Source organism: Bradyrhizobium sp. Kon10, assembly GCF_055807395.1.
Map to the genome: position 1 here is coordinate 1 of NZ_JBVVOZ010000035.1, position 57671 is coordinate 57671.

The 57671-nt window shown below is 61.0% G+C and carries 43 protein-coding genes and 4 pseudogenes; 23 read left to right on the forward strand and 24 right to left on the reverse strand.

What is annotated here, in order from left to right:
* Positions 1-217 precede the first annotated feature (217 nt).
* Together AC0L2O_RS30800 and AC0L2O_RS30805 are read left to right on the forward strand one after the other, a co-directional pair.
* The gene (locus AC0L2O_RS30800; RefSeq protein ID WP_369726795.1) at positions 218-694 is read left to right on the forward strand and encodes a cyclic nucleotide-binding domain-containing protein; all 477 of its coding nucleotides are present in this window, start codon (positions 218-220) and stop codon (positions 692-694) included.
* Positions 695-1348: 654 nt separating this feature from the next.
* A pseudogene (locus AC0L2O_RS30805) lies at positions 1349-1483 on the forward strand (aldehyde dehydrogenase family protein); the annotation flags it as partial.
* Positions 1484-2011: 528 nt separating this feature from the next.
* Here the strand turns inward: AC0L2O_RS30805 and AC0L2O_RS30810 are convergent.
* The 4 genes from AC0L2O_RS30810 to AC0L2O_RS30825 form a co-directional block, all read right to left on the reverse strand.
* Positions 2012-3247, reverse strand: a complete 1236-nt coding sequence (locus AC0L2O_RS30810; protein ID WP_473372401.1) for a Bug family tripartite tricarboxylate transporter substrate binding protein — start codon at positions 3245-3247, stop codon at positions 2012-2014.
* A gap of 138 nt (positions 3248-3385) precedes the next feature.
* Entirely contained in the window at positions 3386-3703 is a 318-nt protein-coding gene (locus tag AC0L2O_RS30815; protein WP_473372402.1) for a hypothetical protein, read from the reverse strand.
* Positions 3704-3763: 60 nt separating this feature from the next.
* A complete protein-coding gene (locus AC0L2O_RS30820) occupies positions 3764-4267 on the reverse strand; it encodes a flavin reductase family protein (RefSeq protein ID WP_473372403.1) in 504 nt (167 codons plus the stop codon).
* 42 nt (positions 4268-4309) lie between these two features.
* Positions 4310-5401, reverse strand: a complete 1092-nt coding sequence (locus tag AC0L2O_RS30825) for an LLM class flavin-dependent oxidoreductase (RefSeq protein ID WP_219685215.1) — start codon at positions 5399-5401, stop codon at positions 4310-4312.
* Between the two features lie 127 nt (positions 5402-5528).
* Here AC0L2O_RS30825 and AC0L2O_RS30830 point away from each other — a divergent pair, with 127 nt between their 5' ends.
* Entirely contained in the window at positions 5529-6443 is a 915-nt protein-coding gene (locus AC0L2O_RS30830; RefSeq protein WP_219685214.1) for a LysR family transcriptional regulator, read from the forward strand.
* Here AC0L2O_RS30830 and AC0L2O_RS30835 read toward each other — a convergent pair.
* Positions 6440-7327, reverse strand: a complete 888-nt coding sequence (locus AC0L2O_RS30835; protein ID WP_473372404.1) for an SMP-30/gluconolactonase/LRE family protein — start codon at positions 7325-7327, stop codon at positions 6440-6442. The two genes, AC0L2O_RS30830 and AC0L2O_RS30835, sit on opposite strands and share 4 nt — an antisense overlap.
* A gap of 128 nt (positions 7328-7455) precedes the next feature.
* Between AC0L2O_RS30835 and AC0L2O_RS30840 the strand changes: the two genes are divergently transcribed.
* Positions 7456-8136 carry a TetR/AcrR family transcriptional regulator gene (locus tag AC0L2O_RS30840; protein ID WP_473372405.1) on the forward strand — a complete coding sequence of 227 codons (681 nt, stop codon included), beginning with the start codon at positions 7456-7458 and terminating at the stop codon, positions 8134-8136.
* Between the two features lie 36 nt (positions 8137-8172).
* Here the strand turns inward: AC0L2O_RS30840 and AC0L2O_RS30845 are convergent, their stop codons facing one another.
* Positions 8173-9153, reverse strand: a complete 981-nt coding sequence (locus tag AC0L2O_RS30845) for a Bug family tripartite tricarboxylate transporter substrate binding protein (RefSeq protein ID WP_473372406.1) — start codon at positions 9151-9153, stop codon at positions 8173-8175.
* A gap of 202 nt (positions 9154-9355) precedes the next feature.
* Here AC0L2O_RS30845 and AC0L2O_RS30850 point away from each other — a divergent pair, with 202 nt between their 5' ends.
* The 10 genes from AC0L2O_RS30850 (at position 9356) to AC0L2O_RS30895 (ending at position 20980) form a co-directional block, all read left to right on the forward strand.
* Positions 9356-10126 carry an enoyl-CoA hydratase/isomerase family protein gene (locus AC0L2O_RS30850; RefSeq protein ID WP_473372407.1) on the forward strand — a complete coding sequence of 257 codons (771 nt, stop codon included), beginning with the start codon at positions 9356-9358 and terminating at the stop codon, positions 10124-10126.
* A 2-nt stretch (positions 10127-10128) separates the two neighbouring features.
* The gene (locus AC0L2O_RS30855; RefSeq protein WP_473372408.1) at positions 10129-12261 is read left to right on the forward strand and encodes an acetate--CoA ligase family protein; all 2133 of its coding nucleotides are present in this window, start codon (positions 10129-10131) and stop codon (positions 12259-12261) included.
* Positions 12262-12315: 54 nt separating this feature from the next.
* Complete coding sequence (locus AC0L2O_RS30860; RefSeq protein WP_473372409.1) at positions 12316-13545, forward strand: ABC transporter substrate-binding protein; 1230 nt, start codon at positions 12316-12318, stop codon at positions 13543-13545.
* 79 nt (positions 13546-13624) lie between these two features.
* On the forward strand, positions 13625-14836 hold the full coding sequence (locus tag AC0L2O_RS30865) for an acyl-CoA dehydrogenase family protein (RefSeq protein ID WP_473372410.1): 1212 nt from the start codon (positions 13625-13627) through the stop codon (positions 14834-14836).
* A complete protein-coding gene (locus AC0L2O_RS30870) occupies positions 14836-15870 on the forward strand; it encodes an acyl-CoA dehydrogenase family protein (RefSeq protein ID WP_473372443.1) in 1035 nt (344 codons plus the stop codon). The genes AC0L2O_RS30865 and AC0L2O_RS30870 overlap by 1 nt, the downstream gene beginning before the upstream one ends.
* Positions 15871-15885: 15 nt before the next feature.
* Positions 15886-16659: an SDR family NAD(P)-dependent oxidoreductase gene (locus AC0L2O_RS30875; protein WP_473372411.1), complete on the forward strand. Its 774-nt coding sequence runs from the start codon at positions 15886-15888 to the stop codon at positions 16657-16659.
* 21 nt (positions 16660-16680) lie between these two features.
* Positions 16681-18201, forward strand: a complete 1521-nt coding sequence (locus AC0L2O_RS30880) for an SDR family oxidoreductase (RefSeq protein WP_473372412.1) — start codon at positions 16681-16683, stop codon at positions 18199-18201.
* Complete coding sequence (locus AC0L2O_RS30885; protein WP_473372413.1) at positions 18198-18977, forward strand: carboxymuconolactone decarboxylase family protein; 780 nt, start codon at positions 18198-18200, stop codon at positions 18975-18977. The genes AC0L2O_RS30880 and AC0L2O_RS30885 overlap by 4 nt, the downstream gene beginning before the upstream one ends.
* 23 nt (positions 18978-19000) lie before the next feature.
* A complete protein-coding gene (locus AC0L2O_RS30890) occupies positions 19001-19468 on the forward strand; it encodes a tripartite tricarboxylate transporter TctB family protein (RefSeq protein WP_473372414.1) in 468 nt (155 codons plus the stop codon).
* Between the two features lie 12 nt (positions 19469-19480).
* Positions 19481-20980, forward strand: coding sequence for a tripartite tricarboxylate transporter permease (locus AC0L2O_RS30895; protein WP_473372415.1), 1500 nt, complete (start codon positions 19481-19483; stop codon positions 20978-20980).
* Positions 20981-21013: 33 nt separating this feature from the next.
* Here the strand turns inward: AC0L2O_RS30895 and AC0L2O_RS30900 are convergent, their stop codons facing one another.
* Positions 21014-21766 (reverse strand): IclR family transcriptional regulator, encoded by a 753-nt coding sequence (locus tag AC0L2O_RS30900; protein WP_473372416.1) that lies wholly within the window; start codon positions 21764-21766, stop codon positions 21014-21016.
* Between AC0L2O_RS30900 and AC0L2O_RS30905 the strand changes: the two genes are divergently transcribed.
* The 4 genes and pseudogenes from AC0L2O_RS30905 to AC0L2O_RS30920 form a co-directional block, all read left to right on the forward strand.
* The gene (locus AC0L2O_RS30905; protein ID WP_473372417.1) at positions 21756-21998 is read left to right on the forward strand and encodes a hypothetical protein; all 243 of its coding nucleotides are present in this window, start codon (positions 21756-21758) and stop codon (positions 21996-21998) included. The genes AC0L2O_RS30900 and AC0L2O_RS30905 overlap by 11 nt on opposite strands.
* A 7-nt stretch (positions 21999-22005) precedes the next feature.
* Positions 22006-22530 carry a nuclear transport factor 2 family protein gene (locus AC0L2O_RS30910; RefSeq protein ID WP_473372418.1) on the forward strand — a complete coding sequence of 175 codons (525 nt, stop codon included), beginning with the start codon at positions 22006-22008 and terminating at the stop codon, positions 22528-22530.
* A 48-nt stretch (positions 22531-22578) separates the two neighbouring features.
* Positions 22579-24213 (forward strand): flavin-containing monooxygenase, encoded by a 1635-nt coding sequence (locus tag AC0L2O_RS30915; protein WP_473372419.1) that lies wholly within the window; start codon positions 22579-22581, stop codon positions 24211-24213.
* Between the two features lie 729 nt (positions 24214-24942).
* Positions 24943-25116, forward strand: a pseudogene (locus tag AC0L2O_RS30920) (SDR family oxidoreductase); the annotation flags it as partial.
* Here AC0L2O_RS30920 and AC0L2O_RS30925 read toward each other — a convergent pair.
* The 10 genes and pseudogenes from AC0L2O_RS30925 to AC0L2O_RS30970 form a co-directional block, all read right to left on the reverse strand.
* Positions 25106-25630: pseudogene (locus AC0L2O_RS30925) on the reverse strand (SDR family NAD(P)-dependent oxidoreductase); the annotation flags it as partial. The pseudogenes AC0L2O_RS30920 and AC0L2O_RS30925 sit on opposite strands and share 11 nt — an antisense overlap.
* A gap of 57 nt (positions 25631-25687) precedes the next feature.
* Positions 25688-26470, reverse strand: a complete 783-nt coding sequence (locus AC0L2O_RS30930) for a 3-hydroxybutyrate dehydrogenase (RefSeq protein ID WP_473372420.1) — start codon at positions 26468-26470, stop codon at positions 25688-25690.
* A 36-nt stretch (positions 26471-26506) separates the two neighbouring features.
* On the reverse strand, positions 26507-28117 hold the full coding sequence (locus AC0L2O_RS30935; protein ID WP_473372421.1) for an MDR family MFS transporter: 1611 nt from the start codon (positions 28115-28117) through the stop codon (positions 26507-26509).
* Between the two features lie 36 nt (positions 28118-28153).
* Positions 28154-29302, reverse strand: coding sequence for an HlyD family secretion protein (locus AC0L2O_RS30940; RefSeq protein ID WP_473372422.1), 1149 nt, complete (start codon positions 29300-29302; stop codon positions 28154-28156).
* Between the two features lie 24 nt (positions 29303-29326).
* Complete coding sequence (locus AC0L2O_RS30945) at positions 29327-30508, reverse strand: DUF3734 domain-containing protein (protein ID WP_473372423.1); 1182 nt, start codon at positions 30506-30508, stop codon at positions 29327-29329.
* Positions 30509-30541: 33 nt separating this feature from the next.
* Positions 30542-31336 (reverse strand): acetoacetate decarboxylase, encoded by a 795-nt coding sequence (locus AC0L2O_RS30950; protein ID WP_473372424.1) that lies wholly within the window; start codon positions 31334-31336, stop codon positions 30542-30544.
* A gap of 118 nt (positions 31337-31454) precedes the next feature.
* Positions 31455-32384: an MBL fold metallo-hydrolase gene (locus AC0L2O_RS30955; protein ID WP_473372425.1), complete on the reverse strand. Its 930-nt coding sequence runs from the start codon at positions 32382-32384 to the stop codon at positions 31455-31457.
* Positions 32385-32458: 74 nt separating this feature from the next.
* Positions 32459-33676, reverse strand: coding sequence for an NAD(P)/FAD-dependent oxidoreductase (locus AC0L2O_RS30960; RefSeq protein WP_473372426.1), 1218 nt, complete (start codon positions 33674-33676; stop codon positions 32459-32461).
* Positions 33677-34210: 534 nt separating this feature from the next.
* The gene (locus tag AC0L2O_RS30965; protein WP_473372427.1) at positions 34211-35161 is read right to left on the reverse strand and encodes an AraC family transcriptional regulator; all 951 of its coding nucleotides are present in this window, start codon (positions 35159-35161) and stop codon (positions 34211-34213) included.
* 51 nt (positions 35162-35212) lie between these two features.
* Positions 35213-36166 (reverse strand): helix-turn-helix transcriptional regulator, encoded by a 954-nt coding sequence (locus tag AC0L2O_RS30970; protein ID WP_473372428.1) that lies wholly within the window; start codon positions 36164-36166, stop codon positions 35213-35215.
* Between the two features lie 418 nt (positions 36167-36584).
* Between AC0L2O_RS30970 and AC0L2O_RS30975 the strand changes: the two genes are divergently transcribed.
* Entirely contained in the window at positions 36585-37502 is a 918-nt protein-coding gene (locus AC0L2O_RS30975; protein ID WP_473372444.1) for a helix-turn-helix domain-containing protein, read from the forward strand.
* A 20-nt stretch (positions 37503-37522) separates the two neighbouring features.
* Here AC0L2O_RS30975 and AC0L2O_RS30980 read toward each other — a convergent pair whose 3' ends face one another.
* The gene (locus AC0L2O_RS30980; protein ID WP_473372429.1) at positions 37523-38386 is read right to left on the reverse strand and encodes a catalase; all 864 of its coding nucleotides are present in this window, start codon (positions 38384-38386) and stop codon (positions 37523-37525) included.
* A 491-nt stretch (positions 38387-38877) separates the two neighbouring features.
* Here AC0L2O_RS30980 and AC0L2O_RS30985 point away from each other — a divergent pair, with 491 nt between their 5' ends.
* Together AC0L2O_RS30985 and AC0L2O_RS30990 are read left to right on the forward strand one after the other, a co-directional pair.
* Positions 38878-39003, forward strand: coding sequence for a hypothetical protein (locus tag AC0L2O_RS30985; RefSeq protein ID WP_473372430.1), 126 nt, complete (start codon positions 38878-38880; stop codon positions 39001-39003).
* 2596 nt (positions 39004-41599) lie between these two features.
* Positions 41600-41902, forward strand: a pseudogene (locus tag AC0L2O_RS30990) (methyl-accepting chemotaxis protein); the annotation flags it as partial.
* 455 nt (positions 41903-42357) lie between these two features.
* Here the strand turns inward: AC0L2O_RS30990 and AC0L2O_RS30995 are convergent.
* From AC0L2O_RS30995 to AC0L2O_RS31015, 5 genes are all read right to left on the reverse strand, one after another.
* On the reverse strand, positions 42358-42771 hold the full coding sequence (locus AC0L2O_RS30995) for an MAPEG family protein (RefSeq protein WP_473372431.1): 414 nt from the start codon (positions 42769-42771) through the stop codon (positions 42358-42360).
* Between the two features lie 87 nt (positions 42772-42858).
* Positions 42859-43344: an SRPBCC family protein gene (locus AC0L2O_RS31000; RefSeq protein WP_473372432.1), complete on the reverse strand. Its 486-nt coding sequence runs from the start codon at positions 43342-43344 to the stop codon at positions 42859-42861.
* On the reverse strand, positions 43341-43652 hold the full coding sequence (locus AC0L2O_RS31005) for an ArsR/SmtB family transcription factor (protein WP_473372433.1): 312 nt from the start codon (positions 43650-43652) through the stop codon (positions 43341-43343). Before AC0L2O_RS31005 ends, AC0L2O_RS31000 begins: the two co-directional genes overlap by 4 nt.
* 475 nt (positions 43653-44127) lie before the next feature.
* Entirely contained in the window at positions 44128-45897 is a 1770-nt protein-coding gene (locus AC0L2O_RS31010) for an adenylate/guanylate cyclase domain-containing protein (RefSeq protein WP_473372434.1), read from the reverse strand.
* Positions 45898-46575: 678 nt separating this feature from the next.
* Positions 46576-47364, reverse strand: a complete 789-nt coding sequence (locus AC0L2O_RS31015) for a substrate-binding periplasmic protein (RefSeq protein ID WP_473372435.1) — start codon at positions 47362-47364, stop codon at positions 46576-46578.
* Between the two features lie 234 nt (positions 47365-47598).
* On the opposite strand from AC0L2O_RS31015, the gene AC0L2O_RS31020 reads away from it, so the two are divergent.
* Complete coding sequence (locus AC0L2O_RS31020; protein ID WP_473372436.1) at positions 47599-49398, forward strand: sensor histidine kinase; 1800 nt, start codon at positions 47599-47601, stop codon at positions 49396-49398.
* A 580-nt stretch (positions 49399-49978) separates the two neighbouring features.
* Positions 49979-55507 carry a trifunctional serine/threonine-protein kinase/ATP-binding protein/sensor histidine kinase gene (locus AC0L2O_RS31025; RefSeq protein ID WP_473372445.1) on the forward strand — a complete coding sequence of 1843 codons (5529 nt, stop codon included), beginning with the start codon at positions 49979-49981 and terminating at the stop codon, positions 55505-55507.
* 520 nt (positions 55508-56027) lie between these two features.
* On the opposite strand, the gene fumC is transcribed toward AC0L2O_RS31025, so the two are convergent.
* A complete protein-coding gene (gene fumC, locus AC0L2O_RS31030; protein WP_473372437.1) occupies positions 56028-57566 on the reverse strand; it encodes a class II fumarate hydratase in 1539 nt (512 codons plus the stop codon).
* Positions 57567-57671 lie beyond the last annotated feature (105 nt).

Consider the following 57671-nt stretch of genomic DNA (forward strand, 5'->3'; position numbering starts at 1 on the left):
GGCCTTATCTTTGGCGGCTTGCAGGGCCCCGGCAACCAGCGCGGTCCGTTTGGCCCGGGATCGGGCCCGGGGCAGCCACCCTTCTGAGCTCGTTTTCCCGGAGCTGCTCGCGAATTGGAGGTCGCCTCGGTCGGCGGCCTCATTCGTTTGCGACTACGTGCAGCCGTGCCGGAAGGGCGCCTTGCCTGCCGTTGAAGCCGCGGCGTATAATATTCCGATGGCTGTCAGCTCTCCCGATCTGAAAGCGTTCTTGCTCGCGACACCGTTCTTCGGTGGCCTTTCAGATGCCAGTCTCGACGTTTTGCTCCCCATGTTGGTTGAGCGCAGAGTCCAAGCAGGTCACATCGTTATAGCTCAAGGCGATCCCGGTCGGTCGATGTTCGTCGTCCATTCAGGAGAGCTTGAGGTACGCAGGCAAGGCAATTCGGGCGGGCTCATTCACACGGCTGATCTCGGGCCAGGGGATTTCTTTGGCGAGATGACCCTGATCGAAATGCAAAATCGATCGGCAACGGTGGTGGCAGCGACTGCAGCCGTGCTTTACGAACTTACAGCTCAAAATCTGTATACTTACTATAAGGCTGACACGCGCGCCTATGTCATAGTGCTTCAAAATGTTAACCGCGAGCTCTGTCGCCGCCTCCGTCGCGCGGATGAGCGTGTGGCGGAGCTGGTGGATCAGCTACGTCAATGAGCACTGGCCGATGAAGATTCGGGTTTTCATACCCACGTCAGGTCAGGACGGCATATCTCCTCTCGTCGCATCGTGGTCGCCACCGCGTACAAGGATGCGACCATCGACTTGAATCGCCGACGATTGGGTTCGAGGTATTCGATCAATTCGTCGAGCTCATCTTCGGTTGGGCGGCGGTCTCGCTCGAGACCCGAATGCTTCGTTGCAAAGCGCGCTACCCGGACCTCTTCAGTCGGGAGGGTTTTGGTGACCCTCTGCGGTCAATACTGCGCTCCCGTCCTTGCGACGGCGGAAGGTCTCTGACACATAGCGGTTCTTACGGCGGACCTGGACGCTCCAGTTCCCGGACGGCAAGTGAGTGGGGCTGGCCATGGTAAATAGGGGTACAAACGTGTGCTAGTTTGGCGTGCGCACGTCATGCTTCAAGCTGTTGAGAGCATAAGGTAAATCATTGAAATCGCAATGCTATCGCTTTTCTGTGGCTCCAATGATGGATTGGAGGGAGAGTTCAAGTGTTTCAATCGGTTAGAACGCGCCGTGTGCACGACGTGTGCGCCGGGAGACCAAAGAAAATCTAACGACTGCCAATGTGAGCAGGCGTTCTGAAGTGCGGAGCGTCGCCGTGGATTGGCGCTAGCGCCTAGTGAATAGTGGGCCGCGCACCTGATCAATGAGCACGATTTCGGCAACGGGACATCGATCTTCACACGTGACTGCGATGCCGCCCGTGAATTTGCTCATCAGATCAAGGTCGGCATGGTTGGCGTCAACGTGCCGATCCCTGTCCCCAGAGACTGCTTGGCCGGCTCTTGGGGACCTCGTCTACGGCTCGAAGTTCGCCGCGTCTTACCTTCCGGCTTCGGATAACGCAGCGAACCTCAGGTTCGTCTCGGCATACCGGCAAATGTTCAACGAGACGCGGAGATCAACGCGTCACTCGGATACGATAACGACAAGACCATCATGCTTATGCTTGAAAAGCTCGGCGGCAGCATGCCAACTGACGTATCCCAATTCTCGGCGGGGCCTCAGTACACTAACCTTCGATGCACCGCGCGGGCGGATTCGCTTTAGTCATAGCAGGATGCTGAGTCGTCAGGTGATCCACGGCGAACGCCAAAGGAGGCCAATAGCAGCCATCACGTCGGCACGAGCGGCATTCTCACCAGACCCAACCAATTGCTGTTGTGGCGGAGCGCCCGCACTTGTCGCTGAAATACTTGACCCCGCGGCAAGACATTTTCAGAATTTGCTGAACACGACATTCGTGCGAACAGCGGCGCTGCTGTGGCCGGTGTTTGACGCCGTACGCCAGAGCTAACGAACGGCGATGCCTGCGCTGTCGATCACCCGCTTGTAACTTGCTGTCTCCTTGACGATGAACGGGACCATCTCGGCCGGCCCCTTGTCGGCAATCGACACTTGGCCGTTGGTGACGAGGTCGGCGACGAGGCCTGGGTCGGCAAGGACAGAGCTGAGTGCCTGAGAGAGCTTGCTTACGATTTTCGGGTCTGTCCCGGCCGGGACCGCGACCCAGGTTGAGCCGACACTGACGGCGTCCGGGTAGCCGGCCTCGAGGACCGTCGGCGCATCGGGCAGCGCGGCTAACCGCGCGGCACCGGTGGTGCCGAGCACCTTGACCTTGCCGGTGTCGATCAGCGGCCTGAGCACGCTGAGATAGTCGAAGGACACATCCAGGATGCCGGACATCATGTCGGTCATCTGGCTCGAGCCCGACTTGTAGGGCACGTGTGTCAGCGTGATCCCGGCGGCCGCCTGGAACATCTCGCCGGCGAGGTGCTGGGCGGTACCAGGCCCCGGGGAGCCAAAGTTGATCTTGCCCGGGCTAGCCTTCGCGTAGGCCACGAACTCAGCCAGCGTGTTGTATGGCGCTGCTGCAGTCGCGACGAGGATCTGATTTGACGAGCTCACGCCACGGACGTGAACAAAGCTCTTAAGCGGGTCGTAATTCGGCTTCGTCATTCCTAGGTTTGGCTGGATCGTCATAGGCCCGCCCGAGGCGTAGAGCACGGTGTAGCCGTCAGGCTGGGCCCGGGCAACGAACTCCGTGCCGATGGTCCCGCCAGCGCCGGGCCGATTTTCTACCACCACCGGCTGCCCAAGCCGCGTCCGCAGCAGCTCTGCGATCTTGCGCGAGACGAGGTCAGTGACACCGCCAGCCCCGAACGGTACTACCCAGGTAATCGCTCGGTTCGGCCAAGTCTCCGCCGCCGTCTGGGCCGTCGCGGCGCTCGTCTGAAACACCAGCGGCGTCGCGACGACGAGACATAGGAGCGCGCTCGCCACCATCCCTCCGCGGCGCCCGCTCAGGCCGCGGCGCGTGCCAAATGCGGCAGCAGGGCCAGGCGGACCGCCGAGCAGGGCTGGAACCAGCGCCGTGGGCGCGAGGACATTGTCGCCATCAATGATAACCATCCTGGCTTGCTCAAGCGATTGGATGCCTGCGTTATCCTTCAGCGATCCCTCGAACGTCGGTAAATCAGACGGCTCCGTCAGTTGTAGATCGCCTGCAGCCGGACACTCTGTGATCATTCGTACATTCCATTCTTGGCCATCAAGAAATTGAGGCATCGTCCGCAATTGAGCTCTGAATGTTGAGGGGAGCGCCGCTGTGCGGCGCCGCGTTCACGTCGACGCCGACCGACGTGAATGCCAGCAGATCTGCGCGTGCTAACTGAGGCCACTCGTCTCGGCCGCGCGTTCGATATGAGCCCGGATAGCGTTCCGTTCCGGATCAATCCAGCCATGTTCGCCGGCCTTGGCGATCATGTCCGCGTAGCCTTGAGCCCAACTGGCGCCGTCGGGGCAACCGGCAAGGGTTGGAACGAGATCGACCGAAACGAGCGCATCCCGATTGTCGAGCAGCGTAATCCCTTGCCACCCCTGCGCTTCAGATCCTGCATCGGCATGCAGCACCAGCTTGAAGTTTCGGAAGTCGAGCGGCTCGCTCAGCTGGACCATGCCGCCCTCGAAGCATTCGATGATCACGGAGCCGCTATCCTTCTATTCGTGTTGCAATTATGCCGCTTCGCTAACACCGAACGTCAACTATGCCTGCGGCAACGCGCGCAGCGTCCCCTGATAGTTGAGTAGGGGATCGCCGTTCCCACCGCGGGTTGCGACGATTCTGCCGATGAAGAGACCGTGCGTGCCGACCAATTGGTGATGATGCAGCACGCACTCCAGGACGCCGATCGCCGGTTCGAGCAGGGGGACATCGAGGACGCCTTGCTGCCAAGATGCTGTCGCGAAGCGTTCGGCCCCCTTGGCGCCGCCCGCGAAACGCAGCGCCAGATCTTCCTGCCCTCGGCCGAGCAGGCTGACCCCGAAGCGGCCGTTGGTGAGAATGGCGGCATGCGTTTCGGAGCTCGCATTGACGCCGACGAGCAGGCAGGGCGGCTCCATGCACAGCGAGGTGACGGAGCTCACGGTCAATCCACGCCGTGCGGTCTCACGTCCCGTCGCCACGATCGCGACACCGCCGGCGAGGTTCCGCATGGCGAGCCGGAATTCAGCGGCCTCAACCGAGCGGAAATCGGTCATTTGAGCCATTTGACATCCCATGACGTTCCTCCCTATGCGAGGGTACCAGGGCTACGCGGAAACCGCTTCGCCCGCGATCTTGCCGCGTCCGGCGGTAGCGGATTTCAGCTCCTTCCGGATCGCGGGAATGATCTTGCTGCCCCACAGCTCGATCTGGCGCAGCATCGTGCGCTGGTCGAAATCGCCGAGCTGGGTCTGAAGCGCGATGTGAGTCGGCTTGAGAATGCTGATCTCTTCCAGCATGCGGTCGATCACCTGGTTGACGCTGCCGACGGGCAAGTTGCTCCGCATCGTCTCGAGGCTCATGTCGTTCGGCCCGGCCTCTTCCTTGATGAGGTAACCGTCATCGCTCTGGGCACGGCGGAACTTCAGGCTTTCGGAGAGCCGGCGCTGGAAGCGCGCATTGTCCAGATACGACTGGATCTCGCTGTCATTGTCGCTGGCATAGGCGCAGCGCAGGAAGCCGAAGCGCGTGTCGTCGATCGAGCGGCCTTCCTTGGCCGCAATGCCCTCGAGCCGCTCGCGCAGCGCCTTGATGGCGTCGGTACCGTTGAGCAGGGCGGTGACGAACAGATTGTGGTCGTCGCGGATGGCGCGGCCGAGCGTCTCCGCATGTCCCGACGTTACCCAGATCGGCGGCATCGGCTTCTGCACGGTACGCACCGCGATGGAGGTCGGCGGAATCTGCAGATGCTGGCCGGAATAGGAGAAGACGTGTTCCTTCATGCCGGCTTCAAGCACGTCGTAGAGCTCGGCGAACAACGAGTGTGAGTTCTTCAGGTCGACGCCGAAACGATCGAACTCGAATTGCTGGTAGCCCGAGCCGATGCCGAGATCGAGGCGGCCGTTCGAGACCGTGTCGGCAAAACCGATCTCGCCCAGCAGGCGCGCGGGATGATACAGCGGCAGCACGCAGACCGCGGTGCCGAGCCTGATGCGCTTGGTCAGTCCGGCGCAATGCGCGACCATCATCAGCGGCGAGGGGCACAGGCTGTAATTGTTGAAATGATGCTCGGCATACCAGGCCGTATCGAAGCCGGCGGCTTCCGCGGCGACCGTCTGCTCGACCGCGTTGTTGATGACCTGCTGCGAGGTTTGGTGATAGCCGCGCTGCTGCGCCAGGATGAAAACGCCGAATTCCATGGGTGCATTCCTCTACCATATTGCGCCGCGGCCGTTTTTCGACCGGTTGACGCGAGGTTATGGCCTTGAGGTTTTTCGAACAATTGGCGTAATCTGAGTATATCTTTTGCAGAATCTGAAAAGATCGATGAATCGTCTCCAGGCCATGGAATTGTTTGTCAGCAGCGTCCGCGAGGGCAGTTTCTCCGCGGCCGGACGCCGGGCGGGGCTCTCGCCGGCATCGGTGTCGCGGTATGTCGGCGAGCTCGAGGCCCAGCTCGGGGTGCAATTGATCAACCGCAGCACCCGCCATCTCGGCTTGACCGAGGCCGGAAAAATCTTCTTCCAGCGGACCGAGCAGGTGCTGCATGGCATCGAGGATGCCGAGGCTGCGGCGCTTTCCCTGCAGAGCACGCCGCGCGGAACGCTCCGGGTTCATTCGCGGACGCTGTTCGGCATCAAGGTGCTGTCGCCGCTAATTCCGCAGTTCCAGAAGCTTTATCCGGAGTTGAAGGTCGAGCTTCGCCTGTCGGAACGGCGTGTCCTCCTTCGCGAGGAGGAGTTCGACATCGATTTCCAGATCGCCGCGCCGAAGGATCCGGGCCTGATGCAGCGCCGCCTGGTGCGGAGCGAACGTATCCTGGTGGCCTCGCCGGACTATGTCGCGCGGATGCCGAAGCTGCGTGGGCCGGATGATCTGGCAGGGCACAATTGCCTCACCTACTGGATGGGCCCTGACGACGTGGTCTGGAAGTTCATGCGCAAGAGCAGGCTTCGTGAGATCGTCGTGCCGTCCTCGTTCAGCAGCAACAACGGCATCATCCTGTGCGATCTTGCGGTGCGCGCGCATGGCATCGCGCTGCTCGACGACTACACGGTCGCGGACGAGGTGAAGGGCGGGCGACTGGTTCGCCTGCTGCCGGGCTTCCGTGTCACCAATTCCACCTTCGACGAAGGCATTTACGCCACCTTCCAGCAGAGCAGCTATCTGCCGGAAAAGATCAGGGTCTTCGTCGACTACATGGCCGAGAGCGTGCCGCGGCAGATCAAGCGACCCGCCTAGCCCAAGTCGAACCTGTGGGCCGGCAGCCCCGTCACGCCGAGACCCTCGACGGCGAACAATCCGCCGGCGCCGGGGCTATCGTCCCTGAGGTGGGTGCTGCGCGAGATCGACGTTACATAGAGGACATCGAGGCCGGCGCCGCCGAACGTTACGCTGGTCGGATGGCGGACCGGCATGTCGACACGGCGCACCACCGTTCCATCTGGCGCCAGCCGCGCGATCGCCCCGATGCGGACCAGCACGGTCCACAAATAGCCTTCCGCATCGACCGTCGCCCCATCGCCGCCCGAGCCGAGCGGATCCATCTCGGCGAAAACGCGCTTGTTCGCGAGGGGCCCGTCGCGGTGATAGTCGTAAGCCCAGATCACGCGCCGCACCGTGTCGGCAAGGTAGAACGTCTTGTCGTCGGGACTGAAGCACGGGCCGTTGGCCACGGCGAGATCGGACTCGAGGTGCTCGATCGCGCCCGAGGCGTCGATGCGATAGAGGCCGCCGAGCGGCTTTTCGTCTTCAGCCCGCCCGCCATGCATGGTGCCGGCCACGAAACGACCATAAGGGTCCGCCTTGCCGTCGTTCAGGCGAAGCATCGCGTGATCGAGGCCGATCGAGGGACCCGGGGTCAGGCCTCGCGTCCGGAAATCGTAGCGCGCAAAACCATGGCGCAGCGCCAGGACCGCGTCGCCATTGTCCGCCAGGGCCATCGATCCGATCGGAGCGGGCACCTGAAATTCCTCGATCGCGCCGGTCGCAGAGGACAATCTGCGGATCAATCCCGCCAGCGAATCAATCCAGTACAACGACCGCGTGCGGTCATCCCACACCGGGCTCTCGCCGAGCTGGTCTGTGGTCTCGCCGATACGTGTGATGCGTGTGACCGGGCTCATCTGGGCGCCTCTTTGGTCGGCAGGACAGAGCGGGCTTGACCGATCGGTCGGTGAAAAACTACGGTTGTTTCCATGTGCTGGTCGATGGTCGGCCTGTTTGGATGCGTCAGGGGCAGATTGCAGGTTCGATGGTTGAATTATCGACGACAAAGGACGGAGCCGCCAATCAGGCGGAGCAGTCCGATCGTGTCCTGCAGATTCTCGCGGAAGCCGCGCGGCTGTTCGCCACCAAGGGATATGACGGGACGTCGATGCGCGACATTTCGGTCGCTTGCGGCATCTCGAAATCGCTGCTGTATCATCACTTCTCCAACAAGGACGAGATTTACGCGCGCGTAGCGGTCGGCTCCACGCTCGAATTGTATCTGTTCGTGCGCGACCGTATTCCGGACGGCTCGCCGTCGCAGAAGATCCGCGCCTTCATGATAGCCACCGCCGAATATTTCCGGCGCTACCGTTGGGCGTGGATCGCATCGACGACGGCCTTCTGGAACGATCCGGATCGTCACAGGCAGAAGGAAAGGCTGACGCGCCGCGACCGGTTCGAGAACTTCCTGCGCGGCTTGATCCAGGACGCGATCGACGCCGGCGAAATCCGCAAGCTCGATGTTCCCATGACCGGACGCTTGATCCTGTCGTCCCTGAACTGGATGCATCGGTGGTACAATCCCAATAAGACGGCAACGCCCGAGCAGATCGCCGATATCTTCTTCGACATGGTGTTCAACGGTCTCCGTAACCCGGATTTCGGCGAGCCGCCGACCGGTGAGCAGCCCAAGCCGGCCCGACGAAAGCGCGCTGGCAACTGAGGCCGAGGCGGTCCTGCGAGTGAGGGCAAGCCCGCTTCATTCGAGCGCTATATGTTGCGCCGTGATCACAGGTCCCCAGAGGGCGGCGTCCTTGATTAGTTGGGAATCGAGCAATTGCGGCGCGCCGGTATTGGCCTGCAATCCATCGGTTTCCAGCTGCTTTGCAATTTCCGGCTTCTGCATCGCGGCGTTGGCTGCCGTATTCAGCCGTTCAATCGCCTCGCGCGGCGTGCCTGCGGGCGCGTGCAGCGCGGTCCAGAACGATGCCGAGAGTTCGGGGTAACCTGACTCGGCGAAGGTCGGAACATCAGGCAGGTTCGGCATGCGCTTGTCCGAGGAGACGGCGAGCAGGCGCAGCTGGCCCGATTTGACGTGCTCGACGACGGCGGCGGGCGTTGCGAAATTGAGGTCACATTCGCCCGACAGCAATTCCATGATCGAGGCCGGGTTGTTGCGATAGGCGACGTCGGTGACCGCAAAACCCATCGATTTTCCCATCATGAGCCCGAACAGATGCGTCACGCTGCCCGGGCCGAGCGTGGCGTAGAACAGCGGTTTGTCGCGGCTCTTGGCGTAGGCGACGAAGCCCTTCATGTCGGTGGCCGGCATCTTCGCGTTCACGGTCAGTGACAGCGGGCCGTTGCAGAGCATCGCGACGGAGGCGAAGTCCGCGAGCTTGTAGGGCAGGGCCTTGCGCAGCAGGACGTTCAACGAGATCGGTCCGGTACCGCCGGCGAGCAGGACGGTGCCGTCCTTGGGCGCGCGCGCCACATACTGCGATCCGACGATGCCATTGGCGCCCGGCTTGTTGTCGACCAGCACCGGCTGGTCGAGTGCCTCGGACATTCCCTTGGCGATCGAACGCATCAGGCTGTCGATCGAGCCGCCGCTCGCATAGGGCACGATGATGAAGATGGTCTGTGACGAGCGCGCGCTCACGATCGCAGGTGCAGCAAACGGCGCGACAATGGCGCCGGCCATGAGGGTTGCGGCCCGACGCCGGCTAAATTTGGTCATGGCGATTTCTCCCGGGGAATTTGTTGTCGGTTGGCTGAAATCTACGACCTGACCGATCGGTCAGTCAACAGCTCTGTCGTCGCAGCTATTGCAAGCCGGCAACCTTGGTGTTATGAGCCAATCGACTGACCGATCGGTCAGGCGACAAATTGTCGCCGTCCAGGGTCGAGGCGCCAAGATAAACAAGAGCCAGGAGGAAGCCATGTCCGATGACATCGTGACGCTCGAAGTATCCGACAACATTGCAATCGTGACGCTGAATCGCCCTCCGGTGAATGCGCTCAATCGCGCGATGCGCGACCGCATCGTCAGTGTGTTCGACGAGATCTCCGAGCGCAGCGACGTCCGCGTCGCGATCCTCACCGGTAACGGCAAGATCTTCTGCAGCGGCGCCGACCTCAAAGATCGTCCGGACCCGGCGAAGGTCGGCGCGTTCCATGACCACAACCGCATTACCCGCGAAACCGGCAACTGCATCCGCGAATGTTCCAAGCCCGTCATCGCCGCGATCAACGGCGTTGCATTGGGTGCAGGCCTCGGCCTGATGGCGTCCTGCGACATTTTCTACGCCTCTGAAGAAGCCGTGTTCGGCATGCCCGAGATCAATGTCGGCCTCGCTGGCGGCGCGGCGATGCTCAACACGCTGTTCGGTCGCTCGCTGATGCGGCGGATGTTCTTCACCGGCTACCGCGTGCCGGCCGCGGAGCTTTATCGTCTCGGCATCATCGAGGCCTGCACCAGCAGGGAGGATCTCATGCCCGAGGCGATGAAGATCGCACGCGAGATCGCCGCCAAGAGCCCGATTGCGATCGAGTATGCCAAGAATGCGGCCAACATGGTCGAGCTGATGCCGCCGCGCGATGCCTATCGTTTCGAGCAGAACATCACCATGGCGCTGTCGAAGACCGAGGACGCCAAGGAAGCGCGCATGGCCTTCCTGGAGAAGCGCGCGCCGGTGTTCAAGGGACGCTGATCATGCGGCCGGGAGAGGGTCTCGACGCGTTGATGTCGCCGCGCTCGATCGCGATCATCGGCGCATCTCAGGAGCCGACCAAGATCGGTGGTCGGCCGGTCGATCTGCTACGCCGCTACGGCTATGCGGGCCGGATCTATCCGGTCAATCCGAAGGCCGCGGTGGTGCAGGGGCTTCAGGCCTATGCATCGGTGGCTGAACTGCCTGAGGCCCCTGATCTCGCGATCATTGCGGTCGACGCCGAGCGGGCGGCCGAAGCGGTGGAGCAATGCGCTGCGCGCGGCGTTCGCAGCGTCGTTGTGTTCTCGTCCGGCTTTGCCGAGCTCGGCGAGCAAGGGCGCGCGATGCAGGACCGGTTGCAAACGGCCGCGCGCCGGACCGGCATGCGACTATTGGGACCGAATTGTCTCGGCGCGGTCAGCGTCGCCGAACGCGCCATCGCCACGTTCTCGATCGTGCTTGAGCACAGCATGCCGACGGCCGGCTCGCTCGGTATCGTATCGCAAAGCGGCAATCTCGGCAGTTACACCATGCGCATGGCGAGCGATCGCGGCGCCGGCATCAGCCGCTTCATGACCACTGGCAACGAGTGCGACATCGACATTGCCGACGGCATCGCCTGGATGGCTCGTGATCCTGCCACGAAAGTCATCCTGTGCTGCTTCGAGGCTTGCCGCGATGCCGGCCGGCTCATCGCCGCGCTGACCGAGGCCCGCAATGCCGGAAAGCCGGTTATTGCTCTGAAGGTCGGCACATCGGAGGCCGGGCAGGCCGCGGCGGCGTCGCACACCGGGGCCATGGCGGGATCGGACGCCGTGTTTGATGCGTTGCTGGCGCGATATGGCGCGGTTCGGGTCCGCAGCATCGAGGAATTGATCGATCTCGGTCATGCGGCCTCCATCCTTTTGCCGGATCGGTTGCCGAAGGGGCCGCGTCTTGCGGTCGTGACGGCATCGGGCGGCTTTGGCGTGTTGCTCGCCGATGCGGCGCAGGCCGTCGGGCTCTCGTTGCCGGAGCTGAGCGAAGCGACGCAGCGCGCGATCCTCGAGCTCGTGCCGTTTGCGTCGGCGCGCAATCCGGTCGACGCCACCGCGCAGATGTCCAGCCGACCCGATATGCTGCAGAAGATCCTGTCGGCGGTCGTGGCTGACGACCGTTCCGACGTCATCGTGCTACCGCTGCCGTTCTCGCTGCACATGCCACGCCTGCGCTCGGTCTATATGGAGACCTTGCGCACCATCCGCGCGCAGTATCCCGATCGGCCCGTCATTCTGTGTGTCGAGGGCCCGCCGGATGCGCTCGGTGAACTACATGCCTTGGGCTATCCGACGATTGCGAGTTTTGACGGCTGCTGCGCCATCATTGCGGCGCTGGCGCGCTTGCAGGCGTTGGCGACTGCGCCAAGGGAATCAAGCCAGCCTGTCATCGTAAAAGCTTCGCCGCTGGCCGCCGACGCGTTCCGGCATGAACTCGGCGCCAAGCGCGCGATGGCGGAGGCCGGTATCCCCGTGCTTGGCGAGCGGCTGGTGTCGGACGCCGATGCTGCGGCGCGAGCCGCACGCGAAATCGGTTTTCCCGTGGTGTTGAAGATCGCCTCGCCCGATCTACCGCACAAGACGGAGGTCGGCGGCGTTGCCGTCGGCCTTCGCTCCGAGGAGGAGGTGCGGCAGGCCCATACCCAGATGCTGGCGCGTGTGACCACGAAGGCGCCGCGCGCGGTGATCGATGGCGTGATCGTCGCCCCGATGGCGCGGGGCCTGTCCGAGCTGATCCTCGGCAGCCGGATCGATCCGGTGTTCGGACCGGTCGTCATGGTCGGCCTTGGCGGGATCTTTGCAGAGATCGTCCAAGACACGGCTGTGCAGATGGCGCCTGTGAACGAGACGCAGGCGATGGCGATGCTGAAATCGCTCAAAGCGTTCGCTGTCCTCGACGGGGCTCGCGGACGGCAGCGCACCGATCTCAAGGCCGCGGCGAACGCGATCGCTGCTCTGTCGCGCTTCGCCGTTGCACACGCGGACACGGTGTCGGAAATCGACATCAATCCACTGCTGCTGAAGGCGGAAGGCGAGGGCTCTGTCGCACTCGACGCACTGCTCGTGCCACACGGCGGCCCACCAACGCACCACCACTGAGACATCGATCAACAAGAACCGCGAAGCCGGCTCAACGATTGCAGGGAGGAATCCATGACGAAACTCAATACCCGTCTTCTCAACATCGCCGTGATGTTGGGCGCTCTGTTGGTCCTGGCGATGCCGCTGCGTGCGCAAGGCGCCTCGGGCGACGTGATCAAGATCGGCATCATGAACGACCAGAACGGCCCGTATGCCGACAATTGCGGCCCGGGTTCAGTGGCCGCAGCGAGACTCGCGGTCAGCGATTTCGGCGGCACCGTCAATGGCAAGAAGATCGAGCTCGTCGTCGCCGACGACCAGAACAAGCCCGATATCGGCGTCGCGGTCGCGCTGCGCTGGCTCGATAATGAGGGCGTCGACGCCATCGTCGGCTGCTCGGCCTCGTCGATCGCACTCGGCGTGCAGGACATCATGAAGGCGCGGAAGAAGCCTTATATGCTGGCGGGGACGGCCGGTTCGTTCTTCACCAACGATAAGTGCTCGCCGATGACCACGCAGTGGATGGTGGACACCTATGCACAGCCAAAGGCCACGGTGAAGGCCTTGCTCGCCCAGGGCGTCGACACCTGGTTCTTCCTCACCGTCGACTATGCGTTCGGCAAGGGTTGGCAGGCTGACGCCACGAACTTCATCAAGGCCGGTGGCGGCAAGGTGGTGGGCTCGGTACTGCATCCCCTCAACTCGTCGGACTTCTCCTCGTTCCTGCTGACGGCGCAAGCGAGCGGCGCCAAGGCGATCGCGCTCGCCAATTCGGGAGCGGACTTCGGCAACGCTATCAAGCAGGCGCAGGAATTCGGACTGTCGCCGAAGCAACTGCTCGTGCCGCTGGGACTGATGATCAACCAAGCGCACGGCATCGGACTGCGCGACCTGCAGAATGTGCGCCTGACCACGCCGTTCTATTGGGACCTCAATCCCGAAACGCGCGCCTTTTCCAAGCGCTTTGGCGAGGCGTTCAACGGCCAGATTCTGAACGAGGCCAAGTCCGCCACCTACAGTGCCATCACGCATTATCTCAAGGCCGTCGCGGCAACAGGTACCGATGACGGGGACGTCGTGATGAAGCAGATGAAGAACACGCCGATCAACGATTTCGAGATGAAGGATGTCGGCATCCGAGCCGACGGGCAGGTCATGCGTCCGCTCTACGTCGCCCGCATCAAGACGCCGGCCGAGTCCAAATACACCTACGACTATTACGAGATCACGGGGACCATCCCCGCCGAAGAGGCATGGCGGCCAGCCTCGGAGAGCGTGTGCGATCTGCTCAAGTCGCAATGACCAAGTGTTCATGGGGCGATCCGGCCGATATTCGGCCGGTGTCGGTCCCTGCAGGGTAAGCCAAAGCGGGATGTTGACGATGACAGTGATTGAAATAGCGGCGCCTGAAGCTGCCACGACCGGTGAGCTATCCGGCGAAGCGTATCGGGTCGCCATGCGTCGCTGGCTGCGGGCGAATCTGCCGGCGAGCTTTCGCAGCGATGACACAGCATTCGCATCGCCGACCTTGTCGCAATCGATTGCCTGGGAAGCGGCGATGTATCGCGCCGGGCTTGCCGGCATCAACTGGCCGAAGGCCTATGGCGGCCACGGCCGGACCTTGCGCGAGCACCTGATCGCAAACCAGGAGATCGGCGCGCTCGCGATGCCGGAGAGCGTCAATTCGATCGGCAAGGAGCTCGCCGGCCCGATCATTCTCGCCGTCGGAACCGAGGAGCAGAAGCACCGCTTTCTCCCCGCCATCCTCGAGATGCGGGACGTCTGGTGTCAGGGCTTTTCCGAGCCGGAAGCGGGTTCGGACCTCGCGGGCTTGCGGACACGCGCCACGCGCGATGGCGACACATGGCGGATCAACGGTCAGAAGATCTGGACGAGCGGGGCCTATCGCGCCCAGCGCTGCCTGGTGCTGGCGCGAACCGGACCGCTGGAGGATCGGCATCGCGGCCTTGCCATGTTCGCGGTGCGGCTCGACGCCAAGGGCGTGAGGGTGCGGCCGATTAAGTCGATCGATGGGCGCGAGAGCTTTTGCGAGGTCTTCTTTGACGATGTCGAGGTGCTGCAATCCGACGCGCTCGGTGCACCCGATGAAGGCTGGAATGCCGCGATCCGCGTGCTCGAGATCGAGCGGGCGACCAACCGCATGTACCGGTCCTGGCGCTTCGAGAACGAGCTTCGCCACCTGATTTCGGCTTGCAAGAGCGATCCCGCGCTGGCGCAACTGGTCGCTGAGCGCCACTACGAGGTCAAGCTCGGCGAGGTCGTCGTCGATATCGAAGTGCTGAAGGCGCATGTCGAGACCGCGGTGGACGCGCTCGCGAACGGCGACAAGATCGGTGCGCGCGGCAGCCTGGCAAAGCTGCATTGGAGCGAGGCGCACCAGCGCTTTGCCGCGCTCGCGCTCGAACTGCTGGCGCAGGCATCGCTGCCGCAGATCTCGGCCGTTCAACTGGCGCGCCGTCGCTTCGAGGCGATCTATCTGCAGGCGCGCGCCGAAACCATCTATGCCGGCACAACCGAAATTCAGCTCGGCATCATCGCCGACAGAATCCTGCAGCTTTCGAAAGGCAAGTGATGACATTGACCGGCGAAGGGTTGCAGCCGAGCGAGTTCGCGGTCACCGCGTCACGCGCGGTTGCGGATTGCGCGGCGTTGGGTTTGCGAGAGCAGGCCAGGCATTTGGCCAATGACGGCCTGCTCGGGGTGATCGCATCGCAGGAGGTCGGCGGCCTGGAGTTGCCGTTGGCCTTTGCGGTGCCGGTGGTCGCGGCGGCCGGTTCGGGCCTGCTCGGGTTTCCCCTGATGGAAGCGCTACTGCTCGGTCGCGCGCTGCAAGAATCGCTGCCACGAGCGGCTGAAGCCGTCGTGACCGGCGAGACGCTGGCGACGATTGCCTGGCAAGGGAGCGTCAGTGCCGAGCGTGAGGGTGACTCAATTGTGCTCAACGGCTGGGTTGCGCGCGCGGCCTCCGCCGCCGAGGCCGACTGCCTGCTGGTGCGGATCGGCACGAGTGCCGCGGCACTGGTTCCGTCGGATGGCGAAGGTGTCGTCATCGAGGACGCGAGCGGCCTGGATTTGACGGTGCCGGAACACAGCGTCCGCTTGCAGGGCGTCACCGTCCCGGTGGCCAGCGTTCTGCCCGAGGGCACTTGGAATCTCCTGTGCTCGGACGCCAACGTGCTGCGCGCGGCCGCAATTTTGGGGTCTGCCGAAGCATGCCTGACGCTCGCACATGAACATGCTTCGACGCGCCGCCAATTTGGCCGTGCGCTGTCCTATAATCAGGCGATACGGCATGCCTTGGCCCGCCAGAAACTCGGGCTCGAGGGCATCCGGCACGCCATCACGCGCAGTGTGAGCGACGTGGCTGGCCCGCTCCAGCGCGACGCGGCGTTTCTCGCCGCGGGTGTCTATGGCAGCGCCATCAGCGAAGGCGCGCTGCAGATCCATGGCGGCATGGGATTCACGTGGGACGTGCCGGTGCACCGGCACTTGCGCCGCGTCCGCGCCTTGCAGGCGCAGGGAGAAGCGAGCGCGACCTTGGCCGCGCTCGGTCGCCGTTACATCGATGCAATTGCGCCAGTCGCCGACGCCGCAGTGTCAGGATAAAGAAGGGAAGTCCCCATGACGGAAACGAAAGACAAAACCCTCGCAGGTCAGGTTGCACTCGTCACCGGTGCCGGGAACGGGATCGGACGGGCCACTGCGATCCTTCTGGCGTCGCGTGGCGCCATCGTCGGCATCAATGATCTCAAGCCGGAGTTCGTCAATGCGACGGTGGATGCGATCAAGGCGGCCGGTGGGAACGCGGTTGCGGTCACGCAGGACGTCTCGAGCCGCGATGGAATGCGCGCGGCGGTTCTCGGCCATGCGGAGCGGCAGGGTCGGCTCGACATCCTCGTCAACAATGCCGCGTGGGTCCGTTACCAGTCGGTGCTCGACATTGCGCCCGAGACCGTGGATCGCATGCTCAACATTGGCTTCAAGGCGATCATCTGGGGCATTCAGGCGGCGGCCGAGGCCATGGACGCCGAGCGCGGCGGCGCGATCATCAATGTCGCATCCGTTGCCGGCTTGATCTCGGCAAAGAACAGCATCGTGTATAGCGGCATCAAGGCCGGCGTCATGGGCATTACACGCGCGGCGGCGGCGGAGCTTGGCGAACGCAACATCAGGGTCAATGCAGTGGCGCCCTCGGCGATTCCGACCGAAGGCACGATGCGAAACCGCAATGCCGAGCTCGACGCGCGCCGGATCGCGCGCACGCCTATGGGACGGCTCGGCACGGTGGACGATATCGCCAGGGCGATCGCTTTCCTTGCTGGCGACGATAGCGGCTTCATATCGGCACAGGTGCTGACGGTCGACGGCGGGATCGCGGTCACTAACATCGCCTAGCGCCAACATCGGGAACCGATTGTGAAGCGAGCGGAACGAGATGCTGAACTGAGCGGGCGTGTCGTCCTGATCACGGGGGCGGCTGCCGGAATCGGTTGGGCGGCGGCGCGACGCTTTGCGGCTCAGGGCGCCAGGGTGCTGATCGCCGACATCGACGCCGACAAGGCCGCAATCCGGGCCCGCGAGCTTGGGCCGGCGCACGGATTCTTTGGCGTGGACATGGCGAAGCCGGAGCAGGTCGCCGAGATGGTGCGGTATTGCGTCGGTCGGTTCGGCGGACTCGATGTGCTCGTCAACAATGCAGGCCGCACCGACACGGATGGGGTTGGTGTAGTGGACCAACCGGTGTCCGTTTTCGAAAATCTCGTCGCGGTCAATTTGCGCGGCAGCCTCGTCGCAGCGGAGCAGGCGGCTGCGGTGATGCGGCGCTCCGGGGGAGGCGCCATCGTCAACATCGCGTCCGGGGCGGCATTGCGGCCGGTGCCGTTTCGAAACGGCTACAGTGCCTCCAAGGCGGGCGTGCTCGCGATGACGCGGCATCATGCCTGCGCATGGGCGCGCGATGGAATCAGGGTCAACGCGGTCGCGCCGGGCTATACCCGCACCGGGCTCGTCGAAGCGCTGATCGCGCGCGGCCGCATCGACCCGGTCGCCGTGGCCCGACGAATTCCACTCGGTCGGATGGCGGCGCCCGAAGAAATCGCCGGCGCTATCGCATTTTTGGCCTCGCCGCGCGTATCGTCCATCACGGGGTCCACCTTTCTCGTCGACGGTGGATCGCACGTCGGCGGTCATGGGACCATGCAAGACGCCAACGGCAGCGTGGCGCCATCCGGGCGGCCGACCTATGTTGTCGTCGGCGCCTGCAGTTCGCTCGGCCAGGCGATGGTCCGAAGGTTTTCTAATGAAGATGCGACGGTCGTGGCGCTCGATGCTGACGGCAAGCAATTAGCGGCGCTTGCCGCTGCGGGGGCCGAATGCCACGCGCTCCCGGTCGACATTTCGGACGAGGCCGCCATGGCGGAGGCGATCGCCAGCATTGTGCGCCGGTTCGGGCGCGTCGATGGAGTAGTGAATGCGGTTGGCGCGGATGCCGTAGCCGCTGCCGGTGGCGCACTCGCCGTCCATCTGACGGGAGCATTCCGCGTCGCGAAGGCGGTCGGACCCATCCTGCAGCGACAGGGCTTTGGCACGCTGCTCAACCTGACATCGATCGGCGGGGAGGTCGCATTCGGCGAAGATGCTGAGGTCGCAGCCAGCGCCGCGGCGGTCGCGATTCTCACGCGCACACTGGCGTGTGAATGGGGCGGGCGTGGCATTCGCGTCAATGCCATCGCCGCGGGACCGATCGAGGGAACGGCGTCGAGCGCCATTGGCCGGATGCCGCTGGGGCGCGCAGTATCTGTGCAGGATATCGCCGAGACGGCGGCGTTTCTGCTCAGCCCGGATGCCGCCTATGTCACCGGCAGCGTCGTCGCAGTCGACGGCGGGCTCAGCGTCTATGCGGGCCCCGATCGCGCCGTTGCAGGAGACCTCTCATGACTCTCACGGCCGAAGAGCAGGACCTGAAGGACGCTTTCATTCGTGCCCGCGGTTACTGGCGGCCGTGGACGGAGGGCTTGCTGCGGCTCGATCCGGACTTTCTTGCAACCTATGCCCGCTATGGCGGCTATCCCGCCGAAACCGGTCCGCTGTCGCGGAAGATGTGTGAACTGATCTATGTCGCGTTGGACGGATCGGCGACGCATCTGTTTCGTTCGGGACTATCTTTGCACATGCAACTGGCGCTCGACCAAGGCGCGTCCACGCAGGAGATCGTCGACGTGTTGCGGCTCGCCACGGCGCAGGGGCTGGAGGGCTGTTACGTCGGCGTCGGCATTCTCGCTGAAGAGCTGGCGATGGCGGGGCTCGATTCGGACCAAGCGGGGCTCTCGAACGAGCAGCAAGCGCTTCGTGACGCCTATGTCGCCCAATTCGGCGACTGGCCGGACTTCTGTGACCTGTGGCTGCGCGCCGATCCCGGCTATTTTGCTGCGATGCTCGATTTGTTGGCGGTGGGGCGTCAGGCCGGCGGTCTCGACGAACGATCGGGCTGCCTGATCACGCTCGCCTTGAACGGATGCTTCACGGCGCTCAATCCGCACGGGCTTCGCCTGCAGATCAAGCGAGCGCTGCGGCTTGGGATCGATCGGCGCGAAATTCTCCAGGTTCTTCAGATGACGGCCCATCTGGGCGTACATGCCTGCGCCATGGGCGTGCCGCTCCTGATGGATGCGATTGGTCAGGCGAAGAGCAAGTCGCCGGCTGTCGGCGCGTAGAAAACAACAGCGGGAGGACGAAGATGACCGGGCCGATCATCCGCGACCAGCGCGCCTTCGCTTCGGGTGCATTGTTTCTCGCCTTTGCAGTTTTCTTCTTTGTGACTGCGCTGAACTATCCGGCGGGCACCGCGGCGCGGATGGGGCCGGGCTATTTCCCCCGGCTACTTGCGATCGTGCTCGCGGCCATCGGGCTGGTCGTGATGCTGGGGGCCGTGAGGCGGACCGCCGAACGACAGGCCTTGCTGAAATGGGACATGAAGGGCCTCGCCTGGGTCACGGGTTCGGTTGCCCTGTTTGCACTTCTGTTGTTTCCACTCGGCCTCGTGGGGGCGCTGTTCGTCCTGATCATGGTCTCGAGTAGAGCCAGTCCCGAGTTCACCTGGAAGGGCGCGTTGGCGAACGCGGCCATCCTGATCGGGCTGTGCCTCGCGGTGTTCGTCTATGGCCTCGGGCTGCAGCTGCCGGTGTGGCCGGCGCTGTTCAAATGAAGGCGGAGCGTAATGGATCTCTTTCATAATCTGGCGCTCGGCTTCTCCACCGCGGCCCAGCCGGCCAATCTGCTCTACGCCTTCTTCGGATGTCTGCTGGGCACGCTGATCGGGGTGCTGCCGGGCCTTGGTCCGCTCGCCACCATCGCGATGCTGCTGCCCATCACTTATGCGCTGCCGCCGGACGCGGCGCTGATCATGCTGGCGGGCATCTATTACGGTGCGCAATATGGCGGCTCGACCACAGCCATCGTGGTCAATCTGCCCGGCGAGTCTTCGTCTGTCGTCACCACGATCGACGGTTATCAGATGGCGAAGCAGGGCCGCGCCGGCGTGGCGCTCTCGACGGCTGCCATCGGTTCGTTCTTCGCGGGCTGCGTGGCGACGCTCGCGCTTGCCGCGCTGGCTGGGCCGCTTACGGCGGCGGCCCTGTTGTTTGGCCCCAAGGAATTCTTCGCTCTGATGATCCTCGGCCTGATCCTGGCGTCGGTGCTCTCGAGCGGTCCCTTTATCGAAGGCTTCGGGATGGTCGCGCTCGGCATGCTTTTGAGCCTTGTTGGCACCGACCTCAGCTCGGGAACGCAGCGCTTCGCCTTCGGCATTCCGCAGCTGTTCGATGGGCTGGATTTCGTGCCGCTGGCGATGGGCATCTTCGGCTTTGCCGAGATCGTGAAGAACCTCGAGCAGGACGACAAGCTGTCGCTGGTGACGCAGAAGATCGCCAATCTGTTTCCGACCCGGGAGGATTTCCGGCGCATGATTCCGGCCATCCTGCGCGGAACCGCGCTCGGCACGCTGCTCGGCGTGTTGCCGGGGGGCGGCGCGGTGCTGTCGTCGTTCGCCTCCTACACGCTGGAGAAGAAGCTGTCGAAGTATCCCGAGCAGTTCGGCAAGGGCGCGATCGAAGGCGTCGCCGGTCCGGAATCGGCCAACAATGCGGGAGCCCAGACCTCCTTCATTCCGCTGTTGACACTCGGCGTGCCTTCGAACGTCGTGATGGCGCTGATGGTCGGCGCCATGAACATTCACAACATCCAGCCCGGTCCGCAAGTCATGACCAAGAACCCGACCTTGTTCTGGGGCCTGATCGCTTCGATGTGGGTCGGCAATCTGATGCTGCTGATCCTCAATCTTCCCTTGGTCGGATTGTGGGTGAAGCTGCTCACCATTCCCTATCGTTACCTGTTTCCGGCAATCATGGTGTTCTGCTCGATCGGCGTCTACTCGATCAACAGCGGGACCTTCGAGGTCTATGAAGCCGCCGTGTTCTGCGCGTTCGGCTATCTGCTGATCAAGCTGCAGCTGCCGGCGGCACCACTGTTGCTGGGATTGGTGCTCGGGCCCGCCATCGAGGAGAATTTCCGCCGTGCGATGGTGCTCTCGCGCGGCGATGCGACCGTGTTCTTGACATCGCCATTGTCGGCCGCGCTGCTGGCCGCGGCCGCGATCGCGGTCATCCTGATCATGCTGCCCACGATCCGCACGCGGCGGGAGGAGGCGTTGCAGGAGTGAAAGCCGTCGCGCGTCGGCTGGGCCGACACAAAATCAAGCGCTGGTATCGGCCGACTGACCGGACACGTCGTTTGCTTTGACCGATCTGGCGGCCTGTTGCAGAACGCTCAGGTAGTGATTGGAGTTCTGCTTGATGCGCTCGGCAACGCCGCCGAGCCCCAAGGCAACGGGTTGATTCTGAATCGTGAACGGCAGCAGCACGCAGATCGTGGCTCCGCCCACCATGGGCACGTTCTCCGCGGAGCAGTAACCCTTGCCGCGGATCTGGCGAATGCGCTTCATCATGTCCGGGAGTTTGACCCTGTCGGACGCGTTGGGTGTGGCGATGTTGGCACGGCGAACGATGCTGTCGACCTTCTCATCGGACATCGTCGACATCAGGAGCCAGCCGAGGGCGGACTGCGTCAGTGGCCTCAACGTTCCCTCATCGACATGAAAGCGGAGTGGATGGATCGACTGCACGATCTTGACGTACTGCAGATACACATCGTTCGTGGTGCCGATCGCAACGGTTTCACCCGTCGCGGCGTGGACGTCGTGCATCGCCTCGAGCACGCGGCTATCGCCAAACAGGGATTTCGGGATCCAGTCGCCCAGCGAAGTCACCTTCGGTGTCGGGAAATAGACCCGCGCCCGACGGTCGAAGTTCAGGTAGCCGAGGCCGACCAGCGTCTTGAGCAGAACCGTGGTGCTGGACGGCGGATAGCCGAGCGCCAGGCCGATCTCGGACATCGCGCACGGCCGCCGCACGCGCATGAAGAACTCGAGGATTTCGATGGCGCGCAAGGCCGATTTGACCGTAGACCCGGCCGCGGAAATCGAGGCGGATGTCGTCAGGCGCGCTGGCAATTTGCCTCCCTTCGTGCCGCTCCCTGGTCGCAGCAAATTCATGAATGTGAAATTCGGCTTCACATATGAAGTTTTGTTGGTTGCTCTCACTGCACATGAGATGGTCGCTGTCGTCAAGGGAGTGACCGATGCACTGGGCGCATCGGACCGGAGTTTGGACGGGCTCTGATATGACCATGTCTCAAAAGAAGATCACCGAACTGCTGGATAGAGAGGCGATCCGCGATTGCATCTACCGCTATTGCCGCGGGGTCGATCGGGCGGATGAGGCCTCGCTTCGTGGCGCCTATTGGCCGGATGCGACGGACCAGCACGGTCCGTATTCGGGGCCGGTCGAAGGCTTCTTCCAATGGGCGAACGGAATCTTCGACAGCGATGCTCGCAACGTCCATATGGTCGGCAACATCCTGATCGAATTCACCGCGCCCGACGAGGCCGTGGTCGAAACCTACTTTCTTGCGTTGCAGCGCGGGCCGGGAAGCGACGACAAAGTTCGTCAATTTCTGATCGCCGGTCGCTATTGCGATGTCTTCCAGCAGCGCGACGGCGAATGGCGGGTGTTCCGGCGCGTGCTCGCCTACGATTGGGTGGACGAGCAGGTCGCTGCAACCGAACCCGAAGCGGTGCGCTTTGGTCCGCGGCTGCCATTGGGCGGACGCTTTGCCGACGACCCCATCTACGATCTTCTCCGCGCCCGCTAGCGGACGCCGTCTTCAACGAACCAAACACGAAACTGAGGGAACGCCGACATGAACAGCGCTGATGCCAGCGGACAACGGCTCGACGTCGTCATCGTCGGTGCTGGATTCGGCGGTCTCTACGCCGTCTACAAATTCCGCGAAGTGGGTCTCAAGATTGCTGCCTTCGAGGCCGGCGGTGACGTTGGCGGCGTGTGGTACTGGAACCGCTATCCCGGGGCGCGGGTCGACCTTCCGAGCATCGACTACAGCTATTCCTTCTCACCCGAGGTCGAGCAGGAATGGACCTGGTCCGAAGAGTTCGCCGCGCAGCCGGAGCTGTTGGCCTATTTCAATTTCGTGGCCGATCGCCTCGACATGCGCAAGCACTACCAGTTCAACACCCGTATCAAGAGTGCGGTCTGGGATGAGACGCGCAGGCTCTGGAAGGTCACGACGGATCGCGGCGAGACGGTCGAGGCGACCTACTGTGTGATGGCAACCGGCCCGCTCTCGATTCCGAGGGATCCAGAGATTCCCGGTATCGAGACTTACGAAGGGCAGCTGCTGCGCGCCGGCAAATGGCCGCACCATCCAGTCAGCTTCGCCGGCAAGCGCGTGGGCGTGATCGGCACGGGATCGACCGGCATCCAGATCGTGCAGGAGGTCGGTCGGCAGGCGCGTGAGCTGTTCGTTTTCCAGCGCACGCCGAGCTTTACCATGCCCATGCGCAACCAGAAGCTCGATCCCGACTACGTCGCGGAGGTCAAGCGCCACTACGCCGGCATTCGTGAAGCGGCGCGGAACAGCCCGAACGGCGGCGTGCGTCCATGGACGACGCGTGCCTTTTTCAGCATCACCCCGTCGCGCCGTCGCGAACTGCTCGAGGATGCCTGGAAATCCGGCGGACTGACGATGCTCGGCACCTTCACCGACCTCTTGAGCAACGAAGAGGCCAACGAGCACGTTGCCGAGTTCGTGCGCGGCAAGATCAACGACGTGGTCAAGGATTCCGCCACCGCTGAGAAGCTGAAGCCGCGCGACTACCCCATCTTCGCCCGTCGTCCGTGCCTGGACACCGGCTACTATGAAACGTTCAACCAGCCGAACGTTCAACTGATGGACTGCATCACAGATCCGATCGTGGAGATCACGAAGCATGGCGTGCGCTCGCAGTCCGGCGAGACCGCACTCGACATGCTCATCTTTGCGACCGGCTATGACGGGCTGACAGGTGCGCTGACGGCCTTCCACGTCGTCGGCCGCAACGGCCGGACTGTCAAGGAGAAGTGGAGGGCGGGAGCGCGGTCCTATCTCGGCCTCATGATGGAGGGATTTCCGAATCTCTTCATGACCACCGGGCCGAACGGTCCCGCGGCGCTCGCCAACGTCGTCAGGATCAGCGAGAACGACGTCGATTGGATTGCGCATGCGATCACGCATATGGCCAAGCATGGCCTCGACACCATCGAGCCGACCAAGCAGGCTGAAGACGACTGGATGGAGCTCGTTTTCAGGCTCGCGCAGCGCTCGTTGCTGTCCAAGGCGAAGACCTGGTACGTCGGCACCAACGTCAAGGACAAGGCCCAGGGACTGACGTTGTTCACCGGCGGTTTCCCCAAATATCGGGAGTATTGTGCCGCCGCAATCCAGGCAGGCTACCGCGACTTCGTCTTCGAACGCAGGCGAACGTCGGTCGCAGCTTGACGGTCGCAACCGAGTGAGACGCCACGTCTAGGATGGCGGATGGCATCCTCGGAGGGTGCCGTCGGACAGAAAAGTGATCGCTCCATTTCCAAAGGCCACGATCAGCGAATCTCGTTATCGGTGGCTGCGAGCCCCCGAACTTGGTAGTGTCACGCCTTGCTGCCATTTGACGTCCTTCGATGACGCTTCCTTAAGTTAGTTCAAACTAGCCTATGATGGATTAGACCGATTGATCAGCCAGCAGAAGCGTCGAATGTTCAACGCGGCGAAGTCCAGATTGATCGTTGTGCGACCTGTCGGCCTACACTTCTGTTGGATGCGATCCGTTGGTTGTACATGCGCATCTTTCGGCGCGGAAGCACCTCTAACTCCAAAATGCTGAACCAGGCCTAGAATGACGCGAACGATAGCGGGGATGCGCCACACCAAGCGCACTCGCGGTTGGGGTTTTCGCTGTAAGCCATTGATCTGCAATGATCGGATCTTGGCCCGGTTGGAAAAATTCGCTTGAGAAATCAATACCGGTAGTATGTCTCATAATCAGCGGGTCCCAGGTTCGAGCCCTGGTGCGCCCACCATTCCGAAATCAAGCACTTACGGAATATTCTGAGATCTCCATTCCAACGAGCCGGCTCAGCGGCCATTGCGACAATGTCTGTTCTCATTGCTTCTCGACCTGTGGGAGGAGGCGACTCGTGAACGACGCACGCCATGTCTCGGGAGCCGCGCGGCGCGGTCAAGACGCCGATGCATGCATCCCAAATGCACGACTTACTGGCCAAGCTGCATCCGGTCGGACGAATGGGAGAATTGAGCGATGTCGTCGATGCGGTGCTGTACCTCGAAGGTGCCGCCTTCACCACCGGCGAGTTCCTGCACGTCGACGGAGGACAACAGCGTTGACGCGGATTCCCATGCTCGCATATTCGATTGCGAGCGATTTTGGTTGCCGCGTTCAAGCCGCCCTTCGTGAAAGCAGTCAGCGCCGATGGCACGCAACTGACCGCGTGCTCATCGAGCCTAGTTGTGATCTGCACGATGGGGCCAGACCCTCGCTTCAGCATCGCATTGGCTGCGCGCCGAGTGACATGGAAGAAGCCATCGAGCTTGATCCCCAGCAAGTTGGAATAATCTTCGTCCGAATATTCGGTGAACGGCTTAGCGATGAAGATACCAGCGTTGTTGACGAGGGTGTCCACGCGGCCGAAGCGCTCAAGCGACTGCGACACAATTCGTTCTGCGGTATCTGAACCCCTGATGTCGCCGGCAACCGCCAAACTCGCCGGATCAGACGACGGTCGGATTGAGCGAGAAATTGCGACAACGCAAAATTGCGATCGCGATATGCTCTGACCAGGGCTTCGCCGGTACCCTGCGACGCGCCGGTGATGATCGCGACTTTCTGCTCTGCACCCATTAGGGCCTCCATATTCTCTTGTTAAGGGAGCGGGCAGCGCCCGCGACGCTTGCTTCGTTACTGCGCGGTCCAGCCGCCATCGACCGAAATTGCCGTGCCCGTGATCTGGTCTGCCGCAGGCGAACAGAGGAAGGCCACCATGCCGCCAAGCTGGGAGGGGGAGACAAAATCCAGAGATGGCTGCTTCTCGGCCAAAATCTCCTCGGCCGCTTCCTTTTGGGTTATTTGTTTTTGCGCAGCGATATCGCTGATCTGCTTTTCGACCAGGGGCGTACGCACCCAGCCGGGACACACCGCGTTGCAAGTGACGCCGCTGCTGGCCGTCTCCAGGCCGACCACCTTGGTCAGGCCGACCAGCCCGTGCTTGGCTGCGACGTAGGCGGCCTTGTGTGTTGACGCGACGAGGCCGTGTGTCGATGCAATGTTGACGATCCGTCCCCAACCCTGCTTTTTCATCTGGGGCACCGCCGCGGCAATTCCATGGAACGCAGCGGACAGGTTGAGGTCGAGAATTGCATTCCACTTGGCAGCAGGGAAGTCTTCCACAGGCGCGGTGAACTGGATGCCGGCATTATTCACCAGGATATCGACACGTCCGAATGTCTCGATTGTCGCCGCGATCAATTGGCGTACGGCATCGCCCTTCGACATATCGGCGCCATCGTAGATGACGCGCACGTCGTGCTCGCGTTCGATCCCGCTGCGGATGGCTTCGATCTCGCTCGGGTCGCCGAAGCCGTTCAATACGACGTTGGCGCGGAGTCCGGCCAATTCTCTGGCGATGCCCAGCCCAATACCGCTGGTCGATCCGGTGACGATAGCTACCTTATTCTTCAACATGGGAGTTCCTTTCGACGTCAGGTGGGTTGAGGAAGACTAATGAATGCCGCCGGCGTCAAGGCGGTCGGGCTTGGTGAGCATCAGCGCCGCTACCAGGGCGACGATCTGCGAGATGCCGAGCAGATAGAAGGTGTCGCTGAAGCCGAGGATGAAGGCCTGCTTCTGGATGATCTTGCCAATCGCAATGTAGGCGCGATGAGCTGCATCGATGCGGTCAATCACCCCATGGCTCATGAAATATTGCGTGAGCTGATCGAGGCGAGTGCGAGTGGCCTGCTCGAACATCGATACCGATTGCGTCAGGAGGTTGGAGTGATATTGCTCGCGCTTGGTCAGTAGCGTCTGAAGTGCGGCGATGCCAATTGCACCTCCGAGATTGCGCATCATGTTGAACAAGGCGGACGCGGACCCGGCATTCTCGGCTTCGATTCCGGCGGTGGCGACCGCCGAGAGCGGCGCGAAGACGAGGGCTTGACCAAAAGCGCGGTTGACGTTCGGCCAGAAAAGCTGATCGGCCGCGTAGTCATTGGTCATGTAGATGTTCAGGAAGTTGGAGCCGCCAAAGAGCACAAAGCCGACGCCGATCACCAGGCGCGGATCGAACCGCTGCATCAGGCGAGGCACCAACGGGATCAGCACGAGCTGCGGCAGGCCGGTCCATGCCAGCACCATACCGATCTGCTCGGAATTGTAACCCTGGATGCGGGACAGGTAGACCGGCAGGACATAGACTGAGCCATACAGGGAGACGCCGAGCAGAAAGTTCGCGAGCACGCCGAAGCCAAAGTTGCGACGAAACAGAATCCGCAAGTTGAGCAGCGGTTTCTTCGCGGTGAGTTCGATGGCAAGGAACAGCGTCAACGCAACCGCGGCGACGATGGCTAGCCGGACGATGAAGGGCGAGCCGAACCAGTCATCTTTGTTGCCCTCTTCCAGCACGGTCTGCAGCGCGGCGAGCCCGATAGCCATCGTGGCAATACCGGCCCAGTCGCCTTCGCCCAGCAGCGACAATTTCATTGGGGTCGCTTCCAGCGAGACGTAGAGCATGGCGATCATGATCGCGCCCGGCGCGATGTTGACATAAAACACGTATTCCCAGCCGAGATTTTCGGTGAGATAGCCGCCGATAGTTGGACCGATCGCCGGCGCGAATGTCGCGGAAATCGCAAACATCGCTAGCCCGATCGGCTGCTTCGCTTTGGGCAACAGCGTAATGATGAGCGTGAAGGCCATGGGAATCAGCACGCCGCCGGTAAAGCCCTGCACGGCGCGGAGCGCGATCATCTGCGGCAAGTTCTGGGCGAGTGCGCAAGCCGCAGAGAACACCAGGAACAGGACGGCATTGGTGAGCAGATAGATGCGAACCGAGAACACCTGAGCGAGCCACCCACTCAAGGGGATCACCACGATCTCGGCGATCAGGTAGGACGTCGAGATCCAGCCACCATCATCGATGCCCGCACCGATCCCGCCCTGAATATTGGCAAGGGAGGCATTGACGATCTGGATGTTGAGCACCGCCATGAAGGCGCCCAGCGTGGCTCCGCTCACTGCGAGCCAGGTCTTTGCGGTGACGGCGGAAGCCGGGGGTAGCAACTGGCCTTCGCTGGCGCGAGTCGCATTGATGGTCGTTTGCAGTGTGGACACCGTTGTCTCCTCGCGGCCGATGGAAAATTGGCTTGGTCAGCTGCGGGGCTTGCCGCCACGCGACGCCAACCGCCTTTCGGCGTCGCGCTCCGCGATAACGGCCGACTTGGTATTGACTGTCGTCTCGGCCGACATTCCGGGGCGCAACAGACCATTCAAGCTCTGGTCGTCGAGTACGATCTTTACCGGCACGCGCTGGACGATCTTGGTGAAGTTGCCGGTGGCGTTATCGGGGGGCAGCAGCGCGAACTCGAGGCCGCTCGCCGGGGACAGGCTGTCGACGTGGCCCTTCAGCTTGGTCGAATGAAAGCCGTCGACCCGCAGCTCGACTGGCTGGCCATTGCGCACGTGAGTAAGCTGGGTCTCCTTGAAATTCGCGACCACGTAAACAGCGTCGAGCGGTACAATGGCCATCAGCTGTGTTCCGGCCTGCACATACTGGCCGACGCGGAGCGTCCTTGCACCGATCGTGCCGTCGACCGGCGCTGTGATTTGGGCATAAGAGAGGTTCAGGGAAGCCTGGTGCTCGACCGCGCGCGCGTGATCGAGTTGTGCGACAGCTTGCGCGCGCTGGGTCGCAAGCACCTCGACCTTCTTATTGGCGGCGAGCAATCCCGCCCTGCCTTGCTGCAGTTGGGCGGTCTGCGAGCGCAGCGCTGCGTCTGTCTGCTGGGCACGTTGGATCGTTCCGGATCCTGATTTCATGAGCTCGTCGTAGCGGGCGCGCTCCTGCTGCGCGAATTTCAGAGCCGCTTCGGTCGCATCGACCTCGGCTGCCTGCTGTTGAGTCAGGGGCTCCTGCAACTCGATCTGTACGTCGAGGTTCTTTACCGCGGCTTCGGAAGCCGCGACGTCGGCTTTGGCCTGGCTCAGCGCGGCCTCGAAGTCGCGGTCGTCGATCCGAGCCAGCAACTGACCGGCTTTCACCGGTTCGTTGTCGGTAACCAGGACTTCGGCGATGTAGCCTGAGATCTTCGGTGCGATGATCGTGGAATCGGCTTTGACATAGGCGTCGTCGGTCGTTTCGAGGTAGCGGCCGGCCGTGGTGTAGTAATGGCCGTAAGCTGTAGCTCCGGCGACGCCGAGCGCTGCGGCGAACGCGAGCGCGGTGCGCCGGATCGCCTGACGCGAGGGAACAAGACGGGCTTTGACCTTGTGTTCGGGGGCATAAAAAAGAATCGACATGGCATTCTCCGAAAGCTGCGGGCGCTAAAGTTCATCGTGGCGATGGACGTCATGTGTGACGATGCCGAGCTCGGCGACCGGCGGATCCAACCGCCGCGGGTCCGCCAGCGTGCGGCGGATATCGTCGAGGCCACTTTGCCAGTGGGCGCGCATCGCACTCAATCCGAACTCGTAGTCCTTCGAGTGGCCCTCATAGACTTTGGACTGGTAGATCAGGTGAACGATGTTGTGGGAGCTATGGCGAGCCAGATCCGCGATGGCCCGCATTTCCGGATCTCGCTTTGCGCTCTCCGGCAGTTTCTCGATCGTTCGTTGCAATGCCCGGCGCATCTCCTGCATCCGCAGCGCCTGATTTGTGATGGCGCGCGTTCGGCTCGAGTACTGAATGTCCTTTTGGCGGCTCGACACCTCCATCATGTCATGTGGGACACGGCCCTGGGCGGACCAGAGATCAACTTGAAACGTCAGCGTCGCGCCCGGCTCGCTGGAGAGCACGCGGGAAAGAGGTGTGTTCCAGGCCACGCCGCCGTCCCAGTAGTGCTCGCCTTCGATCTCGACTGCGGGAAATGCCGGTGGCAAGGCACCGGACGCCATGAAATGCTTCGGACCCAGCCGGCGTTCGGAGGTATCAAAATAAGTGAGGTTGCCGGTGCGCACGTTAACTGCGCCCACGCTGACGCGCACTTCTCCCGAATTCAAGCGATCAAAATCGACAAGCCGCTCCAGTGTCCGACTCAACGGTGCTGTGTCGTAGAAGCTCGTCGCGGCTTCACCCGAGAAAGGGGACCAGAACGGGGACGGGATGCGCGGCTTGAAGAAGCCTGGCTGCCCCTGAAATAGCGCTCGCATCGCGGCAAACGAGTTGTCTAGAGAGCGCATGTCGAATGCGAATGGCAAGGCATCGCCCAGTCCTTCACCGACGGGCCATCCCGCAGAGCAGGAGCAGATCGTTTCCCAGAACTCACGTAATCGTTCCACCCGCTCGCCTTCGGGAGAGCCTGCGATAATGGCTGCGTTCAGTGCTCCGATCGAAATGCCGGCCAGCCAGTTTGGCCGGATCCCGGCTTCGTGCAGACCTTCATAGACTCCGGCCTGATAGGCCCCTAGCGCTCCGCCGCCCTGTAGCACCAGGGCGACGACATCGTACGGTAGGGGGCTGCATTGCACCTTTAGAGCACTCATCTGCTCGCGCATCACTTTCAACATTTTTGCAAACTCCCGATGTTGCGGCTGATCCGATCAGCCAGCGTTTGCTTCGATCAAGATTTCGGACTCGAGCCGCCGGGCGGCCTGACGTGGCGACAAATAGTCGTGGACTACGGTGCCGAGCCCGAGTGTCAGGTCAGCGAGAAGGTGTTTGGCCGATAGCACTTGAAGAACCGGCAGCTCGGCGACCGGGGCAAGGGCATGCGAGTAAAGATCCAGCGCGGCCGGTCCGGTCCATGCGCCCTTCACGGTGATGTCTTCGAGATGGTAGCGGACCAGCTCGCAGATCCGCGGCGTCCCGTCGACATGCGGGATCACCTTGAGCAGGAAATTGGGTGCAGCGAGCTTTCCGGCTTCCGCCGCGGTGTCGAGGGCGCGGTGCTTATAGCCCATGGTGCCGGTTGCGATCCGAACCGAACCATAGTTCAAGGTGCCTACCAGCGTGTCGATCTCGACCGCAAGCTTCGGCTGCGCCAGTTTCTTCGGGAAGCCCCACAGCTCGCGCCCGCCGGCGATGGGCGGATGATCGTTGAGAAACATCTGATGCGTAAAGCTGCCGGCCTGGCCCCGATACGATACCGGGATGACCTGACCGCTTTCGGTGTAGTCGCCGAAGCCTGTCGAGTCGGGCATGCGGATGAACTCGTAGTTCACCACTGGCTCGGTCAGTTCGAGCGGCTCGGGCACGATCCGGCGCAGCGCCTCGGGATCGGTGCGATACTGGATGATGAAGTACTCGCGGTTGACGAAGCGGTAGGGGCCGGGTGGAAAAGCCGGGTTCGTAAGCGGCATGGCGAAGGCCTTCGTTCGCACGGTCTCATGTTTCATCGCGGTCGAGCTCCAGGTTGATCGATGTTGCGCGGGCCGCGCTTTGGCGCGGGAAACGCGGCCCGTATCGGATGAAGCGCTTGCTGCGAGCGCGTGTCGGGACTAAGCCGACAAACGATCAGTAATCCCACAGGGCCGGGACCCAGCGAAACGCGTCGCCGGCAACGGCCACATGGCCGACGGATGGGAACGGCATATGCGTGGCGACCAGCAGTCCGCCGGTGTCCGCCAGCTCCCGCAAAAGGCTGGTGCGAGCGCGCGCCGCTTCGTCGGGGTAGTGTTCGAAGCCGTTGTGCCAGTCCGGGTGTTCGAACCCAACTGCGAACACGAGGTCGCCGGCGAATGTCAGCCGGTCGCCGCCGGACGCCAGGCGGACGATGCTGTGCCCGGGGGTGTGCCCGCCGGTGCGATGGATGACCACGCCCGGCGTCATTTCGTGCTTATCCTCGAAGAGCCGAAGTTGGCTGCGGTACTCTTTCACGAACCGTTTGGCCGTCGCGCGAAGCGCATCCGGGAAGCCGTCCGGCATAGAGACGCGGGAAAAATCTGGCGACTCCCAGAACTTGACCTCGGCGGCCGCCACGTGGATCTGCAGGTCCGGACGCAGTTGCTCCTTCACGCCTTCGACGAGAAGCCCGCCGACGTGGTCCATGTGCATGTGGGTAAGGACCACGTCGGTCACCGATGCGAGATCAATGCCGGCGGCCTCCAGTCGATGGATCAATTGTCCGGCCCGAGGCAGGGGAAACTCCGCCCCCATCCCGGCGTCGATGAGAATGGTCCGGCCGCCGCTCCGCACCACGACCACGTTGAGTGCCCAGTCGAAAGCGTCCGGTGGCAGGAAATTGTCTTTTAGCCAGGCCTCGCGGACGGCCTTTTCAGCGTTGTGAGCCAACATCGCGCCTGGCAGCGTCAGCACGCCGTCGCTGACCACCATCACGTCTATCTCGCCGATCCGCAGCGCGTAGCGCGACGGGACCAACTCATCGGGTACCGTGTTCCCGGTATAAGAGGGGTCGTGCAGGTTCATGTTTCTCTCCTGTTTCATGGTTGGAGGCTGGCTGGTCTTGTTTGAGCAGGCCGAGCAGCCAGCGCGGAGCGCGGCCTGTTTCGTGCGACGGTCTAGAAGAACCCGCTTACATCGCCGACACGCTCCGGATCGGCCGAGGCGAGGGCGGCGGCGCGCGCGGCCATCGGCGGATAGATCCAGACGGTGTTGATCTCCTGCTTGGTCTTCTTGGCGGTATCGCCGACCATCGTCACCTCGCGCTCCCAACCGCGGGTGAACACCGCGTCGGCTTCGCCGAGGTCTAGGCAGGTGACGTATTTCTCCTGGTGGTAGCGTTTGGTCGGAACGCCGAGCAGTTCTGCGGCGGCGTTGTGGCCGGCAAAGGCGCCCAGTCGCGTCGCGTGCTGGCACGACATCAGCGCGAAATTGCCGTCATCGTCGCAGGCAGCGCGGGCGGCATCGCCGGTGGCAAACACGCTGGGTACCGACGGCACGCGTAAATCGCGGTCGACCAGCAGCCGGCCGGAATTGTCGCGCTCGGCGGGGACTTGTGCGGTCAACGGAGCCGCTCGAATGCCGGCCGCCCAAATCACAGTCTCGGCCTCGATGTGTTCGCCTGATGTCAACGTGACGCCCGATCTGTCGAGCGACGCGACGCCGGCACCGAGTCGGGTCTCCACGCCGCGCTTGTGCAGGGCGTCCTCGATGAGGGGGCGGGGGCCTTCGCCCATGGCGGGAGCGATCGCGCTGTTGCGGTCAACGATGATGACGCGCGGCTTGACGTCCTTGCCGAAAATTGCGCGAAGCCGCGTCGGCAACTCGGTCGCTGCCTCGATGCCGGTGAATCCGCCGCCGGCCACGACGACGGTGTCGCGCCCATTCGATGCCGGCCGGTCAGCTAGACTGTGCAGGTGCCGGTCAAGGGCGATCGCATCGTCGAGTTGGTCGACGCTGAAACCATGTTCGGCAAGTCCCGGAATATTAGGACGAGCCAGCCGGCTGCCGGTCGCTACCACCAGCCGGTCGTAGGCCAAGCTCTTCTTCGCGCCTTTCGCGGCAACGATTTCCACCACGCGCGACTGGGTGTCGATCGTCTCTACGCTGCCTTGCACGTAGACGACGTCGATGGCCTTGAGGACATCCAGCAGAGGCGCGGTCATGGTCTCGGGCTTCGATTCGTAGAGCCGCGGGCGGACAACGAGCGTCGGCTCGGGAGAAACCAGCGCGATCTCGAGCTCTTCGGGCGAAACGCCCTGGATGTCGCGCAAGCGGGCGGCGGAAAGTGCGGCATACATGCCGGCGAAGCCGGCGCCAATGATGACAAGTCGCATGTGGACTACTCCTCTGGTTTGAATTCTCGAACCCACGCGCGCGTCACCGTTGCCGCTCCCGCATGGAGGACGGCTTGTCGCGATCGGCGACGACGCGAAGACGTGAAACGAAGATTGTCGGGCGCTTACGGAACGCCGCAGTCCGGCGTTAGTATGGTTGGACGTTCGCAGGAGGGGTAACAGCCGCGGGAGGCCATCGACCGGCCGAACTGAAGGGCGATCGGATCCCTCGACCTGAAGGACCAGCTATCCGGAAGAAGGGGGGCGCCGTCTCTGGTCACAATCGACGTCGTGGCCGGGGTCGGAATTTCGACTTCCTCGCCCGTTGCCGAAGTAAATCGCACGCTAAGTGACAGTCCGTACACCAGCGCTGTGGCGATGACCCTCCGCCGCGGTACGATTGCAAGGAGGGCGATACAGTGCTTCCAGGCCATCGTTCGTCTCCATCCGTTGTCGATGTTCGATAGCGCAAATCTAGGGGATCGGAGCTGCGGACACGCCAGAGCGATTGACGTGATTGCAGAGAGATTGCTGTTACCGCATGCGTCGGCGCCATTCGCTCGGGGTGTCGCCCGTCAATTTCTTGAACGCCGCCGTGAACGCAGTTTGCGAGGTGTAACCAAGCTCCGCGGCGACCCATTCAATCGACGCGTCGGTCGCGCACAGCCTGTTCATGGCCCGCTCGAGCCGCTGCTGGCGCAGCCAGGCGTGCGGCGATAGCCCGGTGCTCTCCTTGAAGGCGCGGCAGAAGTGGAAGCGCGACAGGCCGGCGTCCAATGCGAGCGCAGCGAGCGATACGTCAGCATCTTTGTCCGAGCGCAGACGCTCGATCGTGCGGCGCAGAGCATGGGGAGATAGCCCACCGGTGGCCGGCTCGAACGTGACTGGTGCACCGGTATGCGCAGCCAGCAGACGCGTGGCCAGGAGATCCGTCAATTGCTGCCTGAACAGGGCATCCACGGACGAATTGCTCTCCAGCACATCCGCCGCACTCATCAGCAAGCTGGATGTGATGGCGTCGGGATGCCCCGTCCGCTCCAGCAGATCGCCAGGAGCGGATGCGTCGGCTTCGCGGCTTACGCGCTCGAGCGTTTTGCGGGGAAGATAGAGCTGGATGACATCGACAGGCCCGGGAATATCCCATTTCGCGCTTGAGCCCGCCGGAATGATCGTCACGACGCCGGGACGCGCCGTTCCAGTTGCCAGCGATTTCCCAGTGCGCCGCTCCAAACGCTGAACGCCCGTAGGATAGGTCATGATGACGTGGTCGGTCATCGGCTCGACCACGTCATGCAGAGCCCCATGCTTCCAATGCGCGATGGCGCCATTGGAAGGGTCTGAAGCCATCTGTAGCGGCGCGGTCTTGAGCACGCGCGCCATCTCCACGTCGGCCGCGCGCCGTTGGGCGGCCGACGACTCGCCGTGGTGTGCATCGGCTCCGCCAAACAGAGCCTCCAAGGGATCGTTCACGACCGGCTTGTTCATGGAACTGTCCTCGGGTTCGGGAGTCACTTCGTCAGCCACGAGTAGTCGCTGTTACCGCGCGCCTCGTCGCCAATCGGTTGGGGTTTCTCCGGTCAACCGCCTGAAGGCTGCCGCGAATGCCGTCTGGGACGCATAGCCAAGCTCGGCCGCCACCGACACGATCGATGTGTCGGTGTCGCGCAGCATTTTCATTGCTTGCTCGAGGCGGTATTGCCGCAACCACGCGTGAGGAGAGAGCCCGGTACTTTCCTTGAAGGCGCGACAGAAGTGGGAGCGCGACAGGCCGGCATCCGAAGCAAGGGCAGCAAGCGAGACGTCGGTATCGCTGTCCGAACGCAAGCGTTCGATGGCGCGAAGCAGGACGTTTGGCGAAAGCCCACCGATGGTCGGCTGGAACGCGGTTGGCGAGGCGATGTGCGTAGCCAGCAGGCGCGTCGCGAGCAGGTCGATGAGCTGCTGCCTGAACAGCGTATCGAGGGCGGAGTTGCCCTCCAGCCCGTCGGCCGCGCTCAGGAGCAATCGGGATGTAACGGGGTCGGGATGCCCGGTTCGCTCCAGCAGATCGACCGCAGTAGCCGTCTCGGCTTCGCGGGCTACGCGCGCGAGCGTTGTGATCGGCAGATAGAGCTGAACGACGTCCACGGGTTTCGGAATATCCCACCGCGAACTTGACCCTTCCGGAATAATGATCACGGCCCCGGGACGGAACGTTCCCTTCGCAATCGATCTTCCGGAGCGCCGCTCCACGTGCTGCACCCGGCCATTGTAAGCCATGATGACGTGGTCGCTCATGGGCTCGACGACATCGTGTAATGGGTCATGTTTCCAGTGGGCAATCGCGGCCCCGGAGGGGTCGAGTGCCATGCGGACCGGTTCGGTGTGGAGGACACGCGCCATCTCCGCGTCGGCGGAACGTTGCTCGGCATTCCGCAATTGGCGTTGGCTCGCGCTGGACGCAGCCGACGAATTTTCATGCGCAGAATCATGCGAGATCGGTTCGCTCATGGAGATGCGCCTTCAGAAGAGATGTGCACTCGCGTCGTCGGGGTGACTTGTGGGCTGGCGTGAAGCCATCGTTTCCCTGTGCGGTACCGCTGGGCGTCGCGAGTTCTCCATGGCGTTCTAGGCGCGTAGAACTACGCGGTCTTTCCCAAAACGGCCGCGCCTTGTCTGAATCTGCTCAAAGCGTGCCGGCGCGCCCTTGATGTGAAAGGGAGGCGAAGGTCCGCAGTCAGGTGGGTTTGATATTGAAATCGCTTCCAAAATCGCTTTGTGACAGTCACGGCGGCCGATGCTCACAATCGCGTTTCGCGTCGCCGCCAACCTAGACCTCCGCACCCGGTTACCGGATAATGCGCCGCGAGATATAGTGGCGGCAGCGACTTGGGCGGCCCCGATCAAACACTGCGAATGGTCCGAACAAATGGCACAGGCAAGTACCTTCGGACAGAGGGTCAGGCAGCAGTTGCGTCTGAGGGATGCGCCGCCGTCGCTGATCACGCGCTCATTGCGCGGCATCGACCTCGCGGTCACCGAAACCCAAGATGACAACCCCGTGCCATGCCGTTCCGGCTCAGTGGCGGACGAGGCCTATCTCGTCAGTTTTAAGCTTCACAATTACCCGGACTGCGAGCTCTGGGACCATGGCAAGTGCGTTACGAAGGTCGATGTCAGAGCCGGTACAACATATCTGTACGATCTCAGGAGCGATCCGGGATTCATAATCGACAAGCCATTCCATTCCCTCCAGTTCTATCTTCCGCGTTCGGCACTTGACGAAATCGCCAGGGAATCCCGCGCGCCCCGCATTGGTGATCTCGCGTGCCAGTTCGGCGTCGGCCACGACGACCAGGTCATGCGTCATATCGGGGCAGTGCTGTTGGAAGCGCTGAGTCGGCCGGGCGAGGCCAACCAGCCTTTCATCGATCACATGATGCTCGCGCTCACCGCGCATATCGGCGAGGCCTATGGCGGGCTGCAAAGCATTGCCGGACCGGCACGCGGCGGTCTCGCCCCATGGCAAGTGAAGCGCGCGTGCGAACGGCTCGACTCGGACCTCGGCGGGACGCTTTCATTGCAACTGATCGCGGCCGAGTTTGGCCTCTCGGTCGGTCATTTTTCGCGCGCGTTCCGAATCTCGACCGGCCTGCCGCCGCACCGATGGCTGCTGCGCCAGCGCGTGGAAGCGGCCAAGCGGTTGATGGCCGCGCGAGACCTGTCGCTGTCGGAAATTGCGATCTCGGCCGGGTTCGCCAATCAAAGCCACTTTACGAAAGTGTTTTCGGCGCAAGTCGGCGCCAGCCCCGCAGCGTGGCGCCGCGAAACGCAGGGCAACTGGTAAAGCGAAAGCTGATCTTTCGATCAGCGGCGCGTAGCCCGTGAGATCGTGTAGGCGGCGCGGCGGGCCGCAAAGATCTCGTCGGGCGGATATCCGATGCCTTCGGCGAGGGCTGCCGGATCGAAGACGTATGCGTCGCGCGCTTCGATTGCAGTGATCACGATTGTTCCGAGGCGCACCGTCTCCCGGCCGTCCTCGTCCGGCCATCGGATGGTGACATCCAATATGGGGTCGCCGGGACGGCCGAGCACCGCCATCAGGCTGAACCGGATATCGCGTGCTGCGATCCGGCTTTCCAGATCGTCGTGCAGGATGTCTCCGGGCTTCATTTTGGCGTCTTCCGTCGGCGCGGCCTGATTGCCCACCGGGACGACCTTGAACTTGATGAACTGTGTCTCGTCACTCCGATTTGTTGCGGGAAAGGAGTGGACCGCCCAGTAGGTGGTATCGGCAAAGCTTGCGGGAAGTGGATGGGCGGCCACGTAGCTTGCCTGATGCGACGACTCTGGATTGGCGGTGGAGAACGCCTTGAGTTTCTCCGGATCGGGTCGTCGGCCGCGCCCGGGAACGCGCGCCTTCAGATACGCCAACATCTGCGCCGGTGTCCTCGCATAGTGAACGGGAGCGCTCTGTGTGAGAATGTCGGAGCGATGGTCAGTATCTCCGAGCTTGAAGCTGAACCCGCGCAGCACGAAATCATTAGTGTTCGGCAAGTGGGGATTGCCGCCGTCCAGCGAGAAGCGCGCCAGCACGCGTGATGCGGCCGTGAAACTCTGGGACTTCGTAATTTCTTCTGCTCTGCCAGACGGGATATAGGTACCCCGCACGCAGCGGCCGCTGGCAAAGCTTGCGCGGGCCTTTGGCGGAGGACCGGCCATTGCTTTCATGGCGTCGACGATCGACGCTAACCTGATGGCTGGGGACCGGCTCATTGCGATCCTCCGGCGTCTTCCCGAAGCGGCCAGGCGCGGCAGCCTCTCGGGCTTCGAAAGACAACCCGCTGGGGGGGCGTCGTCCTCCACCTCCTGCAGAATATCGGAGCGCCGTCCCCAGTTATGATTGGAGCCAAGGGATTGTGTATATCAGCCGGTTGCAGCGGAATCGTCGTTAACCCGTCCGCCTTCGAGGTGAAACGAACCGTGGCTGAAAGCGCGCAAATGAAGGTGGTTCGAAGGACGCTCGGCCGTAGTGCGAGCGTTGCAGATTGGCTGACGAAATTTTTCCAGACCATCATTGTCTCCCCGGCCGTTGCTGGCGGCGATACAGTGATGATAGTGAGCGCGCGCGACGCTGCCCCAGAGCTATTGATCCCATTGCAGGGGGATTGCTGCCAGGTGAGTGCCCTCACAGATGGCGCCGCCCGTGCAGGGGGGCTTCTTTGCCTATTAAACGAAACTTCCTGGTCGACGTCGGGAACGCGATCGTCGTCCATACGGAGGCCGCCAAGGACGAAGCTTCCGACCTGAACTGGGTGTCGATGCCGCTGGTAGCGCCTCAGGATTGAACTTTGCCTGGGCCACGTGGATCGCGCATGGATCGCCGCCGTTCGCGTGCTCCGAGATGGCGAAATTGGAGTTTACAGCCCTTTCTGTCCGGCACGATTTATTCCAACAGAAAGGAAATCTATTGCGGGTTCAATGCAGGTTGAGTGATCCGTTTGCCGGAATGACCTTTGATTTTCCTATGAAATCACACGCCTCTTAATCAGCGAGTCCCAGGTTCGAGCCCCGGTGCGCCCACCAATGTCCTCAATCACTTAGCAGCAGGACGCGACGTCATTCTGACATCTCGTCACCTGCTTATTCTGACAAATTCCCCTTGCCCGACGGGTTCTCTATGCCCATGCGTAGCGCGGTACTCGTCACTAATCCGCGAAGGTCAATGTACCGCGATACCCGTTTACGCTGGATTACCGCGTCAACCGCCGGCGGTGCGTCATCAACCGTTGCCGGTACGGGTGTGAGATTCGCCGAATTCTTCCACACCAACCTAAGCGCGGCGCCCTTCTCAGGGGCGACAGCGATCCGATGATAGGCGTCCGCTGATCAATGATCTTCTGGTAAATCGCCCTGGTCGCTTGGGCAGAGCTGTTCGAGCCGCCTTTCGAGTTCTTTCTTCTTGGCAATCAGCCTCGCGGCGAGAATCTGATCGACCTCCCTATGGAGGACCCACAAACCTATCGGCGGACATCGCCTTAAACTGCTCCAGGTAATCAGAAATTTTTAAGTCGGCCACCCAAATCGTACTCCGCAATTCAGCGCGAAGGTGATCCCCCCGACGCGATTCGGAAAATGCAGATGTACTGACCTAACAGCCGCTTTCCCCAGCGGAATCGTCAGCCCACTCAGCGGCGAGATGGGCGCCCGGTTCAGATTATCGAGTTGCTGGCCGTGCCAACTCGGCTGTCCTCATCAACCGCAGTCCTGGTTTTGTGCGCGGGAGCGAAGCCCGGCGTACGCTTCTTCAGAGGGCACTTGGCCTTGACCCGTTCTCCTGATGGCCCCCTCTGAAGGGGCGCGAAGTCCTGTCCGACAATTGCGCTTGTTTCACAACCGTTCGCGCAATCCGTCTACTTGGCACTGCAGTAGCTCGAGATCGGCTGTTTCTCTCTCGAGCAGCTCAAGCCGGGTGTTGGCCAGTTTCATGATGTAATGATGCTTATACGAACCCATTTTGCCCCCCGGGTCGAGGGTAAAACGAACGGCGCAAAACAAGATCCTAGTGTGGGTCTTGCCAGTCGCCGGAAGGTTCAAACGCCAAAAGGGCGTGGGGCTCGGCGCCCTTTGTCGTTACCGCCGCGGCAGCCGGGCTGACGGTCCCGCTTCTCGCTTGTTGTGGCATCAGCCATGGCGCCGCAAGGATGGGATGGATCTCTAACCCAAGTCCCTAGTGCCCTCGGGCGCCGATCATCCGCCCTTTTCGATCGCCATGAACTTACGTCCCCCGAAAGCATAAGGAAATCGCTTTCAACTCGTTTGTTTCGGCTAAGTCCTAGGCCAATAAGTCCGATCATGACCAGCGCGATGCCAGCAACATTCAACCAGTGCGGCAATTCCAACGCGAGCATCGCAGTCTCCAATGAGCCTGTAAGCTGCCGGAAACGAAGAGCTAATTACCTTTGAGAGACGCAAGTTCGCCAACTCGGCGCAGACGCGACGGAAATAGAATCCGCTATTGTTTAGCGGGCGCTTCGGACGGTTCTGCTGGCGCTGTGGCTTCGGAGGCTGGTGCGCTGCCTCTGAGATCTGAGGGTCCCGCGCAATCGCCGGCCCAAATCTTGGTGCCTCTGACCGTGCCGACTAGCTTGCACCCCATTGCCGCCTGTGGCTTGACCTGGACAGGCGGCTTTTTGGCCGGTTTCGGCGGAGCGGTTTGAGCAAACGCGCTGGACGTAGAGAGCAGCACGATCAATCCGATTAGAGCCTTCATGGTTCTTCCCCTTCACGTGACGCGGACGGACTTGTTCTTTCGGCCACCTCCGAAAGTGTCAGTCCCGAGGTATAGAGTATTGTTGAGGCGTTAAGGATGAATGGAGGCGAGCAGTTCACGAGGCCCAGGCTCTCCGGGCCTAAGCAAACCGGAGCGTTTGCTGTCCGCGTCTCGTTGCGAGTGTTACTTCATTTCGATTTGGTTTGAACGGACCGAAGGATCCTTTCAAACGCGGCTCGGGCCGACGGATCGTTTGCAATCCATTCCATTGTCCAAACGTCGCCCCTTCAGCCGCTTGAATACAGCGGCTTCGTATCCCCCGAAACGAGACAGCGAGGCTCTAAGTGTTGGGTCGTCATGGACCGAGGCCCAAACCCTTGCTTCGATATCGCGCCGGTGCGCTTTGCCGGGGTTCACACTTTTGCTGAAGCTAGCTCGCGATCTGATCAACGGCACGTAGGACGCCACCGAAACCTGGTTCTCCCTGCCTGTGATGCCGAAGCCGCAATTGGCATCTGGGCGCGGCGTGGGGTCAAAATGAAATGATCTTCCACATCGCCGCTGCTCTGCTCGCCAATAGGTGTTTGGACCCCACGCCGATTCACAATGGAGGCTTGCTGCGAAGCTGCATCGTGGGACCGGCCTTGCAGGATTACGGGAAGGCGATTGTCGCGACCCAGGAGTCCGTGAACGACAAGGCAATCAGCGGCACCATCGAAAAGCTTTCCGAGATCTCCTCGACCATCGCGGCGGCGGTGGAGGAGCAGGGCGCAGCGATGCAGGAGATTTCCCGCAACATCCAGCAGGCTGCGCAGGGTACCCATGAGGTCTCTTCCAACATCACCGACGTGCAGCGAGGTGCCAGCGAAACCGGCTCGGCCTCCGCACAGGTGCTGTCCTCGGCACAGTCGCTGGCCGGTGATAGCAACCGCCTCAAGCTTGAGGTCGGCCTCACTACCGTGAGGGCCGCCTGAAACCAGCTGATCGCGCGCCTGGCGGAACGCTCACTCGCCCGCTGTGGTCGGCAACTTTCGTCGACGAAGCCGTACTGCGCAAAGGGCTGGTTGGCATGACGGGCGAGCCGCGGAACAGCCGCATGGCGCACCGCGTCTGCGAACCCCATCTGGAGCGTCGGTGCGGCGACCGACAACAGCTTCGATTTTCCGGCGACGCAGGAAGATCTAGCGACATGATAGGCTTGTCCGCAGTCCGCGTGAACAGTTTCCTGCAGTAGATCAGGGATGATCGGCTCCTTACCGTAAGGCAGGAGACTGACCATCCTGGGCCACCGTGGCCTTGAGTAGTTCGCCGACTTCGATCCCAACTACCTGCCACGGGCCGTTATCTTCTTCGCAAAAAAACTCCGTGTCTTTGTCGTTCTACTCTATCTCTGGGCTGGGAGAGGTCAGTTCAGTCCGCGGCGATTGCCTCAACGCATCGCTGCCCAGCCCGTCACCACAACAAGGATTACTGTGACCAACGCGCCGGAGACGTAGAGAATTGTTCTGATACTCCCACCTTTTGCTGCGTTGCCGCCGCGCAAATAGGTGGCGGCATGTACAAGGCGGATCGCAACATGGATCCATACCAGCACCGCTAGCGTGCTTGGCCTGACACCTACCATCATCGCCAGCACGGCCGGGACCGCGAAGGGTGCCAGCGCCTCCACAGAATTCATGTGTACACGATCGATGCGATAGAGGAGGTTTGCATCGTCGGCCGGAAGCACTGGACCGGAGAGGGCCCTCGCACGTCCCTTTGAGTAGCCCGAATGGACCGCCAAGAGGATGGACACGACACAGAGCGCGAGCACTCCGACGACACTCAGGCTGTAAGCTTCCATGCTGACCTCGGCTAAGCTTGATCGCGATGTCGGCGGGCCGGAAACAATCAACGTGATTGATTGCCTCTATCAACGCGCTTCACTCAGTCAGGAAGCGGGGGTGAAAAGATCGACGTAGCGCCGAAGATAAAGCGGCCAGCCTTGATCACCGTCGACACCGTCCCGCACGGCTTCCCAGCCATCGCCATGGCGTTCCAGATTGCGGTGCTCAAGGTCGACTCGGGTCCGGTTCGGCGTTTCAGCAGTGAACCGCACCTCCCACTCGCTGGTTTTTTCCGGGTCAGTCTCGATCTGCCATTGGGGGCTGATGTCCCAGCTGAGCAGCACCCGGTCCGGCGGTTCGTAGGCCAGCACGCGCGCCCAGCGGCACTCGCTCCCATCGATGCCTCGGTCATAAATGTACCCACCCACCCGAGGCTCGAACACCGTCTCGGCGATCTGGACGCGGAGCAGGTTGTGCTCAGGCGGTTTGAAACTCCCGAACCCTTCGGTGAAGATCTTAAATGCGCGCGCGATCGGTGCCTCGACCACGATGGATTGTTTCACGGCCGTAAGTCCTACACGCATGTTCATTGTGACTCCTGTTGCTCGACGACCACCTTGTAGGCGGCCAGCGTCTTGCTCCAAAACCGGTCGAGCCAAGCACGCATCTGGCCAAGCCCGTGAGGGTCGATGTGATAGACGTTGCTTGCGCCCTTCTGCTCCGCGCGCACCAGCCGCGAGTCGCGCAGCACCTTGAGATGCTGTGAGACGGCAGACTGGGAGACCGGTACCTTCCGGGTAATCTCAACGACCGAACGTGGACGCTCCGCGATCAGCTCGAAGATCGTTCGACGGGTCGAGTCGCCAAGCGCGGCTAGCTGCGCATGATAAACAGTCATGACTTATGATTAGTACCAACTTATGATCTGGTCAAGCGCCATCTGGCTTTCCCGTTGCCCTTGGGTTTTGGATGCACTCGGCAAGCTCCCTGCCTATCCGGCTTCTTCGGCCAGGCGATCTCGCCATCGACCCGAAAAGATCGCGACATCGATCGGCAGCTAGATCGCTGCATCCGCGCGGCCAGCCTCTTGGTGCGCTCGGCCACAGCAGCGTTTCTTGATCAGCCTACGTTCCGATCAACGGTCTCCCCAACACGCATTCCGTCGTCCTACGCGAGCAAGCAACCGTCGCACCTGATGCCGAATGTTTGGCGAATAGCTAGTCACTTCAGCCCGGGTGGCGCTCCGAGTTGTGAAGGAATTCCCCCTTGGTGCGCCGTTCTCCGGGTCTGTGGCCGCGTGACACCGAGAAGCCATGGTTCCTATGAGTGGTATCCGTACTTGGAGGTTGGCGGACGCGAGTTGGTTGAATGGGTCAGTCAGGCAACCCGGACAACCGGAGCGAATCTACCCACTTCGTTAAGTCTTTTGAGGATCGCAACGGCAGGAGCTCCTTGAGATCCGCTATGCGCAACACCGGATCCAGCTCGCGCATCCGCGTCATGAACTGCTTGGCTTCATCCAGCCGTCCGGCGAGCGCGTTACTGGCCGCGGCGACTCGGATAGCGGTAAGCCAATTTGGACGCGCACGTACCGCTCGGTCGGCCCAAGCGCTAGCCTGAGCGTAGTCGCCTGCGAAAAAATGAGCATAGGCGATGCCGGCATGCATACGAAACAGGAGTGGATCGCGAGGACTAAGACGCATAGCAGTTTCGAAACGCTCGATCGCCTCGTCTGGCTCGCCCGCATAGGCCAAGAGAAATCCGCTTATGTACCAGGCGGACGCCAAATTGGGATTCAGCGCCAACGCGCGATCAAGACAGGCGATCCCTTCGTCGAGCTCGAGCGCGAGATAACCGAGCGCAAACCCTCCCCAACACAGCGCCGCCGCATCGTCGTTCCCCAATTCCACGGCGCTCCTGGCCAAACGAATCCCCTCGGCGGTGTCTCCTTTCCGGTCACTCATCCAGCCATTCGACTTGCGGGTGGTGAAAATCAAAGACGCGCACCCATAGGCCACGGCAAAGTCGCGATCGAGTTCGATGGCGCGATAAAATAAACCCAGAGCGACGTTGTCACCCTGTCGCGTGTACGGCACCGCGCTCGCGACTGCGCGCAGGTAGCTGTCGTAAGCATCCAAGCTTTCGGTCGGTTTGTACTTTACCCGCTCGAATTCGACTTGGTCCAGTTTCGGGACCAGGGCACTTACGACGCTCGTGGTCACCTTGTCTTGCAACCCGAATACGTCTTCGAGAGCTCCGTCGAAGCGGTCGGCCCAAAGATGCCGAGACGTTCCGGGGTCGATGAGCTGTCCTGTGATCCGGACGGTGTTGCCTGACTTGCGAACGCTGCCTTCAAGCACGTAACGCACGCCCAACTCGCGGCTGACCTGTTTCAGGTCCAGCGGACGCCCCCTGTAGGTGAAGCTCGAGTTTCGGGCGATGACGAAAAGCTGCTTGAACCGAGATAGGGCAGTGAGGATGTCCTCGACTATCCCATCCGCGAAATAGTCCTGATCGGGGTCCCCACTCATGTTTTGGAACGGCAACACTGCGATGGAAGGCCTATCCGGCAGACGGAGCGGCCGGTCGATGGGCGTCGCACTCGCTGCCATGTTGACCGGCCGGGCTCGCCAAGCACGCATGGGTTCCGAAATGTTTTTTAGAGCTTGGGGTCCAATATCGTCGTAGGCGATCTCGGTCTTGCCTCTGATCTGACGATAAGCATCATCAGAAACACAGATGCCGCCCGGCTCCGCGATGCCTTCCAGGCGTGCCGCGATGTTAACGCCGTCCCCGAAGATGTCGTCCCCGTCGATCATGATATCGCCGACATGGATCCCGATTCGAAAGTCGATTCGCTTGCTATCCGGTACATCGACATTGCCGCTCGCCATGCGGCGTTGAATCTCGATCGCGCAGCGTACGGCGTCCACGGCACTTGCAAACTCAATGAGAAGGCCGTCACCGGTGGTTTTGACGAGTCGCCCTCGATGCTCATCGATTGTTGGATCTATCAGCTCTCGACGGCAGGCTTTCAGGCGCTCAAGGGTGCCTTCTTCATCCTCTCCCATGAGACGGCTGTAGGAAGCAACATCCGCCGCAAGCACCGCTTCAAGGCGACGTTCAATGCGCTTGTTGATCACGGGCCGCCTCTTGTCAGAGTCTCTGTTTGTCTTCGCATGAAAACCCGTGCGGCTTCGCCAATAGCCCTTGTAGAGACGCGTCCCCGAAGTTTACGTGCCTTCCCGGTATCATACTCACCTCTTGCACCCTCCAGTGGCGATGCTCGTGGCGGGCCGGGCGCCCAATCTTTTCCGGCGGCTTCACGACTACAATCGCAAATACCGGCACCCAGCTTGCATCCGACCTTAGGACGAAGGTGGTCATATCAATGTATGGTCGCCAGCTTGCGCGTCGAAATTGTGCAGGACTGAGGGCTTGCGTCCTGGAGACGTGAGCGGGTATCAGGCCTTGCCTGCCCAGTATTGGGCCTATGTCCAGATTGCGGTCTATGAGCGCGCTGCCGAGACATGATGCTATCGCCAAGTCGCAGAACTGTCGGGTCGCCTCGTACTGAAGACAAGCACGCGCCGGAGTTCGCCCAGTCACCCTGCCATTTGATGAAAGGACTAAAAGGCGTAGGGACAAGTTGCGAAGAGCGCGTGTACCTATGAATCCGAAGACACTAGCTTGGCCGCACACGCGTTGCGCGGGGGGTCGGATCGATCCGCTTTTGCCAGGAAGCCATTTTTTTAGATCCTCGGCGTAGGTGGCATACGAAGGTACGGGCAATCAGGGATATTCTGGTGTCGAATAGAAAGTTATGGAAAATATTTATGATAGATCGACCGGAAATCGTCAGTCTGCTTGAATTCCTTCAACGCGCGCGAGAACGCATCGACTAGCGCCGGGTCAACACGCGTCTTGCTGAAGCAAAGATACATTCCATCCTCAACCACCTTGCCCGACAAAAGCGGCTGAATTTTTCCGGATAGCCCCAGGAGCGAGATATAGCTCATGCCTGTGGCGAGGTTCGTGTAAACGTAATCGACACGGCCAGCGGCCAACAGACGCAAGCTACTTAGACCCCCGTCCGTCTCCACCATATTGTGCTGCTCGCGCAAGAACTTCCATAGCTCAAGATAGCTCCCAGTCGGCTGCTCGAACAAGCTGGGGAGCACTCTATGAACCCCGACGTCGTGCCCGACAAGATCATCGAAAGATGAGAAGTTCAGCCTGCCCAGGTCGTCCGAGCGTATAAACATGACCCACTTCCCCTCGGCCAAGGGCTCATCAGAAAAAGAACATATCCGCTCTCGCTCCTTTGCACGCAACATCGGGAACATTCCGTCGATCTCGCCTCGGGCAAGCATAAGCCAACTGCGCTCCCATGGGATCGTCTCGAACGAAACATCTTGGCCAATCGTCGCGAAAACCCTTCTAAGCACTTCCACACTGAACCCCGGCGCCTCTTTGTCGCTAAGCTGCGAATAAGGCCGCTGACTACCGGCTGTAAGTCTCAATGATTCCGCCGACAACGCTCGTCCGACGATCGTGCAGAGCAGAGCAACTATTAAGTACAGAAAACGGAAAGAGAACAACGTTCTCATCGCGCGGCTCCCCTCAGCCTAGCTTGCACACTAGAGATCGACCGAAAATCATGCTTAGGTATGATCGACGTATGCCGGGCAGAACAGCCTTATTCTCCCACTGAAGGGAATTAGCGTCTCGAGGGCGAGTTGTGCAAGTTTACTCCACACCTGCCGGGGACGCCAGCGATGGCTTGGCTTAGGCCTGCGCGCAGCCTGCTCCCTAGCGTTCGCAGCGGAGTCGGCTGGCGCCTATTGCTGCAGGTCCTTTTCTTCAGCTCGGTAGTCACGCTGCTTCTGACTATGACGGAGCTGTACTTCGACTACCGCCGGGATGTCCAGGCAATCGATCTTCGGATGTCGGAAATAGACAGCGGCTATCGTCGCAGCCTCGGCGATGGTCTTTGGAGGGTGGATGAGCGCCAGCTGCGACTACAAGTCGACGGTATTATACATCTGCCTGATATCAGTTACGTAGAGCTGCGCGAAGCTACTGACCGTGCTGCCCCGGTCATGGTGACTGCTGGCCTCCGCCAAAACAATCCACCCGCTCGGCGGGAAATCCGACTTTATTATGCGAACCGCGATGCCGAGCAGTTGATCGGTATCCTCGTGGTAGAAGCGACGTTTGATCAAATCTATCGTCGTCTTCTCGACGCCGCCATCGTCATTATGGTGGGTCAAGCGATGAAGACCTTCCTTGTTTCGTTCTTTATTCTTCTCATTGTGCACCAGTTGATCACGCGGCATCTCGTAGCGATAACTGTGGCTCTGAAGCGCTACGATCCTTGCAGTTCGCTAGCGCCGCTTCAACTCAAGCGGCGTACGCCGCGGTCCGCAGACGAGCTTGAACATCTTGCTGGAGCATTCAACCGGATGCACGCAAGGCTTCAGGTCGTGCACGGCGATCTTAGGCAGCGGGAGGCAAAGGTCCGACGCCTATTTGAATCAAATATCATCGGGATCGTGATCGGCGATCCGGACGAGCACGTTGAAGAAGCCAATCAGGCATTTCTGCGGATTCTAGGATACGATCAGTCAGATCTGGCTGCGGGTCTGTTGCGCCGGGCAGCGCTAACGCCACCTGAATGGCATGATCGAGATGCGCGCGCTGTCGCTGAGATGAGGAAGAGCGGAACTGTTCAGCCGTTTGAGAAGGAGTACTTCCGGAAAGACGGAAGTCGCGTACCAGTGCTGGTTGGTGGAGCGACGTTGGATGAACAAGGAAAGTCTGTCGTCGTTTTTGCACTCGATCTAAGCAACCAAAAACGCGCCGAGGCGGAATTGGCGCACGCAAACCGCGTCGCGACCATGGGCCAATTGGCGGCCTCAATTGCTCACGAGGTAAACCAACCCATCGCTGCCATCATTACAAATGCCGAAACGGCTATGCGTTGGCTAAGCCGGAATCCACCGGATACAGAAAAAGCGAGATCTCTGGCTCACCGAGTTGTCGGCGACGCCACGCGAGCTTCTGACATCGTGAACCGAATTCGCAATTTCTCCAGAAAGACCGCCGTGCAGAAGGAGGAACTGGAAATCAACGAAGCGATTCTGGATATCGTTGGGCTGGCCCGTGCCGCGATGTCTGACAACAACGTTTTGCTGGAGATGAAGCTTTCAGACGGCCTGCCGCGCATCCGTGGAAACAAAGTGCAATTGCAACAGGTGATCCTGAACCTGGTCATGAATGCCGTTGAAGCGATGAGCGAGGTCGCGGGACAATCCCGTGAATTGTTGATCAGGACCAGCACCGCCGACCCCGACGCAGTAGTCATCGCCGTGAGCGACACTGGTCCGGGTCTCCCGCCAGCCGCTCCAGACCGTGTGTTCGAGGCCTTCTACACGACGAAGGCCAGCGGTTTGGGGATGGGCTTATCGATTTGCGCATCGATCATTGAGGCTCATGATGGCCGCTTCTGGGCGGCTCCGAACCAACCACGTGGCGCTACATTTTATCTGGCGCTCCCTATCGAGGCACAATCGCCAGACAATCTCGACTCAGCCCAAGCTTCGTCATCCACAAGTGGCAAACGAATAGCTGCATTACACTGACTGAAGATTCAAATCAGAAGACAACTCGATGGGGAGTCGCACAATCGGCTGCGCCAATGTGAGCCGCGTCACAAAGGACACTGCCTAGGTGCCCGGCGCTCGCAGTAGGGAACTGAAGCGGTTCGTCGCCAGCGCTCAAACTCTCCGCGACTCGATATCTTTCGGGGCTTGGACAACCTAGCGATCGAACTATCGGCGTGTAGGTTTCGTGAGCAGTGGAATCCGTCGATTGAAGCGGTAGTCAACTTACTGCACGCTAGGGGCTCTCTTGCGGCGCAGAGCGTTGGTGTCCGAGCCCATTCTAGCTAACCCTCATTCTCTCTCGCGATTTTCAGCTTCTATCCCATCGCTCTTGTAGCGCTCTTGCCGATGTGGGATTGGCTCGGTCGTCCGGCCGGATCAGGCTTCCACAAGCGCAAGGTACGGTGCTAGGGTAGTTCCGGTCTGACGTGAAACGCAGGTGCGCTGTCATGGGGTGCGAGCGTCCTCTTGTGGCACTCTCCTCCGTTCCCGACACTACTCCCGGCTCAATCGGTGAGGTTTGTAAGTGCAGTCATTTTCCGGCTTCGTCGCGAACGGAATGCGTAGCGCCGAAGTGTTGTCGGAAGATAGCGGCATCGTCTTAACCCGAGCCCGGCCCTACGGCGAAGATGCTGGTTGCGTACTCGTCAAGCTCGCGGCATCGGAGCAACCGGCGCCGGCCACCCTCGACCGTCTTACCCACGAATACTCGCTCAAGCACGAACTCGACAGTACCTGGGCCGTACGACCGCTTGAGCTTATGCGAGACGAGCGGCAGACCTTTCTGGTTCTCGAGGATCTTGGTGGAGAACTGCTAAGTGCGCTCCTTCTCGAGCCGATCAGCATCGAATGTTTCCTGCGCATCGCCGTCGGCGTTGCGGCAGCTCTCGCCCAGGTGCACCGACACGGCCTTATCCACAAAGATGTCAAGCCCGCCCATATTCTCGTGAACCATAGGGACGGCAATGTACGGCTCACCGGCTTCGGAATAGCGTCGCGACTTACGCGAGAACGGCAGGGTCCCGAGCCCCCCGAACTCATCGGGGGGACCCTGGCCTATATGGCGCCCGAGCAAACCGGCCGAATGAATCGTTCAATCGATTCACGTACTGATCTCTATTCGCTCGGCGCGACACTTTATGAAGTGCTGACGGCCGGGACGCTTCCCTTTACTGCGTCCGATCCGTTGGAATGGGTTTACTGCCACATCGTACGGCAGGCTCGTCGGCCGAGCGATCTGGTCGACGGAATTCCCGAGGTTATTTCAGCGATTGTCATGAAGCTATTGGCCAAGACTGCGGAGGAGCGTTACCAGACAGCTTCAGGGGTCGAAGCCGACCTCCGTCGTTGTCTCGACGAATGGAGGTCGCACGATCGCATAGATCCATTTCCGCTCGGCGCGCACGATATTTCAGACCGATTGCTGATCCCTGAGGTGCTGTACGGTCGAGACAACGAATTGGCAATGCTCAAAGGATCGTTTGACCGCGTGGTAGGCGGAGGTCGACCAGAGCTCGTGCTTGTGTCCGGATACTCCGGTGTTGGCAAATCTTCCCTCGTCAATGAATTGCAAAAAGTGCTCGTCCCGCCCCGAGCCCTGTTTGCCTCAGGCAAGTTCGATCAATACAAGCGGGACATTCCGTACGCTACGCTAGCCGAAGCATTTCAGAAGCTTATTCGTCCACTTCTAAGCAAAACTGAAGAAGAGCTGGTTCATTGGCGCCAGGCAATTCGGGAGGCGCTCGGGCCGAACGGAATTCTTGTCGTGGATCTCGTCCCGGAATTGAAACAGATTATCGGAGAACAGCCGCAACTTCTCGAGTTACCCCCCCAGGATGCCCACGCACGGTTTCAGCTGGTGTTCCGACGCTTCATCGGCATCTTTGCGTGCCCTGAACACCCGCTTGCGCTGTTCCTCGACGACTTGCAATGGCTCGATCCCGCGACACTGGATCTGATCCAAGACTTGTTGACCCAGACGGAGCTGAGACACTTACTCCTGATTGGCGCCTATAGGGACAATGAAGCAAGCCGCGCCGACCTGCTCGCGCGAAAACTCGAGCAGATGCGGCAAGGTGGAGCGGTCTTGCACAACATCGAACTCTCGCCGCTGCGCCACGAACATTTATCGCAACTGTTAGTAGATTGTTTTCACGCCGGCCTCGAGCGTGTAGAGCCGCTTGCAAGCTTAATTCACGAAAAAACTGCGGGCAATCCGTTCTTTACTATTCAGTTCCTCTCGTCGCTCGCTGACCAGGGGTTGCTCGCATATGATTATGATGAGGGGCGCTGGTCCTGGGACCTGAATCGCATTCGGACGGAGGCTTACACGGATAACGTTGTGGAACTTATGGTCACGAAGCTCAACCGGCTGCCTTCGAAAGCCCGGGAGATCATCCAGCGCTTTGCCTGCATCGGAAACCGGGTAAGCTTCGAGGTGCTCGGCCTTGTCTCTCAGCAGCCGCTGGATGAAATGCATGAGTTTCTCTGGGACGCGGTTCGCGAAGGGCTGATCCTCCGTTCGGACGATTGGTATCGATTCCTACACGATCGTGTCCAAGAAGCTGCCTATTCCTTGATGCCGGAATCAGCTCGGGCCGAGGAACACCTCCGAATCGGCAGGCTACTTGCTGGACGCAGTTCTTCAGAAGATCAAGAGGAGATGATATTTGAGATCGTCAATCAACTGAACCGCGGCTCTCATCTCATTCACTCAGCCAAGGAGCGCGCCCAAGTGGCGCAGCTGAACCTAATTGCCGGCCGCCGGGCAAGCATTTCCACGGCCTATGCATCTGCGCTGACGTACTTAAAGGCCGGCAGATCGCTATCAGACGATCAAGCCTGGGAAACGGATTACGACCTCACCTTCTCAATGGAAGTGCTGACCGCCGAATGTGAGTTGCACACTGCTGAGATGAGCGCGGCCGAGGTGCGTTTGTCGACGCTCTCGCGGCGTGCCAAGACTAACCATCATTTCGCATTAGTCACACGTTTGCAGGTTACTCTGTTCACGGCTTTGGATCAGAGTGACCGCGCTATTGATATCTTTCTCAGCTATCTCCAACGCGGTGGCACGAACTGGTCTCGGCGTCCAAGTCGCGACGAAGTGATGCGTGAATATGAGCGGGTTCGCCTGCTCGTTGGAGGTCGGCAAATCGAGGAACTCGTCGACCTACCCTTGATGACAAACCGCGACGCGCTCGACACCCTCGATGTGCTCACCGAAATAGTTCACCCGGCTCTTTTCTTCGATGAGAATTTCTCCTCGCTGGCAATATGTCGCATGGTGACTTTGAGCCTTGAGCAGGGAAACTGCGATGCTTCGTGCTTTGGCTATCTATGGTTTGCCATGATCGCCGGGCCGCGCTTCAACAACTATGCCGACGGATATCGCTTTGGCGAGTTAGGCATCAATTTGGTCGAGAATCGTGGTCTAACGCGGTATGAGGCGCGTACTTATTTGACGTTCGCCACTCTGAGCCCCTGGACAAATCATTTTGCGAGCGCACGCGGGCTTATCCGCCGCGCCTTTGATGCGGCTCATCGGAACGGCGACCTGACCTTTTCCGCGTATAGCTGGAAGGTGTTGGTTACGAACTACCTCGTGGCGGGGCATCCGCTCGCCGAAGTCGAGGTTGAGGCAGACAAAGCACTTGCATTCGCAACGAAGTCGCGCTTCGGCCTTATGGTCGTTATCTGCGGGACCCAACGAGCGCTAGTTCGCACACTCCGGGGATTGACGCCGCAGTTTGGGTCTTTCGACGCCGAAGAATTCGATGAGTTGGCAACAGAAAGTCACCTCGCTGGCAATCCTGTCATGTCACTGGCCGAATTCTTTTACTGGACAAGGAAGCTACAGGCCCGCTTTCTTGCGGGAGATTACGCGACTGCAGTAGCGGCCTCTGAAAAGGCGCAGCACCTTTTCTGGACGGCAACATCGCAAGTTACGAGTGCCGAACTGCCGTTTTACGGCGCGCTGGCTCGCGCTGCATCGTGGGACGCCGCTTCGGTTGAAGAGCAAAAACATCACCTGAGTGTCCTCCATGGTTATCATAAGCAACTTGCAACGTGGGCTGCGTATTGCCCTGCTAATTTTGAAAGCCGTACCGCAATGGTCGGCGCCGAAATTGCGAGGATTGAAGGCCGTCCGCTGGAAGCTGAACAGCTTTACGAGAGGGCTATTCGTTCGGCGCGTTCGAGCGATTTTGCTCATATTGAGGCGATTGCAAACGAACTCGCCGGACGGTTTTACAAGATGCGGGATCTCGAGACGATCTCGGTGGCCTATCTCCGGAATGCCAGCTACTGCTACCGCCGGTGGGGCGCCGAGGGAAAAGTTCGGCAGCTCCACCAGCTCCATCCGAAACTGGCCTCTCCGGAAACACAAGCTCTTGCCGCAGCCACTGAGTCGATCCAGCATTTAGACGCGGTGAGCGTCGTAAAGGCGTCGCAAGCCTTGTCGAGGGAAATAGACTTACCAAAATTGATTGATCGGCTCATGATGATCGCGCTTGAAAACGCCGGGGCGGAGCGCGGCCTGTTAATTCTCCCACTAGGAGACCAATATCTGATCTCCGCCGAAGCGCAAGCGGCAGGGCTTGGGACAAGAGTGACGATGCGAAGCGATCCGATCGCGGGAGCGGCGTGTCCCGAATCCCTCGTGCGCTATGTCATTCGCTCGCAGGAAAGCGTGATTCTAGACGACGCCTCGAGCCGAAACCTATTCTCGGGAGACGACTACTTTCGTAGTCGGCAAGCAAAGTCCGTGCTTTGCCTTCCGCTCATCAAGCAAAAGCAACTCGCCGGCGTCCTGCTCCTCGAAAACACCGTCAATTCACACGTATTCACGCCAGCTCGGATCGCGGTTCTTGAAATCCTAGCGGCGCAGGCAGCGATCTCACTGGAGAACAGCCGTCTCTACCGTCACCTCGAAGAGCGAGAAGCCAAGGTCCGACGGCTCGTCGATTCGAATATCATCGGAGTATACGTTTTCGATCTTGACGGTCGCATCATTGAGGCTAACGAGGCATTTCTGAACATGGTCGGATACGGCTATAACGATCTCGCATCAGGTCCGTTACTGTGGACTGCACTGACTCCGCCGGAATGGGAGGCAGCCGATGCGAGTGCGTTGGCGGAATTAGCTTCCACGGGGACGTGCAAACCGTTTGAGAAGGAGTATTTCCGCAAGGATGGCAGCCGTGCTCCCGTGCTTCTGGCTCGTGCGATGTTCAGCGAAGTTCAACACCAGGGCGTGGCCTTCGCGCTTGATCTAAGAGAAAGGAAGCAGGGCGAGGCGGCTCTGCGAGAGGCGGAGCGGAGGAGTCTTGAAGCCCAAGTTCAGCTCGCCCATGCTAATCGGATTGCGACTCTGGGGCAGCTTGCGGCTTCCATCGCCCATGAAGTCAACCAGCCCATTGGCGCCACACTGATGAATGCCGGCACTGCTGCGCGTTGGCTCGCGCGCCACCCCCCTGACCTAGAAAAGGCCATGCGGTCGATTGATCGGATCCTCACAGACGGGAAGCGAGCCGCCGATATCGTGAGCCGGATACGTGGCTTGGCAAAGAAGGCGCCGATGCATACCGAGCCGCTCGGTATCAATGAAGCGATTCTCGAAATCGTAAGACTGACGCGTGGCACGATTTCAGAGCACAGCGTTTCGGTGAAAATGCAACTGTCGGAGCATCTGCCACGAATTTTCGGCGACAAAGTCCAATTGCAGCAGGTAATTCTCAACTTGATCATGAACGCTGTCGAGGCAATGGCCGAGGTCAAGAAGAACCTCCGCGAGTTGCTGATTAGCACTGGTAAAGCAGGCCCGCACGGTATCCTCGTTCAGGTGCGCGATTTAGGGGCGGGGCTGCCTCACGACGATTCTGAACGTATCTTCGACGCGTTCTATACGACCAAGAACGGCGGTTTGGGCATGGGCTTGTCGATCTGCCGCTCCATCATCGAGGCGCACGGCGGCCGCCTATGGGCGACGCCTAACGAGCCTCGTGGCGCTGCTTTTTACGTGATGCTGCCGACCGAGCAAGAGGCGCCTGAATCGCGGCCTGCGCCGAACCGCGAGCTTCCTGGATAAGGCAATGCTCGCGAAGCCTGTCTTCGGCTCGCAGTACTGACGCCGAGTGCCACATTTCGCGGTGTATTTCAGGAGGCGAGCAGCCGCGTAGCAAATGGATGTTGCCGGGACGCACATTTGGCGTCTGACGATTTGATGCGGGCATCTGTCTCTGGTTTACGCGCGGAACGAAGTCCATGCCAAATTCCGTCTCAGGCTCGCTAATCACACGCTCAGCGGTTCTCTTTGGGGGACGTCAAACTGCGGCTACATAACAGCTCTTTGCTTTTTGAAGCGGTGCGGCGCCCGGCGTGACGAAATCTTATAGCGAGGGAATGATGCGAGAATAATGATGCAGGCGGACGTACAATATCCGTCAATGATCATCGTATCACCGGCGGCCGGCAGACGTTCATGCCGAGCAACATAGTCACACAGGGACAAGGTGAATGCTTTATTTCGCGGCGCGCGGCACGTGCACCGATGGGCCCATGTTCTTCCTCCAAGTTAGGTCTGCTCAACCAGATGCAACCGGCCCCCTTCACTCCGCGACGTACGGTTCGATCATTTTCCTGGGGTCGACTATGCGGTCGAAGTCGGCGGCTGATACGTAGCCGAGCTTCAGGGCCGCCTCTCTCAGCGTGAGATCCTCGTCATTTGCGTAATGGGCGATCTTGGAGGCTTTGTCGTAGCCAATCACCGGCGAAAGAGCGGTCACAAGCATCAGCGACCGGTCCACGTATTCCCCGATCTTCTTCAAATTGGGCTTGGTGCCTTCGATTAGAAATTTGCGAAAGCTCGTGCAACCGTCGGTCATAATCGTGATTGAGTGCGTGATGCCGTAGATGATGACGGGTTTGTAGACATTCATTTCGAGATACCCGCTAGCCCCGCCGAAACCGGTGGTCACATCGTGCCCAATCACTTGGGCGGCAATCATCGTCAGCGCTTCGGCCTGAGTCGGGTTAACCTTGCCGGGCATGATTGAGGATCCCGGCTCATTCGCGGGAATAATGAGCTCGGCGAAGCCTGCGCGCGGTCCACAGGACATCAGACGGATATCGTTAGCAATCTTGTAGAGTGAAACCGTCAATGTGCGTAGGGTACCAGACAACTGTACCAAGGCGTCGTGGGCTCCCTGAACCGCAAATTTGTTGGGCGCTGTAACGAATGGCAGGCTCGTCAGCGCGGCGATCTGGGCCGCAGCCGCCTCCGCGAACCCGATCGTCGAGTTGAGGCCCGTACCCACCGCCGTGCCACCCAGCGCGAGGCGATAAACGCCCTTAAGCGCGTCATCGAGCCGCTCAAGATTGTCCGCGAGCATCCCCGCATACCCGGACCATTCCTGTCCAAGAGTAATGGGCGTCGCGTCCTGCATATGCGTCCGACCGACCTTGATGATATCCTTCCACTCGGTGGATTTCGCGAGAACGGAGTCGTACAGCGCCCCCACGGCCGGCATCAAGCGGTGCTTCACGTTGATCGCAGCCGCGATGTACATGGCTGATGGAAACGAATCGTTCGACGACTGTGACATGTTGACGTGGTCATTCGGATGTACTGGCTTCTTGCTTCCGAGTGGCGAGCCCGCGATTTGGCTACAGCGGTTGGAGATCACCTCGTTCACGTTCATATTGAACTGCGTTCCGCTGCCGGTCATCCAGACGTGCAGTGGAAACATGTTGTGGTGCTCGCCGTCGATGATCTCGTCGCAGACCTGAACGATGAGCTGATGCTCCAAAGACCCGAGCCGCTTCTCTGCATAGTTTGCGTTGGCCGCGGCCTTTTTCAGTATGGCATACGCGGTGATCATCTCCCGCGGCATCAGATCCGGTCCAATGCTGAAATGCTCGAGCGAGCGCTGTGTTTGCGCGCCCCAAAGCTTGTCAGCTGGGACTTTCACTTCACCGAGACTGTCGGTTTCCAGTCGATCACCTTCCGTCGCGTGCGCTGCTTCCTCCTGAAGCGAGCCCAACGACGCCGCGGCCGGAATCGGTGAGGCCGCCAAAACCTGCGCCCGGCTGCCTGCGAGTCCGAACGAGGCTAGAAGGCTACCTTTAAGTAGGCTGCGCCGTTCCATTTGTCTGCTCCGTTGAAAAGCATTGAAAATTCACCGACGTAGCTATTGCCGTGGATTCGCCCGTGCAACCGCAGCCACCTCGGCGCTAGGTCCCGTCAAAATACA

Excerpts from the sequence above, each read along its gene's own strand:
- AC0L2O_RS30945 (WP_473372423.1), bottom strand. The coding sequence starts at position 30,508 with ATGTTGAAAGTGATGCGCGAGCAGATGAGTGCTCTAAAGGTGCAATGC.
- AC0L2O_RS31015 (WP_473372435.1), bottom strand. The coding sequence starts at position 47,364 with ATGAGAACGTTGTTCTCTTTCCGTTTTCTGTACTTAATAGTTGCTCTG.
- AC0L2O_RS30975 (WP_473372444.1), top strand. The coding sequence starts at position 36,585 with ATGGCACAGGCAAGTACCTTCGGACAGAGGGTCAGGCAGCAGTTGCGT.
- AC0L2O_RS30850 (WP_473372407.1), top strand. The coding sequence starts at position 9,356 with ATGTCCGATGACATCGTGACGCTCGAAGTATCCGACAACATTGCAATC.
- AC0L2O_RS30830 (WP_219685214.1), top strand. The coding sequence starts at position 5,529 with ATGAATCGTCTCCAGGCCATGGAATTGTTTGTCAGCAGCGTCCGCGAG.
- AC0L2O_RS30845 (WP_473372406.1), bottom strand. The coding sequence starts at position 9,153 with ATGACCAAATTTAGCCGGCGTCGGGCCGCAACCCTCATGGCCGGCGCC.
- AC0L2O_RS30865 (WP_473372410.1), top strand. The coding sequence starts at position 13,625 with ATGACAGTGATTGAAATAGCGGCGCCTGAAGCTGCCACGACCGGTGAG.
- AC0L2O_RS30915 (WP_473372419.1), top strand. The coding sequence starts at position 22,579 with ATGAACAGCGCTGATGCCAGCGGACAACGGCTCGACGTCGTCATCGTC.
- AC0L2O_RS30840 (WP_473372405.1), top strand. The coding sequence starts at position 7,456 with ATGGTTGAATTATCGACGACAAAGGACGGAGCCGCCAATCAGGCGGAG.
- AC0L2O_RS30970 (WP_473372428.1), bottom strand. The coding sequence starts at position 36,166 with ATGAGCGAACCGATCTCGCATGATTCTGCGCATGAAAATTCGTCGGCT.
- AC0L2O_RS30955 (WP_473372425.1), bottom strand. The coding sequence starts at position 32,384 with ATGAAACAGGAGAGAAACATGAACCTGCACGACCCCTCTTATACCGGG.
- AC0L2O_RS30995 (WP_473372431.1), bottom strand. The coding sequence starts at position 42,771 with ATGGAAGCTTACAGCCTGAGTGTCGTCGGAGTGCTCGCGCTCTGTGTC.
- AC0L2O_RS30860 (WP_473372409.1), top strand. The coding sequence starts at position 12,316 with ATGACGAAACTCAATACCCGTCTTCTCAACATCGCCGTGATGTTGGGC.
- AC0L2O_RS30800 (WP_369726795.1), top strand. The coding sequence starts at position 218 with ATGGCTGTCAGCTCTCCCGATCTGAAAGCGTTCTTGCTCGCGACACCG.
- AC0L2O_RS30965 (WP_473372427.1), bottom strand. The coding sequence starts at position 35,161 with ATGAACAAGCCGGTCGTGAACGATCCCTTGGAGGCTCTGTTTGGCGGA.
- AC0L2O_RS30855 (WP_473372408.1), top strand. The coding sequence starts at position 10,129 with ATGCGGCCGGGAGAGGGTCTCGACGCGTTGATGTCGCCGCGCTCGATC.
- AC0L2O_RS30810 (WP_473372401.1), bottom strand. The coding sequence starts at position 3,247 with ATGATCACAGAGTGTCCGGCTGCAGGCGATCTACAACTGACGGAGCCG.
- AC0L2O_RS30895 (WP_473372415.1), top strand. The coding sequence starts at position 19,481 with ATGGATCTCTTTCATAATCTGGCGCTCGGCTTCTCCACCGCGGCCCAG.
- AC0L2O_RS30885 (WP_473372413.1), top strand. The coding sequence starts at position 18,198 with ATGACTCTCACGGCCGAAGAGCAGGACCTGAAGGACGCTTTCATTCGT.
- AC0L2O_RS30820 (WP_473372403.1), bottom strand. The coding sequence starts at position 4,267 with ATGGCTCAAATGACCGATTTCCGCTCGGTTGAGGCCGCTGAATTCCGG.
- fumC (WP_473372437.1), bottom strand. The coding sequence starts at position 57,566 with ATGGAACGGCGCAGCCTACTTAAAGGTAGCCTTCTAGCCTCGTTCGGA.
- AC0L2O_RS31025 (WP_473372445.1), top strand. The coding sequence starts at position 49,979 with ATGCGTAGCGCCGAAGTGTTGTCGGAAGATAGCGGCATCGTCTTAACC.
- AC0L2O_RS30910 (WP_473372418.1), top strand. The coding sequence starts at position 22,006 with ATGTCTCAAAAGAAGATCACCGAACTGCTGGATAGAGAGGCGATCCGC.
- AC0L2O_RS30890 (WP_473372414.1), top strand. The coding sequence starts at position 19,001 with ATGACCGGGCCGATCATCCGCGACCAGCGCGCCTTCGCTTCGGGTGCA.
- AC0L2O_RS30905 (WP_473372417.1), top strand. The coding sequence starts at position 21,756 with ATGGCGCGCAAGGCCGATTTGACCGTAGACCCGGCCGCGGAAATCGAG.
- AC0L2O_RS30870 (WP_473372443.1), top strand. The coding sequence starts at position 14,836 with ATGACATTGACCGGCGAAGGGTTGCAGCCGAGCGAGTTCGCGGTCACC.
- AC0L2O_RS30960 (WP_473372426.1), bottom strand. The coding sequence starts at position 33,676 with ATGCGACTTGTCATCATTGGCGCCGGCTTCGCCGGCATGTATGCCGCA.
- AC0L2O_RS30950 (WP_473372424.1), bottom strand. The coding sequence starts at position 31,336 with ATGAAACATGAGACCGTGCGAACGAAGGCCTTCGCCATGCCGCTTACG.
- AC0L2O_RS30930 (WP_473372420.1), bottom strand. The coding sequence starts at position 26,470 with ATGTTGAAGAATAAGGTAGCTATCGTCACCGGATCGACCAGCGGTATT.
- AC0L2O_RS30940 (WP_473372422.1), bottom strand. The coding sequence starts at position 29,302 with ATGTCGATTCTTTTTTATGCCCCCGAACACAAGGTCAAAGCCCGTCTT.
- AC0L2O_RS31000 (WP_473372432.1), bottom strand. The coding sequence starts at position 43,344 with ATGAACATGCGTGTAGGACTTACGGCCGTGAAACAATCCATCGTGGTC.
- AC0L2O_RS30875 (WP_473372411.1), top strand. The coding sequence starts at position 15,886 with ATGACGGAAACGAAAGACAAAACCCTCGCAGGTCAGGTTGCACTCGTC.
- AC0L2O_RS30980 (WP_473372429.1), bottom strand. The coding sequence starts at position 38,386 with ATGAAAGCAATGGCCGGTCCTCCGCCAAAGGCCCGCGCAAGCTTTGCC.
- AC0L2O_RS30835 (WP_473372404.1), bottom strand. The coding sequence starts at position 7,327 with ATGAGCCCGGTCACACGCATCACACGTATCGGCGAGACCACAGACCAG.
- AC0L2O_RS30825 (WP_219685215.1), bottom strand. The coding sequence starts at position 5,401 with ATGGAATTCGGCGTTTTCATCCTGGCGCAGCAGCGCGGCTATCACCAA.
- AC0L2O_RS31005 (WP_473372433.1), bottom strand. The coding sequence starts at position 43,652 with ATGACTGTTTATCATGCGCAGCTAGCCGCGCTTGGCGACTCGACCCGT.